General features: G+C 58.5%; 45 protein-coding genes and 1 tRNA gene (2 of these 46 only partly in view). 9 read left to right on the top strand and 37 right to left on the bottom strand.

All coding sequences use genetic code 11. The annotated features are described in order from the left end of the window. The 3 genes from HNQ50_RS03270 to aroF form a co-directional block, all read right to left on the bottom strand. Positions 1-35: the 5' end (the start) of a prephenate dehydrogenase gene (locus tag HNQ50_RS03270; RefSeq protein ID WP_184097499.1), read on the bottom strand. Its footprint begins 838 nt before the window's first position; 35 of the gene's 873 nt are visible here — the first part of the coding sequence; its start codon is at positions 33-35; the stop codon falls past the left edge of the window. Positions 36-118: 83 nt separating this feature from the next. Next, positions 119-835, bottom strand: a complete 717-nt coding sequence (locus HNQ50_RS03265; protein ID WP_184097497.1) for an META and DUF4377 domain-containing protein — start codon at positions 833-835, stop codon at positions 119-121. A 198-nt stretch (positions 836-1033) separates the two neighbouring features. Beyond that, positions 1034-2050, bottom strand: coding sequence for a 3-deoxy-7-phosphoheptulonate synthase (gene aroF / locus HNQ50_RS03260; RefSeq protein WP_184097495.1), 1017 nt, complete (start codon positions 2048-2050; stop codon positions 1034-1036). Positions 2051-2208: 158 nt separating this feature from the next. Here aroF and HNQ50_RS03255 point away from each other — a divergent pair, with 158 nt between their 5' ends. Further along, positions 2209-3063: an HD-GYP domain-containing protein gene (locus tag HNQ50_RS03255; RefSeq protein WP_184097493.1), complete on the top strand. Its 855-nt coding sequence runs from the start codon at positions 2209-2211 to the stop codon at positions 3061-3063. A 23-nt stretch (positions 3064-3086) separates the two neighbouring features. Here the strand turns inward: HNQ50_RS03255 and pgsA are convergent, their stop codons facing one another. The 27 genes from pgsA to HNQ50_RS03120 form a co-directional block, all read right to left on the bottom strand. Continuing rightward, a complete protein-coding gene (gene pgsA / locus HNQ50_RS03250; protein ID WP_184097491.1) occupies positions 3087-3656 on the bottom strand; it encodes a CDP-diacylglycerol--glycerol-3-phosphate 3-phosphatidyltransferase in 570 nt (189 codons plus the stop codon). Positions 3657-3932: 276 nt separating this feature from the next. Further along, positions 3933-5783 (bottom strand): excinuclease ABC subunit UvrC, encoded by a 1851-nt coding sequence (gene uvrC / locus HNQ50_RS03245; RefSeq protein WP_184097489.1) that lies wholly within the window; start codon positions 5781-5783, stop codon positions 3933-3935. Positions 5784-5844: 61 nt separating this feature from the next. Continuing rightward, complete coding sequence (locus tag HNQ50_RS03240; RefSeq protein WP_184097487.1) at positions 5845-6204, bottom strand: EscU/YscU/HrcU family type III secretion system export apparatus switch protein; 360 nt, start codon at positions 6202-6204, stop codon at positions 5845-5847. Beyond that, positions 6194-7327 (bottom strand): flagellar hook-length control protein FliK, encoded by a 1134-nt coding sequence (fliK, locus tag HNQ50_RS03235; protein ID WP_184097485.1) that lies wholly within the window; start codon positions 7325-7327, stop codon positions 6194-6196. Before fliK ends, HNQ50_RS03240 begins: the two co-directional genes overlap by 11 nt. 3 nt (positions 7328-7330) lie before the next feature. Continuing rightward, positions 7331-7756, bottom strand: coding sequence for a DUF2802 domain-containing protein (locus HNQ50_RS22450; RefSeq protein ID WP_184097483.1), 426 nt, complete (start codon positions 7754-7756; stop codon positions 7331-7333). Between the two features lie 180 nt (positions 7757-7936). Next, entirely contained in the window at positions 7937-8221 is a 285-nt protein-coding gene (fliT, locus tag HNQ50_RS03225) for a flagellar protein FliT (RefSeq protein WP_505965931.1), read from the bottom strand. Positions 8222-8243: 22 nt separating this feature from the next. Further along, positions 8244-8732, bottom strand: a complete 489-nt coding sequence (fliS, locus tag HNQ50_RS03220; protein WP_184097479.1) for a flagellar export chaperone FliS — start codon at positions 8730-8732, stop codon at positions 8244-8246. A gap of 62 nt (positions 8733-8794) precedes the next feature. Continuing rightward, positions 8795-10936 (bottom strand): flagellar filament capping protein FliD, encoded by a 2142-nt coding sequence (gene fliD, locus HNQ50_RS03215; RefSeq protein WP_184097477.1) that lies wholly within the window; start codon positions 10934-10936, stop codon positions 8795-8797. A gap of 144 nt (positions 10937-11080) precedes the next feature. Further along, positions 11081-11461: a flagellar protein FlaG gene (locus HNQ50_RS03210; protein WP_184097475.1), complete on the bottom strand. Its 381-nt coding sequence runs from the start codon at positions 11459-11461 to the stop codon at positions 11081-11083. A 91-nt stretch (positions 11462-11552) separates the two neighbouring features. Then, the gene (locus HNQ50_RS03205) at positions 11553-13175 is read right to left on the bottom strand and encodes a flagellin N-terminal helical domain-containing protein (RefSeq protein WP_184097473.1); all 1623 of its coding nucleotides are present in this window, start codon (positions 13173-13175) and stop codon (positions 11553-11555) included. A gap of 296 nt (positions 13176-13471) precedes the next feature. Beyond that, positions 13472-18250 carry a TIGR00180 family glycosyltransferase gene (locus HNQ50_RS03200; RefSeq protein WP_184097471.1) on the bottom strand — a complete coding sequence of 1593 codons (4779 nt, stop codon included), beginning with the start codon at positions 18248-18250 and terminating at the stop codon, positions 13472-13474. A gap of 13 nt (positions 18251-18263) precedes the next feature. After that, positions 18264-19049, bottom strand: coding sequence for a cephalosporin hydroxylase family protein (locus HNQ50_RS03195; RefSeq protein WP_184097469.1), 786 nt, complete (start codon positions 19047-19049; stop codon positions 18264-18266). 111 nt (positions 19050-19160) lie between these two features. Continuing rightward, on the bottom strand, positions 19161-19814 hold the full coding sequence (locus HNQ50_RS03190) for a NeuD/PglB/VioB family sugar acetyltransferase (RefSeq protein WP_184097467.1): 654 nt from the start codon (positions 19812-19814) through the stop codon (positions 19161-19163). Further along, complete coding sequence (locus tag HNQ50_RS03185; RefSeq protein ID WP_221302967.1) at positions 19811-20929, bottom strand: DegT/DnrJ/EryC1/StrS family aminotransferase; 1119 nt, start codon at positions 20927-20929, stop codon at positions 19811-19813. Before HNQ50_RS03185 ends, HNQ50_RS03190 begins: the two co-directional genes overlap by 4 nt. Continuing rightward, entirely contained in the window at positions 20926-22149 is a 1224-nt protein-coding gene (locus HNQ50_RS03180; RefSeq protein ID WP_184097463.1) for a class I SAM-dependent methyltransferase, read from the bottom strand. The genes HNQ50_RS03185 and HNQ50_RS03180 overlap by 4 nt, the downstream gene beginning before the upstream one ends. Beyond that, on the bottom strand, positions 22146-22697 hold the full coding sequence (locus tag HNQ50_RS03175) for a dTDP-4-dehydrorhamnose 3,5-epimerase family protein (protein WP_184097461.1): 552 nt from the start codon (positions 22695-22697) through the stop codon (positions 22146-22148). Before HNQ50_RS03175 ends, HNQ50_RS03180 begins: the two co-directional genes overlap by 4 nt. After that, a complete protein-coding gene (rfbG, locus tag HNQ50_RS03170; protein WP_184097459.1) occupies positions 22697-23770 on the bottom strand; it encodes a CDP-glucose 4,6-dehydratase in 1074 nt (357 codons plus the stop codon). Before rfbG ends, HNQ50_RS03175 begins: the two co-directional genes overlap by 1 nt. A 16-nt stretch (positions 23771-23786) precedes the next feature. Continuing rightward, positions 23787-24587, bottom strand: a complete 801-nt coding sequence (gene rfbF, locus HNQ50_RS03165; RefSeq protein ID WP_308419119.1) for a glucose-1-phosphate cytidylyltransferase — start codon at positions 24585-24587, stop codon at positions 23787-23789. Further along, positions 24584-25327: an S-methyl-5'-thioinosine phosphorylase gene (locus HNQ50_RS03160; RefSeq protein WP_184097457.1), complete on the bottom strand. Its 744-nt coding sequence runs from the start codon at positions 25325-25327 to the stop codon at positions 24584-24586. Before HNQ50_RS03160 ends, rfbF begins: the two co-directional genes overlap by 4 nt. Before the next feature lie 180 nt (positions 25328-25507). Next, positions 25508-26398: a UTP--glucose-1-phosphate uridylyltransferase GalU gene (gene galU / locus HNQ50_RS03155; RefSeq protein ID WP_184097923.1), complete on the bottom strand. Its 891-nt coding sequence runs from the start codon at positions 26396-26398 to the stop codon at positions 25508-25510. 316 nt (positions 26399-26714) lie between these two features. Further along, the gene (gene ligA / locus HNQ50_RS03150; RefSeq protein WP_184097455.1) at positions 26715-29096 is read right to left on the bottom strand and encodes an NAD-dependent DNA ligase LigA; all 2382 of its coding nucleotides are present in this window, start codon (positions 29094-29096) and stop codon (positions 26715-26717) included. 70 nt (positions 29097-29166) lie between these two features. Beyond that, positions 29167-30339 carry a cell division protein ZipA C-terminal FtsZ-binding domain-containing protein gene (locus HNQ50_RS03145; protein WP_184097453.1) on the bottom strand — a complete coding sequence of 391 codons (1173 nt, stop codon included), beginning with the start codon at positions 30337-30339 and terminating at the stop codon, positions 29167-29169. A 64-nt stretch (positions 30340-30403) separates the two neighbouring features. Continuing rightward, positions 30404-33904, bottom strand: a complete 3501-nt coding sequence (smc, locus tag HNQ50_RS03140) for a chromosome segregation protein SMC (RefSeq protein WP_184097451.1) — start codon at positions 33902-33904, stop codon at positions 30404-30406. Positions 33905-34068: 164 nt separating this feature from the next. Further along, complete coding sequence (gene apbC / locus HNQ50_RS03135; RefSeq protein ID WP_184097449.1) at positions 34069-35157, bottom strand: iron-sulfur cluster carrier protein ApbC; 1089 nt, start codon at positions 35155-35157, stop codon at positions 34069-34071. 163 nt (positions 35158-35320) lie between these two features. Further along, positions 35321-35779, bottom strand: coding sequence for an SEL1-like repeat protein (locus HNQ50_RS03130; protein ID WP_184097447.1), 459 nt, complete (start codon positions 35777-35779; stop codon positions 35321-35323). Positions 35780-35946: 167 nt separating this feature from the next. After that, complete coding sequence (locus HNQ50_RS03125; protein WP_184097445.1) at positions 35947-37749, bottom strand: M61 family metallopeptidase; 1803 nt, start codon at positions 37747-37749, stop codon at positions 35947-35949. 175 nt (positions 37750-37924) lie between these two features. After that, a complete protein-coding gene (locus tag HNQ50_RS03120; RefSeq protein WP_184097443.1) occupies positions 37925-38149 on the bottom strand; it encodes a hypothetical protein in 225 nt (74 codons plus the stop codon). An 86-nt stretch (positions 38150-38235) separates the two neighbouring features. On the opposite strand from HNQ50_RS03120, the gene HNQ50_RS03115 reads away from it, so the two are divergent. Together HNQ50_RS03115 and HNQ50_RS03110 are read left to right on the top strand one after the other, a co-directional pair. Continuing rightward, a complete protein-coding gene (locus tag HNQ50_RS03115) occupies positions 38236-39966 on the top strand; it encodes a GGDEF domain-containing protein (protein ID WP_184097440.1) in 1731 nt (576 codons plus the stop codon). 156 nt (positions 39967-40122) lie between these two features. After that, on the top strand, positions 40123-40851 hold the full coding sequence (locus HNQ50_RS03110; RefSeq protein ID WP_221302966.1) for a GntR family transcriptional regulator: 729 nt from the start codon (positions 40123-40125) through the stop codon (positions 40849-40851). A gap of 220 nt (positions 40852-41071) precedes the next feature. Here the strand turns inward: HNQ50_RS03110 and HNQ50_RS03105 are convergent, their stop codons facing one another. The 4 genes from HNQ50_RS03105 to HNQ50_RS03090 all read right to left on the bottom strand — a co-directional run bounded on the left by HNQ50_RS03105 (position 41072) and on the right by HNQ50_RS03090 (position 46847). Next, complete coding sequence (locus tag HNQ50_RS03105) at positions 41072-42502, bottom strand: tagaturonate reductase (protein WP_184097438.1); 1431 nt, start codon at positions 42500-42502, stop codon at positions 41072-41074. Positions 42503-42514: 12 nt separating this feature from the next. Then, complete coding sequence (locus tag HNQ50_RS03100) at positions 42515-44116, bottom strand: UxaA family hydrolase (protein WP_184097437.1); 1602 nt, start codon at positions 44114-44116, stop codon at positions 42515-42517. 73 nt (positions 44117-44189) lie between these two features. Next, a complete protein-coding gene (gene uxaC, locus HNQ50_RS03095; RefSeq protein ID WP_184097435.1) occupies positions 44190-45584 on the bottom strand; it encodes a glucuronate isomerase in 1395 nt (464 codons plus the stop codon). 387 nt (positions 45585-45971) lie between these two features. After that, a complete protein-coding gene (locus HNQ50_RS03090; protein WP_184097433.1) occupies positions 45972-46847 on the bottom strand; it encodes a DMT family transporter in 876 nt (291 codons plus the stop codon). A 253-nt stretch (positions 46848-47100) separates the two neighbouring features. On the opposite strand from HNQ50_RS03090, the gene HNQ50_RS03085 reads away from it, so the two are divergent. Beyond that, positions 47101-48903: an aminopeptidase P family protein gene (locus HNQ50_RS03085; protein ID WP_184097431.1), complete on the top strand. Its 1803-nt coding sequence runs from the start codon at positions 47101-47103 to the stop codon at positions 48901-48903. A 176-nt stretch (positions 48904-49079) separates the two neighbouring features. Further along, positions 49080-49155 (top strand) — tRNA-Thr (locus tag HNQ50_RS03080). Positions 49156-49244: 89 nt separating this feature from the next. On the opposite strand, the gene HNQ50_RS03075 is transcribed toward HNQ50_RS03080, so the two are convergent. Continuing rightward, positions 49245-49934: a hypothetical protein gene (locus HNQ50_RS03075; RefSeq protein WP_184097429.1), complete on the bottom strand. Its 690-nt coding sequence runs from the start codon at positions 49932-49934 to the stop codon at positions 49245-49247. Between HNQ50_RS03075 and HNQ50_RS03070 the strand changes: the two genes are divergently transcribed. The 4 genes from HNQ50_RS03070 (at position 49905) to HNQ50_RS03055 (ending at position 55787) form a co-directional block, all read left to right on the top strand. Next, positions 49905-51608 carry a chitinase gene (locus tag HNQ50_RS03070; protein ID WP_221302965.1) on the top strand — a complete coding sequence of 568 codons (1704 nt, stop codon included), beginning with the start codon at positions 49905-49907 and terminating at the stop codon, positions 51606-51608. The genes HNQ50_RS03075 and HNQ50_RS03070 overlap by 30 nt on opposite strands. Positions 51609-51971: 363 nt before the next feature. Further along, positions 51972-52874, top strand: a complete 903-nt coding sequence (locus tag HNQ50_RS03065) for a hypothetical protein (RefSeq protein WP_184097425.1) — start codon at positions 51972-51974, stop codon at positions 52872-52874. Between the two features lie 81 nt (positions 52875-52955). Continuing rightward, positions 52956-54722, top strand: coding sequence for a glycoside hydrolase family 28 protein (locus HNQ50_RS03060; protein ID WP_184097423.1), 1767 nt, complete (start codon positions 52956-52958; stop codon positions 54720-54722). Positions 54723-55088: 366 nt separating this feature from the next. Beyond that, positions 55089-55787 carry a helix-turn-helix domain-containing protein gene (locus HNQ50_RS03055; RefSeq protein WP_184097421.1) on the top strand — a complete coding sequence of 233 codons (699 nt, stop codon included), beginning with the start codon at positions 55089-55091 and terminating at the stop codon, positions 55785-55787. 109 nt (positions 55788-55896) lie between these two features. Here the strand turns inward: HNQ50_RS03055 and HNQ50_RS03050 are convergent, their stop codons facing one another. Both HNQ50_RS03050 and HNQ50_RS03045 read right to left on the bottom strand, forming a co-directional pair. Further along, on the bottom strand, positions 55897-57513 hold the full coding sequence (locus HNQ50_RS03050; RefSeq protein ID WP_184097419.1) for a methyl-accepting chemotaxis protein: 1617 nt from the start codon (positions 57511-57513) through the stop codon (positions 55897-55899). 41 nt (positions 57514-57554) lie between these two features. After that, positions 57555-57671, bottom strand: the 3' portion of a protein-coding gene (locus HNQ50_RS03045) for a GntR family transcriptional regulator (protein ID WP_184097417.1). It continues 675 nt past the right edge of the window; the window shows 117 of its 792 coding nt (coding positions 676-792); its start codon lies beyond the right edge, outside the window — the gene reads right to left on this strand; the stop codon is at positions 57555-57557.

Here is a 57671-nt window from a genome sequence, read left to right as displayed (position 1 = left end):
GTTCCCAGTAATACCAGCTTGCGCACGCCACTCATGCAGATTTCCCGTTCCCTGTTTGCGGCCTTGCCGGCCTTGTTTCTGGCTCAGTGGAGGCCGCCTTAACAGCGACCTGTCACGCTTAACGCTCTACCAGTGTGGTCAATACGCGTACCAGACTGCGCTTGATGCTGGAGCCGTCTGCCGGCGGGTTGTCCACCGGTGTTTCCTTGATGCGTAGCGTATACAAGGTACCTGGCTGGTATTCAAACCCGTCAATACCGCCGTACAACAGCGTCCACGGTTGATCGGCCGAATCACGCACTTGCAGGCATTGCATCTGCCCGGCGCCGGCCGAACATGTCTTTGTTTCTGGCGCAATCTGGATCACCCGCTCGCCCCCCGGAGCAGCGGGCGCTGCCGCCGCAGGTTGCGGCTTGCCATCGGTACGGGCAAACACCAGCAGGTCTTCATTGGGCGTGGTGAAGGTCAAATGGCCAACCGTATCCAGTTCGTAGTAACGCGCGGTATCCAGCAGCTTGAGCACATCACTTTCTTTGGTGCCGACATTGGCATCCAGGCAGGCCATGCGCGTGCCAGCCAGCGGGCCGATTTTCAGCCCATTGAGGGTCTGGATCTGGCCCATGAAGCGGTTGCAGCCAGAAAAGCCACTGATGTGATTGCCATCAATCTTCAGCGTCACCGGTTTGTTCGCTTGTTCCGTCTGCGTCTGACCCGCGACGCGCCAGGTTTGCAACTGGTATTCGCCGTCCAGCAATGACCGGGCCTGCGCGCCAACGGCGGTGGCGGCAACCATGCCGGCGAATAAAGTGGCCTGAAAGAGAGTGCGAATGCGCATGACGTAGCTCCTGCTTTTCTTATCGATAAACCTGTGCGACCACGGCGGGACCCACAGGTTTTATGACATTGGCGGGAATTTTACCCGGAGAAACCATTTCAAGACGGGATTTGTGCGCGCCCGACGGCTCGGCATAAGGCGATCTACCCGCACAGGCATAGCCAGCAGGTCTGCCCCATCCGGTCAGGCACTCACACCTTACAAACTGCGCCCCACTGCGGTGGCAATTGCACCCAGCGTTTTCATCAACGCATTCAGTTCTTCTGGCGTCAGCGCCTGATCGGCATCGCACCATGCTTCACAGGGATTCGGATGCATTTCAATCAGCAGCCCATCCGCGCCTGCGGCAACGGCGGCTTGTGCCAGCGCGGGCACCATCCAGGCTTTACCGCCCGCATGACTCGGGTCGACGATCACCGGCAAGTGGGTTTCGCGCTTGAGTACCGGAATGGCGGTGACATCCAGTACGTTGCGATAAGCCGTTTCAAAGGTCCGGATGCCGCGTTCACAGAAAATGATGTTGTGATTGCCCCCGGCCGCAATGTATTCGGCAGACATCAACCACTCGGACACCGTGGCCGATAAGCCGCGTTTGAGAATGACCGGCTTGTTGACGCGCCCTACTTCCTTGAGCAAATCAAAATTCTGCATATTGCGCGCACCGATCTGGATCACATCGACGTCGTATTCCATAAAGGTGTCGAGCATGCGCACATCCATCAGTTCGGTGACGATGGGCAGATTGTGCTGGCGGGCGGATTGTTGCAGGTACTCCAGACCCTGCACACCCAGCCCCTGGAAAGCGTATGGGCTGGTGCGCGGTTTGAAGGCACCACCACGCATCATGCGACAACCGGCCGCAGCCACCGCCTGGGCGGACAGCGCCATCTGCTCCGGCGTTTCGACCGAGCACGGGCCGCCAATCACCTGAATCTGTTCACCACCGATGGGGATACCGCGCACACGGATCACCGATCCGGCCGGATGCGTATCGCGTGAGACAATCTTGTAGGGCTTGGTAATGCGGTTCACGCGTGCCACGCCCGGCAGGATTTCCAGATGCGCCGCATCCAGTTTGTCTTCATCGCCAATGGCGCCAATCAGCGTCAACTCCGCCCCGCGCGAGAGATGCTCCCGCAGCCCGGCTTTGTGAATCTCGGCAATCACGCCCTGGATTTGCGCTTCCGTCGCGCCCGTCTTCATTACGATAATCATCTGTGTATTCCGTGCAATTGAGCCCAGCTTGTGAGGGGATCGATTGTAATTCGGCACGCGAGCAATTTTATTGTCATAAATACGCTTGAAGACCGACCAAATCACCAACGCAGTTCATCTACATTGAATCAACAACCAGACAAGGCCGCTACCCCAGCATGGATCTCGTCGCTCATTTACTCAATAGCCTGTTCACCATGGCTTCTTTGGTGGAAGCCCGCGACCCGTATACCGGCGGGCACTTGTGGCGCGTGTCGCAATTGTCTTATCTGATGGCCCAGGATTTAGGGCTGCCGCCAGAGGCGGTGGCCCAGATCACGCTGGGCGGTTTCTTGCACGACCTGGGCAAAATTGGCGTGCCCGATGCCATTTTGCATAAAAAGGGCCCGCTGACCGACGAAGAATATGCCGTGATCCGCACTCACCCGGATACCGGCGCGCGCTTGCTGGGCAATCATCCGCTGGCGTATCTGGCGCTGGATGCCGTGCTCAAGCACCACGAAACCCCGGACGGCAAAGGCTACCCGCTGGGGCTGGGGGGCGAAGAAATTCCGCTGGCCGCCGGCATTGTCGGCATCGCTGATGCCTTTGACGCCATGACCTCTACCCGGCCTTACCGCAAAGGCATGCCCATTGTGGATGCACTGGACATCATCCACAGCAAACTGGACACCCAGTTTGACCGGGTGCTGGGCGAGCGGTTTATAGAAATGGGCCGGACGGGCGTATTTGATGAAATTGTTGGGCATTCCGAACCTGGCATCCGCCTGCAAAGCTGCCCCAGTTGCGGCCCGATCATTGCCGTGCCGCGCAAAACCCGTAGCGGTGATGTGGTGGCCTGTCCGGCCTGCCGCACCAGAATCAAGATTGTCGGCAATCATGAAGACTGGTTGCTGGTACCGCTACCGGAAAAAGAATCCTCGCCACCGCTGCAACTGGACCCCGATCTGGTCCGCGCCATGGCACACACCATACGCACCGCGTTGAGCGATTCGGTACGCATCAGCGCCTGACTACCGGGTGAACACAGCGCGATTCAAGCGCTACGGAACTGTTCTGCGGCGACGCGCAAGTAGTAGAACATCGACACAATGGTCAACAGGCCGGCCAGGTACAGGGCGATCGTACCGACGGTTTGGGTCGAAACGCCCGGAATGATGGCGCTTTGCCACAGCAGCAGCAAAATGGCCACCATCTGTGCGGTAGTCTTGAGCTTGCCGATATACGCCACGGCCACACTCTTGGACTTGCCCAGTTGGGCCATCCACTCGCGCAGCGCAGAAATGGTGATTTCGCGACCGATAATGATGACGGCCAGCCAGGAGGGCGCGCGCATCAATTCCACCAGCAAAATGAGCGCTGCAGCGACCATCAGCTTGTCCGCCACCGGGTCAAGGAACGCGCCGAAAGAAGAGGTCTGGTTCCAGCGCCGTGCCAGGAAACCGTCAAACCAGTCCGTGAGCGCCGCCACGGCAAAGATGATTGCCCCGGTCATGTTTTTCATCGGCATGGTGATGACCGAATCGGGCAAATAGAACAAACCGACAAACACCGGAATGGCTGCAACACGTAACCAGGTCAGGAAAATCGGCAAGTTGAAAGGCATTGCTCGGCGCCAGATCGCTTAAAAGTCAGCATTCTAACAGGTGCGCGGCCTCCAGGGCGAAACCTTACGCTTTTGCGGGTGAGGTGTGAGGTGTGTAAGTCCGCGTTGGCCGGATGCAACCTCTTTTTCACGCATACCACCACTTCGCCATCCCTGCGAAAGCAGGAATGGCGAGTCAGGGGTTTGCCAGCGTCGTAGCCCGGATGAAGCGAAGCGGGAATCCGGGGTGGCCTGTTGGCAAGCACACGCCAGGCATGCCCCCCGCTTCACAACACCCTATCCGCGCAATGCCCCGTAAATCTTCTCTGCCAGGTCCCGGTTGATGCCTTCGACCTGGATCAGGTCATCCACACTGGCGGCCTTTACACCTTGCAACCCGCCGAAGCGCGCCAGCAACTTCTGGCGGCGCTTGGGGCCAATCCCCTCGATCTCTTCCAGACTGGAAGCCACCCGCGCCTTGGCACGTTTGGCTCGGTGGCCTGTAATGGCAAAGCGATGGGATTCATCGCGAATCTGCTGCACCAGATGCAAACCGGCATGATCACGCGGTAATTGCAGGCTTTCATGCGTGGTGGCAAAAATCAGTTGTTCCAGGCCTGCCTTGCGCGTTTCACCCTTGGCCACACCAATCAGGATGGGTTGCGTCAGACCGACCTCTGCCATGACTTCTTCGGCCATGGACAACTGGCCTTTGCCGCCATCGATCAGCACCACATCGGGCACTTTGCCCTCGCCGGCGGCGATCTTGCCATAACGCCGGGACAACACCTGGCGCATGGCTGCGTAATCATCACCCGGCGTAATGCCGTTGATGTTGTAACGCCGATACTGGCTGGGCTGGATATCACCATCGTCAAACACCACGCAGGAGGCAACGGTCGCCTCGCCCATGGTGTGGGAGATATCAAAACACTCAATCCGCTGCGTGTCTTCGGGCAAGTCCAGCGCTTCAATCAGCGCCTGCAGGCGCCCTGCCTGACTGGCCGAATGAGTATTGCGCTGGGTAATTGCCAACTCTGCATTCTTGCGCGCCATTTCCAGCCATACCCGGCGCTCCCCGTTGGGATTGCTGTTGATGACCACCTTACGGCCAGCCTGATCGCTTAACAGCTGGGCCAACAAAGGGGCGTTGGCGGGGGGCGGCGTGCAGATCACCACGCTGGGCACATTCCGGTCCAGATAGTGCTGGGCGAGGAAGGCTTCCAGCGCTTCGGCGTCGTCGTAATCGGCCGCATTGCTGGGGAACAGGTTTTTGTCGCCCACGTGCCGGCCACCCCGCACCATGGCCAGGTTCAGGCACACCGCCCCCTCCTTGACTACGGCGGCGACGATATCGGCATCCAGTTCGCTGGTGTTGCTGGAGACAAACTGTTTTTCCTGGATGCGTGCCAGCGCCTGAATCTGGTCACGCACACTGGCGGCCTCTTCAAAATGCCAGGCCTCGGCGGCAGCGGCCATGCGCGCTTCCAGTTCCTTGAGGAGTTCATTGGCCTGACCGTTCAGGAACAGTACGGCGTTATGCACATCGCGGCGGTAGTCTTCCGGCGAAATGTGCTCCACACAGGGCGCTGAACAACGCTTGATCTGATACAGCAGACAAGGGCGCGAGCGATTGGCATACACGCTGTCTTCACAGGTGCGCAGCTTGAACACCTTCTGCAGCATCTGGATGCTTTCTTTCACCACATAACCGTTGGGAAACGGCCCGAAATACTGGTTCCGCTTATCCAGCGTGCCGCGGTAATACGCCAGCCGCGGGCTTTTGTGACCGGTCACCACCAGATATGGATAGCTTTTGTCGTCCCGGAACAGAATGTTGTAGCGTGGGCCCAGCGCCTTGATCAGGTTGTTTTCCAGCACCAGCGCTTCGGCCTCGGAGCGCACCACGGTGGTTTCAATACGATCAACCTGGGTCAGCATCAGTTTGATGCGCGGGCTGTGATCGTTTTTCTGGAAATAAGACCCAACCCGGCGTTTCAGGCTGATTGCCTTGCCAACGTACAGCACCGTGCCGTCCTGCGAGAGCATGCGATAAACGCCCGGCAGGTTGGGCAGCGCCTTGACGATCGCTAACAGGCGCTCGCTGCGTTCCTGCTGGGTTTCCGGGGCAATAAGGGAATCAGACATACAAGGCTTCGGGAGGGGCAAGCCGTCATTCTAGCAACGACTGAGGCTTTGGTCTGCCGCCTCAGGGCTGGCGTGCCGGCTCGCCCGGGGCCGTGGTCGCGGCGGGGTCGGCCGGGGTCTCTGGTTCAGGCAGGTGCAGCACCGGTGCCGCGACATCGTTACCCTGCTCCACCAGATACACAAATGCCAGCAACTCGGCCACTGCGCGATAGAGCGAGGCCGGAATATGGTCATCCAGATCCAGTTGGGACAACAACGACACCAGCTCGGGCGATTGATGGACAAACACGCCGGCTTCGCGCGCTTTTTCAATGATGGTCTGGGCCACAAGACCCTTGCCGGTGGCCACCACACGTGGCGTGGACCCTTCGGTGTACGCCAGGGCAACGGCGCGGGCGCGGGCATCCGGCTTACTGGCCATCTGCGGGCTCCGCCACACTGGCAAAAGCCACCGAAGCGAGATCAAGACCGGCACCGGCAAACTGGTTGTCCAGCGCGCGCTGTGCCGATTGCAATTGCTTGATCGCCGCCGGGGATGCCTTGAATTGCAGATTGAACTGCCCCTGGTACAACACGGCGCTGATCGCCACGTGACCAAGATGCGGCATATCCAGATTCAGCGTGGTGCGCCATTGCCGATCGGCCGGATCAGCATAGGCCGTGTTGCGGCCGTGATCATCGGCCTGGACGCTCCACTGCATTTGCTGGCCCGGCCAGGCCTGGCCTTGCCACATGATGGCCTGGCGATCGATGGAATCCAGTTGCCTTTGCACCAGCCCGGCCAGGGCCGCTTGCTGATCCGGCGTGCCGGTCAGGTGATTGATATTGGCAGAGGACAAATCGGTCTGGCTGGCCAGCGCAGAGCTGGCGGCCTTGAGGCTGGCGACATCCTGGCCAGCCGCATCCTTGAGGAGAACCTGCCGGGTGCTGGCGTCTGTCGCCGCCGTCTGGGCGGTCGTTTGCGCTTGCGCCGGGTTCTGCGCCAGCCGGGCTTGCGGCTCTTGCTGCAAGGTTTGCAGGCTGCGCTGACCGTCTACCCATTGCGCCTGGTGGGATTCGTAAAACAGACCGGATTGATCCAGCGTTTGCGCCAGCTTGCCAGCCAATGCTTCGGCGTTGGGCGCGCCTTCAAACAGCGGCGCAGTGGCACCGGTTTGCCCGGTCTGCGCTGTGCCGCCGGCTTTGTTGCCGCTATTGAGCAAATCAGACAGATAGCGCGCGCCGTTAGAGAACTCGGTGGAAACGCCAGGATGATAGTCGGGCGAGGTGGCCGTAGAGAGCGCAAAGGTCAGCGTCGGCCGGTTGGCAATCACGGTCAGATCGAGCTTTTCACCCGCCGTCGCGCCAGCGGGCAAATTCAGGTCCAGCAACTGGTTGTTGATCTGTACCGCAAAACGACCATTACCCAGCGCACCGATCACCGTGGCAGAAACCTGCTCCCCCTGGGTAAAAAGCGACCCCAAGTCCGGTCTGGCATCGGGCGTTTGCGTGGAATTGTTAAGTAGTAACGCCTGCAGGGTGACGACTGCATTACCGGGCAGCATGGGTCAGCGGAGCCCTTCGGCGCGATACAGCGCGACGATCAAATCGGCCTCGCCGCGTGAAATACCGCATTGCTGGGCTACCGCCGCAGAATCTGCACCAGTGCGGGCCAGCCGGATCGCGTGAGCGTAAGGCGTCTCGGCCAGCGACGGGGCCAGCGCGGCGCCTTCGGGCACCACATCGCCATGGTGCTCGACCACCCAGGCTTGCTGCATGCTGTTGGCCGCCAAACGTACTTTCAGAAGCTCCAGTTCCTGGCGCAAACCGGCCATTTCGCCGGTCATGGTCTCAATGCGCTGCTGAATCTGGCGGGGGATATGATGCGGGGAATTGGCTTTGCGTAAAAACAACAAAAGCTCGGCCACATAAAAAACCAGCAGCGCGAGCCCTGCGTACAGTAATTGTGGCCAGGTAATCAGTATGCCGTTCACGTGCCGCCTCTGTCACAGTTAAAGCCAGCGTTGTCCGGCTCAAGCCATTCACAGTCTTGCTGCGGGGCCATGATCGGGGCGGATGCGCTGCTCGAAATCCTCATTGACTCATGTCAACGCCGGTTTCTGCGCTGCGCTTTACCCCACTGCCAGCCTCCACACTACAGACTCTGAACGGCTTCAAGACCCGTACATGCGCCGCATTTTGTCGCCGTTTTTCAGACTGCGGATCGAACCCATCAATTCCTGCCGCCGCGCCGTGGCCAACGGGACAATGGCGTCGATCTGCGCCTGCGCAGTACGCATCAGCATTGCCAGCAACTCACGCTGGTCTTGCTGCATGCCCTGCCAGTCTACATCACCCAGCGTGCTGCTGATCTGGTTGAACCGGTCGGCCACCTGCAGGAAGTCTTCCCAGTCAGCCGATTGTGCACTCAGCAGCATTCGCGCACAGCACGCTTCCATTTCACCATAGACTGCCTGCATATCAGGCGCGACCATAACTGAGCGCGCTACGATTGCCGGCGCTGTCATCGCCCTGAGCGGGCGGTGGCGCAGGCGGCGGTGTGATGGTGGTGCCGCGGCTGTTCTGCTCGATCGTGTCCCAGGCGGACTTCAGATCAATCAGCAACTGATTGACGTGGTCAAGAATATCGACTTTGTTCTCGATATTGGCTTTGAGCAACTGCGCAATCATGTGTTCGTACAGCGCGTCCAGATTCTGCCCCAGCTCGCCGCCCTTTTCCACATCGAGCGACTGGCGCAGACCTTCGTCGATGATCGCAATGGCCTTGCTGATGGACTGGCCCTTGTCCGCGATATTGCCTGCCTGCATATGGTGTTTGGCCAGGCCCACCGCCTTGATGGCGCCTTCGTACAACATCACCACCAGCTTGAGCGGGCTGGCCGATGCCACGGCCATATCCACGCTGTTCTGGCCATAGGATGCCAATGCTTTCTTGACGGCATAACTCATGCCACTTCTCCAGATCAAACCGCAACAACCCGCCGGTGCAACACCGGCGCCACCCTACCCGCTTAACTGCTGATCTTGGGCAGATTCGCCAGTTGGGTAGTCAGGTAACTACTGGTGTTCTTCAGCGCACCCACAGTGGTATCCATGGCGGTGAACTGCTGTACATAGTTCGCTTGCACCTGCGTCAGCCGCGTTTGCATTTCGGTTTCTTGCGCCTGCAAACGCGTGATGCTGGCGTTGATGCTGTTGGTGACCGAGTAAAACAGACCATTATCGGTGGCCTTGGTGGACACCATGTTGTTAATGCTCTGACTCAGATTATAAGAAAAACCCTGGCTGTAAGTCACTGAGCCCATATCGCCGGTCGACCCGGCGGCAAGACTGATAATCATGCCGGCGGCCGGCCCGGTCCCCACAAGGACGTTACCCGTTGCCGTAGCAGGCTGACCACCAATGGTGGCAACCGCATCGGTCCCTGTCGCTTTATTGGTCACGGTCAGGAAGGCCGGATCGCCGCTCCCGCCCGTCGCCACGGTGGTCACTTGCATGGACGATGTAGCGCCATAAGACGCCGACGAGAACTGCAGCGCGCCGTTTGCAAAAGTGATGTTGGACGAGACACCGGCAGCTTTGATGGTGGCATCATTGTTGATGGCGGTCTGCATGGCCGCCGCCAGATCGTTGCCGTTGTTGTAGACCGTACCATCGGTCAGTTTGATCGTGCCCGATTGCACACCATCAATCGCAACGGTGAAGTTATCGTTGTCCGCGCCAATCGTCAGCGGGAACGTAATATTGGAGCCGGAAGTCACCGAGCCCTGCGTGGCCGGACTGGTCACGTTGATGGCATAAGTACCCGGCTTGGTCAGCGAAGAACTGGTCGAGACCACCGTCACGCCGCCTGGCTTGCTGACAGAGGTACCGGACGCAAACAGGGTCGCAATGGCTTGCGGGTTGCTTTGTGCGGCCGACGTCAGTTTGGTTTGATCCAGGGTCATATTGCCCTTGTCATCAAACCCCACGCCGACGTCAAACAGGCTCTGGTAGGCGTTGCTGCCGCCCAGCGCCTTGTTGAACACGCTGCGCATCTGCGTCTTGATCGAGTTCAGCGAATACTGACCGTTCAAAATACCGGCGGTATTGGTCGTGGTGTCGTAGCCCGTCAGACTGGAGAGCTGCGACATGAAATTGTTGTAGCCATCCACCATGGCCTGCACGTTCTTCACCAGCGAAGTGGGATCAGTGCCAATGGTCAGGGTGGTGGCATCGGTATTGGTGCCGGTCAGATTCAGCGTCACGCCGCTCAACACGTCACTGATGGTGTTGGTGGGCTTGGAGATGCTGATCCCGTCCAGGGTGAACTGGGCATCTTGTGCCGCCTGCGTCACCGACACGCCATTGGTGCTGGAGGCCGGGTCATAGGCAAATGCATTCAGCCCGGTATCGCCATTGGCACCCGTGGCCGTGATTTTCATGCCGTTGACCGCGCCGGTGGTGTTGGACGACATAACCAGACGGAAACCGTTGCCGTCATTGATCACGCTGGCCGTCACGCCGCCCTTGGCCGCATTGATCGCATCGCGCAGGCCAAACAGACTGTTGTTGGTCGAATCAATATTGACGGTGATCGACTGCTGCTGCGTGTTGGGCGCAAACGTGCCACTCGCCCCGCCCGTGCCGGCCGTATATGAACCAAAAGAAATGGTCAGCGAGCCAGTACCTACCGGGTTATTGGGGCTGGAGACATCGGCAGAGGCCAGCACCTGGTTTTGCGCCAGCTTGCTGACCAGCAAGGAATGCGAACCCTGCTGGGCAGAGTTGGTCGCCGTCGCCGTACCCACTGCCGTATTGGCCAGCGTGGCGGTCGACAATTGCAGCTTGGTGGGGTCAGAGAGCGCCGTCAGCGTGCTCTGGAAATCAGTCAGCGCGCCTTGCAGTGTCCCCAGTGCCGACAACTGCGCATCGTAGCTCGCTTCCTGTTTTTGCAAGGCCAGCAACGGTTGCTGCTCTACCTGCATCAACTGCGAAATAATGCCGCTGACGTCAATACCCGAGCCAATCCCCATGGATGTAATGGCACCCAGGCCGCTACTAGTGCTCAGACCCGTGCTCAAACCCGAACTCGGGGTTGGCGAAGCCGTTGGCGTCGGCGTGGGAGTCGGCGTTGGGGTGGGTGTCGGGGTTGGGGAAATACTCGAGGTCATGGGTAACTCCTGGCGTGCGTGCCCCATCATACCAGTCAGTTATGCCAACTGGTTTACGATCAATGTATCGAGGGCGCCCGCATTACAAATCGGACAGAACGGCCTGCGGCAAGTTCGCCGCCTCTATCCTCTGATATCGGCCGTTCAGGCTTTATCTTTAATCAGCAAGCCCTCAAATTGTCCAATCGCTTTGGCTATGGCAATCGCCTGCTCGCTGGGGATCTGCCGGATGACATCCTTCGTCTGGGAGTCAATCACCTTGACGATGTGTGTCTGGCTATCCGGATCCACCGAAAACTGCAGGCTGTTGCCATTGGCGTAGTTCTTCACTGCCTCGTTGAGCTTGCCTACGGCATCGTTCAGCGCGGCGGCATCTTGCTGCCCGTTCTTGCTGTCGGTGCTGTTGTTGCCAACGCTGCCACTCTGCGTGACAGAACCGGTCTGGGCTGGCTGGGACTGACCACCAGACTGGCTGGTGCTGGTCGGCGACAGCGCCGTGAGAGATTGAGTCAACTGCACTTGCATGAGGTTCTCCTTGAACGGAAAAACGCCCCGGCACGGTTTGAACCGGCCGGGGCATCATGCCTACAGACTATCCTTGGCTTCTAGTGCCTGCTTACTTCAGCAGGCTCAAGATGCTTTGCGGCAGCTGGTTGGCTTGCGACAGCATCGCGGTACCGGCCTGTTGCAGAATCTGCGATTGAGTCAGGTTAGCAGTTTCCGACGCGAAGTCAGTATCTTCAATCCGGCTCTTGGCGGCCGACAGGTTGGTCACCGTGGTCGACAGGTTAGAGATGGTCGAAGTGAAGCGGTTTTGCAGAGCACCCAGTTGAGCACGTTGGCTGTCGATGTACGACTGTGCATCATCGGCAATCCGCAGGGCTTGGGTGGCACCGTCAACGGTGGACACATCCAGGCTTTGCACGGTCTTCAGCGAAGAAGTCATGGTCGAGCCGGAAGTCAGGCCGTAAGAGGCCGTACCACCCGCATTCAGACCGGTGAACACGCCGCTGGCGAAACCTGCGCCGCTGGTAGTGATGGAGTACGAGCTGGCCGAGTTCAGCACAACCTGACCACCGAAGGTGAAGCTACCCGAACCACCCGAAGCCTGGATCGCAGAGCCCGAAGTGTACTGAGCCGAACCGGTCGAGTTGGTGGTGTCGTAGTTGTACTGTGTCACCGAACCGCCGAAGCCGCTGGCCACACCGCTGGCCGACGTCATCTGGATGTTGGCACCCGAGTTGTTGGTCAGCTTGATACCGTAGGTCACCGCACCGCTGGAGTTTGTGAACGTAGCCAGCTGCGCCACCACGCCAGTTTGCGATTGTGCGTTGTTGAACGCGGTCACAGCCTGGTTGTAGTCGGACGCGGTCGGAGCCTGACCCGAAACAGACGAGGTCACGCTGAACGACACCGAAGCGTAGGTGTTGTTGTTCGAAGCAACGGCCAGAGAGTACGAACCCGAACCGAAAGACAGATCAACTTCCGTGGAAGCCGTTGCTGTCACACCGGTGTTGGCGGCGTTGATCTTGGCAGCCACATCGCTAGCCTGGTCAGTACCGGAAACGGAAACCGACTTGCCGTTGATGGACATGGTGCCGCTGGAAGTCACCACAGCACCGGTCACGGCCACGTTGGCAGTACCGCCAATCGCACCTTGAGTGGTACCGGACACTTCGTTGGTGAAAGCCAGTTGGCCCGTACCGTTACCGCCACCCATCTGGAACGTACCGTACTGGCTGGTACGGAAGTTACCCATGGTTGCAGTGATGGTCTGGTTGGCGTTGGCGCCAACCTGGTAGGTTGCAGCCGTGAAGCTGCCGTCGAACAGGTTTTGACCGTTAAACTGGGTAGTTTGAGCGGTACGATCCAGTTCGGATACCAGTTGGTTCACCTGGGCATTCAGTGCCTGACGGTCGGACGTGGAGTTCGTCGCGTTGCCAGACTGCACAGCCAGCTGGCGAATGGACTGCATCATATCGCTCATCTGGCCCAGTGCGCCTTCCGCAGTTTGCGACAACGACACACCGTCGTTGGCATTGCGGGAAGCCTGGTTCATGCCGTTGATTTGGGAAGTCATGCGATCAGAGATCGCCAGACCTGCTGCGTCATCCTTGGCGCTGTTGATACGCAGACCGGACGACAGGCGTTCCAGCGAGGTATTCAGCGAGTCTTGCGACTTGCTCAGGTTTTGCTGAGCCTGCAGCGACGCTACGTTTGTATTGAGAACCAAAGACATTTGGTAGCTCCTCGAAAGGGGGTTTTGCGTTTAACAATCAGACGCAACACCGCGTCCTTGGATTGTTTATCGGAGCGCTCGAAAATAACTTTAGCGAATTTATAAAAAATTTTTTCGCCGAAATCTGACGCAACAGGAAAGCATAAGAGTTTTCTGTTGTTACACGAGGACAGCCTCTCTCCCCTCGCCGCTGAAGCCCGCATCCACACGTGATTCCAGGATGTCGGACATAAAAAAACGACGGGCTGGACCACCCGTCGTTCCTGTCGATGCCTGCTATTTGTATCAGCCTGCCGTTAATCGGGAGACCAAGCCTTACGCCAACGCGCCAGGTTTTCACCCTTAAGCATCCACCTGTCCCGCACGGCCTGGCGCAACTCCAGACCGCGTTGACGGGTTGCCGGCAAGTCATCCAGATGCATGCGAATAGCATCAATCCAGTCTTTATGACGATTGCGCACCCGCGTCACCGGCAGGTCAACGCGGTACGGTTCAATGTCGGTGCAGACCACCGGGAAGCCGCAAGCACCATACTCCAGCAGGCGTAGATTGCTCTTGCTCTCGTTGAATACGTTGTGCTCCAGCGGTGCCAAAGCCAGGTCCAGCCGCAGGCTTGCCACCTTGGCCGGGTAAGCCTCAATGGGCACGCCCTCATGAAATTCCTTCACATAAGGACGCAATTTGGGCGGACACATGCCAAAGAACACCCAGTCCACCTCTTCTGCCAGCTCCCGCACCACACCTTCAATCAACTCCAGATCGCCCGTGTGACTGATCCCGCCGGCCCAGCCAATACGCGGCTTCTCGTGTTCGGTCTGGATCAACGGCAGATCACCCCACCACGCTTCTGGCAGATAGTTGTTCACCACATGGAAGTTATCGTGCAGATCCGAATACTGTTCAGCCAGACGCTCCGTGGACACCACAAAGCGGTCTACATTCGCTACCGCACGCCGCAATGACTTCAACACATCCTTGGGCATATGCTCGCGGTGGGCGCTCTTGAGTGGCAAGTTGGGCAGATAGTCATCCAGTTCGTAGATGCAATACGCGCCAGAAAACCGCTTGGCACGGGACATGAATTCGATCTGCTCCGGCGTAAATTGCCGCTGGAAGACCAACACATCCGGCTTGAAGCGCTCCTGATCAACCAAAGAGAGCAATTCAAACGAGATTGATCCACCCACCATTTGTGCGTCTTTCAGCGCCTGGAACGGCTGAATGATACGGTAGTGTCCACACCCCATCTGATCCGCCGGATGCGTCAGTACCCGCATGGGTGGCTTCCAGGAAATGGGCTGGAACGACACCAGACGACGGTGCTCGATTTCGAACCCGTTGCCATGCAGCGCCAGATTGCGGTTGTAGTATGGATCCCGCGCCAGCTGGGGCAGCCACTTGTGATACATGGCCTCTTGCTCACCAGCAAAGCGCTTTCTTTTAGCCTCCTGGGCCGCAGGATCAACGCGGGTCTGGCTGACGCTGCCCTCATGCAAGACACTGGCAAATGGCGTCCATACCACCAGATACCCGGCCTGGCGCACCTTCAGGCACAGATCGACATCGTTGTAAGAGACCTTGAAGTCTTGTTCATCCATGCCACCCACTTCGCGGTACAGGGATTTGCGCACCACCATGCACGCAGCAGTGACTACCGAGTAATTCTGGGTGACCTGCAAGCGGTTCATATAACCGCGCTCTTCCCTGGGCGAGCCGATGAATGGATGATCTGCCGGGCCACGCAGCCCCAATACCACCCCGGCGTGCTGAATGCGCCCATCCGGATACAATAGACGCGCGCCGACCGCACCAACTTCCGGCCGCTGCGCGTGGCTCATCAGTTCATCCAGCCAGTTGTCCTGGATGATGGCGGTATCGTTGTTCAGCATGACCACGTACTCACCCTGTGCCAATTCCACTGCATGATTGTTGATTGCAGAGAAATTGAACGGGTGCGGATAGCGGATCACACGGATACGCGGATTCCCAAGATTCTCCAGGCCGTCCAGAAAATTGCAGGCATCCGCCTCAGTCGTGTTGTTATCGACAATCAGCAGTTCGTAATTGGGATAGCGGGTCCGCTCCAGCACGCTCTCGACACACCGTGACAGCATTGCAAACTGGTCTTTGGTAGGGACGATAATACTGGCCAGCGGCTTGGTGGCGTGCTGATGCTGCACATGCAAGGTCCCCGGCAGCAGCCCCTCGGACATGTTTGCCGGGATATTCAGACGTTGCAGGTGATTGCGTACGGCGCGTGCAAACGCCCCCGCCCGCCCGTGGTCGTCCAGCGCGCGCCATGGCAATTGGGCCAGATGGCAACCAATATTGGGGACATGACCAATCGCCTGTTCGCCCAGTTGCTCATACAGCCGGAACAGCAGATCAATCTGCTCGGCACCCGGTTCCAGCGGCCCGGCCGCCAACGCCGCCACCATGGCAGTATGTCGCACCAGCAAAAGCCCATCTGCATAAGGAATGGAGCGCAGCAGGTCAGGACTAAAGTCCGGCTTGAAGCGCGGCACATCGGATTTGCCAGGCTCGCTGATCCAGTCATCATCCCAATAAATGGCTTGCCACTGCGGATTGTCCGCCGCTTGCAGCAAACCCAGCAGCAGACCATCCAGCGTCAGCAGATCGCCCACTTCCGCCAGACCGACCCAATCTGCCCGGGTACGAATGACATCTGCGGCAACCGTGGCGTAGGCGTCATTGCTCTGCAGCCAGCCGATACCGCTATTGGGATCAGGATCCGCCAGCGGCGACACAATGGTGGCCCGCTTGCCCTTGAAATATTGCTGACCCAGCGTGGTCAGTGTTTCAGATACGCCGGCCATGTTGCCTGTCCGGTCAATCAGATAAAAGTGCGCCACCTGGGGCGTCATCTGATCAACGCGGGTATCAATCATGCGGGCTTCAGCCAGCGTGAGATTGCGATCTCTTAACCAGGTTTCGTAGGTATGGGTGACCAGACTTAACCCCATCGGCGACGACAGAGAACTCTGGACTTGCGCCTCGCCCGAAGCACCGGGCTCTGGCTCGTTCTTGGGCAGCATCCGGGCTTCAAGCCCGGCTGAGCGCACAACCAGCGGCATCAGGCGCTCAAAGACATGGGCCAGCGTACCATCCAGTTGGCCGGCCTCTTCCTCGAAATCCTCCAGCTTGACGTCAAGCCGGCGCAGCGCAGCAAAAAACGCACCGCGCACCCAGTACATGGAGCCCGCCACAAAGTCGTAGTCAAAGCCTTGCGGATCAACGCCGATGCGCTTGGCCCATAGCTGCATCCCCGGCAAGTTTTCCCGCTGTGCACCGGCAATCTTGTAGGCGTTGACCATGGTTTCCGGGGCGGCCAGCATGCCGACCCCCGGGTTGGCATCAAACATGGCCAGGATCGGCCCGATACCGCCTTCCGGCAACAGTCCCTTCAAGAGATGATGGCGCCAGAGTTCGCCAAAACCGTTGGTACGGTGCAAGGACTTTTTGGTATGGATCTTCAGTACCTGGTCGTACTCTTCCAGTCGCTCATGCTCCAGCAACTTGAACAGTGGCGCAATGTCACGCCCGCGATTCTTGACCGGGTAAATTCTGGCGTCCGGGAAGCGGGCCTTGATCAGTGCGGTTGCCTGCGGCAACTCGTCTTCCGGCGTGGTGACCAGCAAGTCGAAAGGCTGTTTGATGCCAGAGAATGCCTGGGCAAACTCATCCCACAGATCGAGGTAAAACAAATGGAACACCACGGCCACGCGGCGCTCGGCCTTTTGCGGCTGTGCCGTGATCGTTTTCTGCGCCAGCGCCTGCGCCAAAGGCGCCAGTGAGCGCACGGCCGGGTCTAGCGGATTCAGGCGCGTGGCCCAGTCCAGCAATACTTTGGCCTGTTGCAGCGCGCCCTGGTTGGCATGCAGCACGCACAAGCTGCACAGGGTGTTGATATGGAATGGGTTCTGACTGAGGATGGCCTCAAACGACTGGAGCGCCGTTTGGGTATCACCTGCATCCATCTGGGCAATGCCCTGAATGATCAACTGGTTTTGCCACTGCAGCTTGGGTTCCAGCTCTTTTAACTGGAGCTTGCCGCAGGGCATGGCCCGCACCATCAGATCAATATCTTCCAGCAGTGCAAAGAACGCCGAATTATAGAATGGCATTTCCACAAACTGTCTGGGTTCAAACACCCATTCTGGGTGCGGCGTGATCGCACGCCATTCCGAACGGAATATTTCCTGCACGGTCAGCGACTTGTTGCTGGCCAGGCACATGGCGAGGATCGCGGATGCTTTTTTGGCCAGTGTCCGTGCTTCTTCAACAGCGACACCGGGCTGCAGTTGGCAATACACCTGCGCCATGAAATCAAAAAAATCTTCTTTGGGCTGCCCTTCAAACGCCGGCGAGGTCAAAGCCTGATACAGATCGGTCTGATGATCTGATACCGGGTAATTGAGTTCACGAACCACAAACGGAATAGGCAATATCCGGATGCTGCTGCAAATCAGTCGGTAAAATGCATCCCCAAATTCATTGAATTCCCAGCGGATATCGTCCGGAATCCGGTGATACCAGTCACGCGGGATATGGGTTCTGCTCACCGCATAAAAAGGCGGAATATAATTGTCCATAAAGGACATGATGCGATCTGCGACATTGCCGGCGTAGTCTTCCACCACTTTGCGATCGCGCAAGAAATAGTGCACACGTTCGCCATCCGCCAGATACATGACTGAATAGCCATGACACAAGCCGTACTCGGGATTGGTCTCCAGGAAATCAATGCTCTGTTCAAGGCCGGCTTGCAGGGTGAAATCGTCATCGGTCACAAAAGCCATATAGGGCGTTGTGACCAGATCGGTGCCGCGCCGGATTTTCAGCATGATCTGACTGTAATCACAGTCGCCACAATGCTGGTAATTCGTGCGTTCGTTCCCGTATTGCGCCGCAGCCCATGCATTGGATTCCGCTGAGGAATCCATGATCAGCAGGTTATATGGCATGGCGGAATAATAACGCACGGCGCGCGCCAGGAACTGCGGGCGATTGTGCGTCAGCAATACCAGGGTCAACAGCTGGCCAGATGAATTCATTCGATGTCCAGTATCAGGCAATACGTTTCAGATAACCGTCTGGCGCAACGGTAATCAGCAATTTGTTTTCAATGGTGTGGTCAATCTGGAATCCAGGATTGTTTTTCAGCCATTGGTGCACTGCCGTTTTCGGATTGTCACCCACGCCCCACGGCCGGTCAGGGAAAGCATCGGCGGGCATGTCTTCCACCACCGTATCGAACACCACGCAATAACTACCCAGGGTGGTCAGCGGTGCATAGGCCTCCAGCTCTGCCAACACATGGGCATGGGTATGGTTAGAGTCCAGACAAACCAGCACCCGCTCGCACCCCTGCGCCCTGGCGTGCACCTGGGCAATGATTTGCGGATCAATGGACGACCCCTGGATCATCTCGATTTTATGCGCCAGCGGGTGAGCTTCGATTGCGGCCCGATTGTGCTCGCGGATATCAATATCCAGCCCCAGCACCTTGCGTTTGCTGGCTTTCGGATCCAGCGGTACGCCTTGCTCCACCGCATCGCAATAATCCAGCAAGGCCAGCATGGATGCACTCATGATCAACGAGCCACCATGGGCAATGCCGGTTTCAATAATCAGGTCCGGACGCAATTGCCAGATCAGCTCCTGCATGGCGACCATGTCTTGCGGCAGCTGAATAATGGGGCGGCCTAGCGCCTTGAAGTTGTAGGTGTATTTATGGGGTGCCGTCTGGACCACAAAATCCACACCCATTTTTTTAAGTTTTGCGTCTGCGCCCTGGGCTGCAATATCCTGGACTCGTTCTGCCTCAAAGCGGGCGAGCATGTCGTCTGTCATGAAAACCTCAATGGGTTGATCCCGCCTGACGGGAATATTCTGGTCTGGCATGGCGCCGGTTCTGTCAGCGCGCGCTACCCACGCCATTTTAATCTGTCTCTAGTACGGTATTTACTGTGACACCTGCGAGTCACGCATTCTAAGTATCCGCGCGGGATTACCCACCATGACCGCACCCGCCGGCACATCTTTGGTAATCACCGCACCTGCGCCAATCACCGCCCAATCCCCTATTTTCAGCCTGGGCAATATGGTGGCGCCCGCACCAACAAAAACCCCGCGACCTATTTCAACACAGCCGCATACCGAGACACCAGGGGCAATGAATGAAGATTCCCCGATCTGTGTTTCATGTCCGATCAATGCCCCAATGTGCATGCAGACATTGTCAGCCAATTTGACCCCGGCCTGCACAATGACGCCTTCGCGCAAATAAATGCCGGTGCCCAATTCCACCATCAGCAAATCAATGGCTGGATGAATCAGGTTGCTCATGGCAAAGCCAGCGCCGAGCATATACTGCGTGGTCTCATGCCGGGTAACGCAATCACCAGAGATCAGGTTCACAAAGGTGTATTGGGCCGGGTCAAACCGGGGCAACACATCAAAACCGCCAAACACCGGCAGGCCGTAGAAATCCTGGCCTTTTTTGGCCGGATCGTTGTCGATATATCCGGCAAAGTCCGCTGCGCCATGCTCGCGTACCCTTTGCAATATGCGCGGGGACTCCGGGTTATTGGCCCCGAGCAGCAAGACTTTTTTCACCGCGCCTCCGGCAATACGCTCAAAAGGCAAGCGACGACCCGCTCAATCTGCTCTGGGGTCAGATCGTGATAACTGGGCAGATTGATGGCGCGCGAGGGGAGATCAAACGCTAGCTGGTTCTGCGGCACTGCGGCAAAAGGCGGGGTGCTGGATAGCGGGCTGAAAAAGACCCGCGCATCAATCTGTTCACGCCCGAATGCGGCCTGCAGTTGTTCCCGCGTTACCCCGGTGGCCGGTTCAAAGATTGCGGTCGGCATCCAGTACCCGTTCAGCGTTCCTGCGGGTTCCGGGTTCATGCTGATCTGCGGCCATGCGCGCAGGGCGGCCTGATACTGGTGGAATACCTCGCGCTTGCGCGCGACCAGTTCATCAATCCGTTCAAGCTGGGCGCAACCGATCGCCGCCTGAACATTGGACATCTTGTATTTAAAACCGATCTCCGCCGGCCAGAACTGGCGGGTTTCGCCACGCTTGCGGCCATGATTGCTCAGGGTTAGCACGCGTTCGTACAAATCCGGGTCACTGGTGACAAACATGCCGCCTTCGCCGGTGGTCATGGTTTTGGTGCCATGAAACGAAAATACGCCAAACCGCCCTACCGATCCCGCACGGCGCCCGTGGTAGACCGAGCCGATGGCCTCTGCTGCGTCTTCGATCAGCACCAGGCCATGACGCTCGGCAATCACGGCCAGTGCGTCCAGATCACACAGATTGCCGTAGATATGGGTCGCCACAATCGCACGGGTTCTGGGGGTAATGGCGGCCTCCACCTTTACCGGATCAAGACACCACGATTGGGCCAGCACATCGACAAAGACCGGAGTAGCGCCAACATGAACGATGGGCGCGACCGTCGCAATCCAGTTGGTATCGGCCAGGATGACTTCATCGCCTTCGCCGATCTCCAGCGCGGCCAGTGCCATATGCATTGCGCCAGTACAGCTGGACGTCGCAATGGCATGAGTGGCGCCAATCCAGTTGGCGAAATCCCGCTCAAAGCGGTTGATATAGTCGTAGCAACGCTCACCCCAGCCATGGGCCGCGGCATCAGTGGCGTAGGTAATCTCGCGCTCGGTGATGGAAGGCTTGGTATACAGGATGCGGGTCTGGCTCACAGGATTTCCACCTCGGGTATCGCCACCACAAACTGTCCGCCCCATTCACGGATGCCGGCCAGTTGTCGCATGACTTCATGTTTCAGGTTCCATGGCAGGATCAGCACAAAATCCGGCCGGGCATCCATCAATGCTTGCGGGGTAATCACCTGGATATGGCTACCCGGCAGGTACTTGCCTTGCTTGGAGGGGGCTGCGTCCGCCACCTGTTCCACCAGCAGACCATCCACGCCCGCGTAATTGAGTAGCGTATTCCCTTTTGCCGCAGCACCATAGCCGAGCACTTTTTTGCCAAGGCGTTTTTGCTCCAGCAAAAAGGCTTGCAAACCCAGCCGTACAACGTCAGCACGAGATTGGAAATCTCGATAAACCTGCGGCTGATCCAGCCCGGCAGAGCGCTCACCCGCCAGGGTGGCGGCCACGGCCGGCTGTTCGGCATGCACCGCGCCCTGCGGGCAAGCGTAGACCCGCAAGCTGCCGCCGTGTGTGGGCAGTAATTCCACGTCATACACCCGCAGCCCGGCCTGACGCAGGATAGGCTGCACGGCCAGCAGCGACAGATAGGAAAAATGCTCGTGATAAATCGTGTCGAACTGGATTTGTTCGATCAGGTTCTGCACGTGCGGAAACTCAAACGTCACCGTGCCCTGGGGGGTGAGCAAATGCGCAATGCCAGCGACAAAGTCGTTGATGTCCGGCACATGCGCCAACACATTATTGGCGACCACCAGGTCCGCCGCGCCATGCCGCGCGCGTAGCGCCTCTGCGCTATTCACGCCCAGAAAGATTTCTTCGATCTCCAACCCGCGCTCGCGGGCGGCTTTGGCAGTGCTGTGGGTGGGCTCTACGCCCACGCAGCGGATACCCTGCTGCAACACGTATTGCAGCAGATAGCCATCATTGGCAGCCACCTCGACCACCAGGGACTGCGGGCCCAGCCCTAAGCGTCGGGCAATCATCTCCACATATTTTTGCGCATGCGCCAGCCAGGTGGATGAGGTCGAGGAGAAATACGCATACCCGGCATCAAACAGTTCATCGTGGCGAGCAAAGTCTTCGGTTTGCACCAGCCAGCACTGCTCGCAGACTTTCACGCGCAGCGGATAATACGTCTCCGGCGCGGACAGACGAGCCGCATCCAGATAGGCATTGGAGGGTGGAGAAAAGCCCAGATCAACAAAATCAAGCTGCAAAGGGCTATGGCAATGACGACACTTCATGGCTCGATTCCACGAAAATCTTCAGTCAATAAAGGATGTTGCTGGTCACGGGCAGACAGCTGTGCGGGCGGCAGCGGCCAGGCAATGTTCAAACGTGGATCGTTATAACGCAGCCCGGCTTCCAGGGCAGGCGTATAAAAAGCCGTGTGCAGATACAGCAACTGCGTATCGCTGGCCAGCGTTTGGAAACCGTGTGCGCAACCTTCTGGCAACAGCAAAGCACGGTCGTTCTTTGCCGAAAGCTCAACGCTGCGCCATTGCAAAAAGGTAGGCGAGCCAGCGCGCAGGTCGGCCACTACGTCAAACACCGCTCCCACCAGGCATCGGATAATTTTCTTTTCTGCTGCGGGCGGGTGCTGGAAATGCAGGCCGCGGATGCTGCCTTGTTCCTGGGTGAACGAATGATTGACCTGGCAGACCTGCGAGTCCCCCAGCAAGGTTGCCAGTTCATTCGTGCAGAACCAGCGCGCAAAACTGCCCCGTTCATCACCGCGCCGGTCTGTTTCCAGGATGGCGGCACCTGCGATATCAAGCGGTGTGATACGCATCAGCGCGCCCACACCAGGCCGGCCAGCGCGGCATCGTGTTGATATTGTTGCAATTGTTGCAGCGAGATCAGCTCGCCGCGCATCCAGTCCTGATACCAGGAACCGGTTTGCGCCAGTGCCTGTTGCAACCGCCAGACCGGTTGCCAGCCCAGCCGGGTGCGGATGTGCGATGAATCCAGTCTCAACGCACTGGTTTCATGCGCCACCGCACCCACCTGCTGCCATGCCACGGCTGGCCACAGACGTCCCAACTGCGTCAGCACCTCGCCCACTGAGGCGATATCCGATTCCAGCGGGCCGACATTCCAGGCGCAAGCTACGGTTTCGTCGCCTGCCAGCAAACGCTCGCCAATCAACAAATAGGCTGAAAGCGATTCCAGCACATGCTGCCAGGGACGAATGGCCAGCGGATTGCGGATATCCACCCTCTGCCCGACGGCCACCGCGCGTGCCACGTCCGGAATCAGCCGGTTTTGCGCCCAATCGCCACCGCCAATCACGTTGCCGGCCCGTGCCGTGGCGATCAGCAAACGCGGCGCACCGGCGCGCTCGGCAAAACTACTGCGGTAAGAGGCCGCGACCAGCTCTGCCGCAGCTTTGGAGGCGCTATACGGATCATGTCCACCCAGCGTATCTGTCTCTCGGTAGCCCCAGCTCCATTCTTTGTTTTCGTAGCACTTGTCGGTGGTAATGACGACCACCGCCTTGACCGAATCCACAGCGCGACACGCTTCAAGCACATTGGCCGTACCCATGACATTGGTTTGCCAGGTAGTCAGCGGGTCCTGATAAGAGGCCAGCACCAAGGGCTGCGCTGCAAGGTGAAAGACGATCTCCGGCCGGGCTCGCTCGATCGACTGCTGCAAAACGCCGGCATCACGGATATCCGCCAACGTAGAGCCACAATCGAGCCCAAGCGCCGACCAGTGTGCCGGCTCGCCGGCCTCCGGCGGCAAGGCATACCCTTCAACCTGGGCACCAAGTTGTTGCAGCCACAGGGCAAGCCACGACCCTTTGAAACCGGTATGCCCGGTGACAAAAACACGGCAGCCCTGGTAAATGTCATTGAACACGTCGACGCATCCTGACTTAGTCCCAGATTTTCCAGGGTGCTTTGCCCTGATCCCACATCTGGTTCAACTGGATTTTGTCGCGCAGCGTATCCATGCATTTCCAGAAGCCATGATGGCGGTATGCCTTGAGCTTGCCATCGCCAGCCAGCGCTTCCAGCGGCTCCCTCTCGAAGATGGTCGCGTCGCCATCCTTGATGTAATCGAACACGCCCGGACGGCAGATCATGAAGCCAGCGTTGATCCAGCCCAGATCGCCAGGCGGTTTTTCGTGAAACTCGCGGATATAGCCATTGGCGTCTTCGTCCACCAGGCCAAAGCGCGGCTCCGGCTGCACACAGGTCATGGTCACCAGTGCGTCTGGCGAGGCCTGGTGTTGCGCCAGTTGTACGGCAATGTTGACGTCGGACACGCCATCGCCATAAGTCAGCATGAAATCTTCGCCGCCCAGGTAGTCCCGCGCCCGCAAGATGCGGCCACCGGTTTGCGACGACAGACCGGTTTCCAGCAAGGTCACCTTCCAGGATTCAGACTGGTTGCGGTGTACCTCAATCTGGTTATTGGACAGATCAATGGTGACATCACCCTGGTACAGAAAATAATTGGCAAAGAACTCCTTGATGTGATTGCCCTTGTAACCCAGCAAAATCACAAATTCGGAATAACCCTGGGCCGCATAGATCTTCATGATGTGCCAAAGAATCGGGCGCCCGCCGATCTCAACCATGGGCTTGGGTCGCAGATCTGTTTCTTCACCAAGACGTGTGCCCAGACCGCCCGCAAGAATGACCACCTTCACGCTGTTTGTCCCTTCGTTCACACCCCGGTCAGGACCAGGGCTTCAAGTACGGAATTGGCTCTCATCATGGCAGCCTCAAAAACGCCACTTGCTGCGCTGAAAACCACGCCACGCTGGCTATCTTGCTGCCCGGCAGCCCAGTTCGACACCACGGCCAGTGTGGCATAGGGCACCCCCACCTCACGCGCCAGCACGGCTTCAGGCATGCCGGTCATACCAACCATATCGCCACCATCACGCTGAATGCGGCAGATTTCCGCGGCCGTCTCCAGGCGCGGCCCCTGGGTGCAAGCGTACGTGCCACCATCGACGACACTGACCCGGCTTTGTCGCGCTGCATCCAGCAAGGCCGAGCGCAGATCGCCGGAATACGGCTCGGTAAAGTCGACATGGGTGACCGGGTGCTCACCCACCTCAAACATGGTTTGTTTGCGGCCCCAAGTGTAATCAATGATCTGATCGGGGATCACCAGTGTTCCAGGTCCCATATCAGTGCGGATACCGCCTACCGAAGCAATAGCCACAATGTGGGTAACAGGCTGTTGAGTCAGCGCCCAGATATTGGCCCGATAGTTGATCAGATGGGGCGGTATGGTATGGCCATAGCCATGACGGGCAATAAACACCACCGGGCGCCCTGCAACTTCACCAAAGGTCAGCGCACCGGACGGATCCCCATACGGCGTGCGCACGACCAGTCGGCGTGTGACCTGCAAATTCGCCGGCTGACCCGCGCCGGTTCCCCCAATCAGGGCAAGCATGCATTGTCCTCCTGGCTTTGCGAAAGCGCCGGGGCGCGTGATATGCCATACGATTCTTGCATCATATCGGCATCTGCCCGCAATTACTAAGCGAGAAAAAGGGGCCGCACGATGGCAAGCCCCTTTGTCTTTGAATCCACATCAAAAGTTTTTTACGCCAGCGCGTCTGATATACGCACCTTAGACGGTCTGCTTGCCATTCACGGCATTGCGTTCACGCACGTATTCCGCAAATTCCGCGCCCACTTCCGGGTGCTTGAGGCCCAACTCGTAGGTGGCCTTCAGGAAGCCGAACTTGGAGCCGCAGTCATAGCGCGTGCCCTTGAGGGTATGCGCCAGCACGTGCTGTTCCTGCATCAGGGCAAAAATGCCATCGGTAAGCTGGATTTCGCCACCCTTGCCCGGCTGGACGCTTTGCAGATGATGGAAAATGCGCGGCGTCAGCACGTAACGACCCACCACAGCCAGGTTGGATGGGGCTTCTTCTGGCTTGGGTTTCTCAACAATAGAGTTGATCTTGAGGCGGCCCCCTTGCGATTCGGCCACTTCCACAATGCCGTAAGAGCCAGTGTCTTCCTTGGGGACTTCTTCCACGCCCAGCACGGAGCAATGCGTGTCATCAAACAGATTGACCATCAGTTTGAGTTCGGAAGAACGGCCATCAATCAAGTCATCGGCCAGAATGACGGCAAACGGCTCATCGCCCACCGCCGGACGGGCGCAGAGTACGGCATGACCCAGACCCAGCGCTTCCGGCTGGCGGATGTACACGCAAGTCACGCCTTTGGGCAGAATGCCTTGCACGATATCCAGCAGCTTTTGCTTGTTCTTGGCAGCCAGTTCGCTTTCCAGCTCGTAGGCTTTGTCAAAATGGTCTTCGATGGAACGCTTGTTACGGCCCGTGATGAAGATCATTTCCGTAATGCCAGCCGCCAGCGCTTCTTCCACCGCGTACTGAATCAAGGGTTTGTCCACGATGGACATCATTTCTTTGGGGCTGGCTTTGGTCGCCGGCAAGAAACGTGTCCCCATCCCGGCTACCGGGAATACCGCTTTACGAATTTTCTGCATACCGATCCCTTTACTGTGATGTCCCGAATCCAGCAAACCCAGACGCAGTGCCGCACCCATGACCTGATCAGCTTGCCGCTGATGCAGTTCGTCCGGCCATTGCGAGACCGCGGAACGCCCCAGCCCAAGCGAATCGGCAAGACGCGTTTGCGAACCGAACAAGTGAATGGCTTCTGATTTGTACATGACCAAATGTTCAGACAATTAAACAAACAAGTCAAGGAGAGAAAATTCTCAAAGTGTGTTTAATTTAATGAACAGTCATGAATATCTGGTTAAGACGCAAGACAAACACCGACAAAAGACCGCCATGGCCTCAACCCGGTACAGCCGCACGCAGTTGGGCTTCATCCCAGATGGCAATGCCCAGTTCCTCGGCTTTAGCAAGCTTGGAGCCCGCTTCCGCCCCGGCCACAACCACATCGGTTTTCTTCGAGACACTCCCGCTGACCTTGCCACCTTGCGCTTCGATGATTGCCTTGGCCTCATCGCGTGAGAGGCTGGGCAAGGTGCCGGTGAGCACAAAGGTTTTGCCACTGAATGCGCCAGCAATTGCTTCGGTTTCTTCTGGCAACGCCGCCAGCAGCGTGGCACACCACGCCCCCAGCGCTTCCAGCCGCGCTGTATTGCCCTCGGCAGCCAGCCATTGCTGCACACTGCTGGCAATGTCGGGTGGCAAGCCAGCCAGCGTGTTGGCATCCGCATTGGCCAGATCAGCCACGCGGGGGAAGGTCGTCGCCAGTTGTTTTGCGCGGGTGGCGGTCAGCTTGGGGATATCCAGCGCCGCCAGCAAAGAAGCGGTTTCCAGTTTCTCCCGCAATGCCGGGTTGGGAGCATGCTCGCCCACCGGTTGCACGCCAGCACTTAGCAAATCATCCAGCGCTTTCTGGTTTTTGGGTTCGGCAAAAAAGTCGGCAATGGCGTCCGCCACCGTGCCGCCGATGTCTGGCAGCACACGCAGGACCGGGCCCGGCGCATGCCGCACAAAGGCCAGCGTGCCCAGCCAGTCGGCCAGGGTTTTGGCGGTGGACTCCCCCACATGGCGGATGCCCAGCGCAAACAACATGCGCGCCAGCGGCGGATTCTTGCTGGCCTCAATGGCTTCCAGCAGGTTTTCAGCCCATTTGGTGGCGACCTTGCCTTGCTGGACGGTTTCTGGCGTGATGCCATCGCGCTCATCGGCACGGCGCTTCATGTCCAGGAAGTCCTCCAGCTTGAGCCGGTACAGATCAGCCACGCCATGTACGTAATCGAGCTCAACCAGATTATCGATATAGCGCCCGCCCAGCCCGTCGATGTCCATGGCGCGGCGGCCGGCAAAATGCCAGATAGCCTCTTTGCGCTGCGCCGAACAAAACAGCCCGCCTGAGCAACGTGCAATGGCCTCGCCTTCTTCGCGCACCACGTGCGAGCCGCAGACGGGGCAGGTTTTGGGCAGGCTATAAGCCGGTTCGCGCGGGACTTGTTGCGGGTTGAACAGATCACCACCGGGCTGATCGACCATGGGCCGGCGTTCCAGCACCACACCCACCACTTCCGGGATCACGTCGCCAGCGCGGCGCACGATCACCGTGTCACCCACACGCACATCCTTGCGACGCACTTCATCTTCGTTATGCAGCGTCGCGTTAGTGACGGTCACGCCGCCCACAAAAACGGGTTGCAGACGTGCCACTGGCGTAATGGCACCGGTTCGCCCGACCTGGACATCAATGACATCCACAATGGTCAGCGCTTCTTGCGCCGGATATTTGTGCGCAATCGCCCAGCGCGGCGCGCGCGAGACAAAGCCCAGCTCTTCTTGCTGGGCAAAGCTGTCGACCTTGTACACCACGCCGTCAATCTCATACGGCAAGCTTGGGCGTTTCTCGCCAATCCGCTGGTAATACGCCAGCAGCCCCTCGGCCCCTTGGACCCGATCACGCTCTTTGCAGATGGGCAGACCCAGCGTACCAAACCAGTCCATCACACCCGATTGCGAATTGGGCGGGGTCACGCCTTCACAGGTGGCAATGCCGTAGGCAAAGAACGCCAGTCGGCGCGATGCGGTAATGCGCGAATCAAGCTGGCGCAGCGAGCCCGCTGCGGCATTGCGCGGGTTGGCAAACGTTTTGAGGCCCTTGGCGGTCTGGTCATCGTTGAGGCGTTCAAAGTCTTTTTTGAACATCAGCACCTCGCCGCGCACCTCCAGCAAGCTGGGCAGGGCGACGCCTTCGCGCTGCTGCAAACGTAGCGGAATGGCGTTGATGGTGCGCACATTGCGAGTGACGTCCTCGCCCGTGGCACCGTCGCCACGGGTTGCGGCCTGGACCAGCACGCCATTCTCGTAGGTCAGCGACATGGCCAGGCCGTCAAATTTGGGGCCGACGTCGTAGGTCACCTCGTCCTGGCCCAGCCCTTCACGGATGCGGCGGTCAAACGCAGTGATATCGTCGTCTTCAAACGCATTGTTGAGCGACAGCATGGGCACCCGATGCGTGACGCTGGCAAATTCCGGTAGCGGCGCGCCACCAACCCGTTGCGTGGGCGAGTCCAGGGTAACCAGTTCAGGGTGCGCCATCTCCAGCGCTTGCAACTGGCGGAACAAGCGGTCGTACTCGGCATCAGGCACGGTCGGGTTGTCCAGCACGTAGTACTCAAGGGCGTATTGATGCAAAAGGCGGCGCAATTGCGCCGCCTGTTCGGTAACCTGGGTCATGATGCGGTCCGTCAGAGCTGGCACGGGGCCAATCGGCCCCGTGTGTTGCGGTCAATCCTGGTATGGTTCATCAGGCAAACAAACGCAAGGCCACAGGCGAGCCCGGCTCAATGCCTTGTTCATCCATACGCGTGTAAATCTGGGCCAGTTGCTGATGGATATTGGTCAGGCTGGCATTGGTCAGCGGCTTGCCGTTGTCGTCGACCAGAGTGGCACCCAGTTGGGTACACAACTGAATGGCAAACTGACAAACGTATTCGAATACCGAAAGGCCACCCGCAGCGCGGGGCACGTCGAACAACAGGGTGACACCTTCCGATGTAGTGCCAAACGGCGACTGATCGTGGTTGGTCAGCGAGAACAGGCTCTTGCCGCTTTCGCTCCGGTACTGGAACGTGCCATCCGGGGCCTTCACCAGACCGGCGTGCTCAGCCAGAACACGCACTTTTTCCATTGGCAGCGGGTTGCCCGTCGCCATGACGTTCAGGCCAATCAGCACGTCCACCGAGGCGCAGAATTCGTCCAGTTGCGCCGCAGTGGAAAGCTTGGCCGAGCGCTGCGGGAAAGTCACCGAGGCATCGTGTTCATCGGCAAACTGCTGCACGGCCATGCAAAAACCATTGAGTTGTTCCTGGGTCAGCGCCCCCTGGCGATCAACCAGTTGCAGGCCCATACGCAATTCGCTAAAGGCGTTGCCGGTGCTGCCGTACACGGTTTGCCACTGGCCGGCTTCGTTCAGGCCAATCACGCGCACGCGCTTGGTAGCAGGAAACGGCGGCACTTCTCCGGCGGGGATATCCACACCGGCGTGGACTTCGGCAATGAAATCAAAAGCGGGATCAAGCAAGCTGGTCTCGGCGTCTTCGTCGGCGGTCGCGGATGGGGCGGGCTGTGCTGTGGTTTGTGGGCGCGGTGCCACGGGCTCGGGCGCAGTCCAGGCGGGTTCTGGCTGGGGCGCCTCGTCATCCTGCAACACTTCAGCGACGGTGTGACCGGCCAGCACCGGCTCTTCGCGCACGTCGCCCGCAGTGAAGGACGGGGTGTTGAGCGCAGGCTCCAGCCGCTGTGCATCACCCTTGCGCACCACGTTTTGTGGCGTATCCAGCAGCACGTCGGGCTGGTTGCGGGCAAAGGCTTTGGCGGCCTGCTTGCGGTAGCGGTGTTCTTGCCACCAGTTGAATGCGTAGACGGCGGCGACAATGGCACCACCAGCGATCAGCGAACCAAGTTGCAAATCTGTCATGATTCCGGGCTGTATTTATCTGTGTTGGCCCCTGCCCCGTTTCACGGGACGGGCGGCGAATTCATCAAACGGTTGCGGCATCGCGCATGGACAGGGCGGTCTCGATATCGACCGCCACCACGCGTGAAACCCCTTGTTCCTGCATGGTGACACCCACGAGTTGCGCCGCCATCTCCATGGTGAGCCGGTTGTGGCTGATATAGAGGAATTGCGTGCGTTCGGCCATTTTTTTGACCAGTTCGCAGAATCGCAGCGTGTTGGCGTCATCCAGTGGTGCGTCAACTTCATCCAGCAAACAAAAAGGCGCCGGATTCAGCCGGAACAGCGAGAATACCAGACTTAACGCCGTCAGTGCTTTCTCGCCACCCGATAACAAATGGATCGTACTGTTCTTCTTGCCGGGTGGCTGCGCCAGAATGGTCAGTCCGGCATCCAGAATCTCGTCACCGGTCAGCATCAGTTCGGCGTGCCCACCCCCAAACAGCAGCGGGAATAATTCCTGCAAATTGCCGTTCACGGTGTCATAGGTTTCTTGCAACAGCGCGCGGGTTTCCCGGTCGATCCGGCGGATGGCGTTTTCCAGCGTTTCCACGGCAGCGGCAAGATCGCCCGCTTGCGCGTCCAGGTATTGCTGACGCTCCCGTGCACTATTCAACTCCTCAAGCGCAGCCAGGTTGACCGAGCCCAGATTATTCAGCGCCTGGCTGAGCCGGCCAATCTCTGCCGTCAGGCTGGATATCTTCACGCCCGCGCCCAGTTTTTCGCGCAGCGCCGCTTCGTCTGCACCGGCTTCTTGCAATTCTTCGGCAAAACGCTCCAGCGCCAGACGCGCTTCCTGTTCTTTCAGGCGCGCGCCGTTCACGGCTTCACGCGCAGGCTCCATGCCGGCTTCAATACGTTGCTTCTCGGCCTCACGATCACGCATTTGCTGGGCAAAGCCATTGAGCGCATCGCGCGTTGCGGCCAGCGCGCGCTCTTTCTCGCCGCGCAGATTGATGGCGTCCTGAAAGCCGACATCAAAGTCACCCTCGTGGATGCCTTCCAGCTCCAGCGTGAGCGACTCCAGCCGTTCGGCCACCAGTTCGCGGCGATGCTGCAAATCTTCGTCCCGGCGGGCCATATCGGCCAGACGGGTTTGCGCTGCCTGCACGGCAAAGCGCGTTTCCTGCGCCATGCGTTCAACCTGACGCAAGCGGCTGCGCTGCAATTCACAGGCCGATTCCGCCTCGGCCCGCGCCAGCTTTTGCGCGTCCAGTTCTTCTTGCAACGGCTCCAGCGCGGCTTGCGCGTCTTGATGCGCCGTTTCGGTTTCCTGAGCCGCGTAGATTTCTTCTTCCAGTTGCAGCTGGATGGTTTCCAGTTCTTCCTGCCACTGTGCAGACTGCCGTATCCGCTGCGCATCGGCCTCTTCCAGCCGGGCACTTTGCCGCGTCAATTCAGCCGACTCTGTCTGCAAGCGGCTGAGGGTGGCGCGCTGCTGGCGCAGGCGCTGTTCAATGTCAGTCAGGGCTCGCTGGCCGGCTTCATGCGCCGACACCGCAGCTTGCCAGGCCGGCGCCATGGCCTCGACGCTCTGCACTGCATCTTCCAGTGCCTGCCGTTGCGCCACGAGGTTGGCGACAACGCCCTGTGCGGCGTGGTAGCGCAAGGTCTGGCGGTCCCCACAATGCCCATCCCGCGTTACCAGCAGACCACCAACCGGCAGTTGCTCACGCAGGGCGGACCATTGGGTCGCGTCTTCAACGCACCAGACTGTACTCAGCAAATCAACCAGCACGGGGTTGAGTGCGGCATTCGTACTGTGAACCTGATCCAGCAAGCGCGGCAGTGTCATCGACCCCGTACTGGAGCCGGCTGCGGCGGGTTGCAACAGGGCCAATGCGGCAGGCGGTGTTGCCGAGGGCAAGGCGGTGACGACCCGTGCCTGCATGCGTTGACCCAGCACGGCTTCGACGGCTTTTTCCCAGCCGCCGGCGATACGCAGCGATTCATAGAGTTGCGGTGTGTTCTGCAAACCCTGCGCGGCCAACCACGACCCCAACGCTTTGTCATCCGCGGGTTTGGGCAGACTTTCCAACGCCTTGATGCGGGCCTGCAATTCATTACGCTGCCGGGTCTGCTGGTCTCGCTCCGCAGCGGCTTCGTCCAGCGTCTGGCGGGCGGTTTCCAGCGCGGCTTCGTCTTCATCCAGCGCCAGTTGCGCGGTTTCCAGATTCAACGCCGATTCTTCTTGCGCCAGCCGCAGGTTTTGCAGTTGTTCGCCGCCCCCTTCTTGCGTCAAGCGCGCCAGGTCTTGCTGCAGGCGATCGCGCCGCGCCTTAAGCGCCTCACAAGTGCGAACATGGTGTTGCGTCTGCTGCTGCGTCAGTTGCAGGGTATTGCGCGCCTGGGCCAGTTGATCACGCGTGTACTGAAAACGCGTGTCCATTTCTTTGAGCGCCTGTTCCAGCTCTGGCAAGCGCTGGGTTTCGTCTTCCAGCGCCAGGGTGGCTTCTTCGGCGGCGATGCCTGCTTCTTCCTGGCGTTGCAGCCAGTCTTCCCGCTCCGCCTCGCCCTGGCGACCGCTTTGGTCAATGCGCGCCAGCTCGGTTTTGGCTGCTTCCAGATCCGTGCTGATACGGTCCCGGTTCTGGCGCAGGTGCAGCAGTTGCTGTTCCAGCCGGGCGACGGTGGCATTGGCATCGTACAACTCGCCTTGCGCGGCATGGACGGCATCGCTGGCGGTGAAGTGCGTTTCGCGCAGTTCTTCCAGCGCGGCTTCCAGTGCCCGCAAATCAGCCAGCTTTGATTCCAGCGCGTTTTGTGCCGCTTCGATATCACGGCGGGTGTTTTCTACATCTCGCGCGGCATCAAGCTTGCGCTGCAAAGCCAGCAGATTTTGTTTTTCGGTGATCGTGTCTCTGAGATTGTTGTATTGCGAGGCAATCTCGGCCTGGGATTCCAGCTTGGTGATCTGGCCCGTCAGTTCCAGACGGATATCATCCACGCGATCCAGGTTGTCGCGCGTATCCGCCAGGCGGCTTTCGGTTTCACGGCGGCGCTCCTTGTATTTGGACACGCCGGCCGCTTCTTCCAGAAAATGCCGTAATTCTTCCGGGCGTGCCTCGATAATGCGCGAGATCATGCCCTGTTCAATAATGGCGTAGCCGCCCTTGCCTACGCCCGTCCCCAGAAAAAGATCGGTGATGTCGCGGCGGCGTACCGGCAACTGATTGATGTAGTAGGAGGATTCGCCCTGGCGGGTGAGCACGCGCTTGATGGAGATTTCGGCGTACTGGCTCCACTGCCCGGCCGCGAGGCCAGCGCTGTTGTCGAACACCAGTTCCACCGACGCCCGCCCCACCGGTTTGCGCGAGCCGGAGCCATTGAAGATGACGTCCTGCATGGATTCGCCACGCAACTGCTTGGCGGACGATTCGCCCAGCACCCAGCGCACGGCGTCAATTACATTGGATTTCCCGCAACCATTGGGCCCGCAAACAGCCACCAGTTGCCCGGCGACGTGAATGGTCGATGGGTCAACAAAGGATTTGAAGCCAGCCAGCTTGATGTGGGTAAGGCGCACTGAGGGGACTGCCAGCGGTTGCGAAAGCGCCGATTGTAGCGCAATGCGGGGGAGGCTTAGGTGTGCGCAATGCAGCAAGGCGTCGCAATGGCGCGACACCTTGCCGTATCAAGCGCCCGGCGCGGCGGGCAAAGCCACTCCGCCAACCGGGCGCCGGCCATCACTCAGTCGTTCTGAATGACGATCTTCGGGAACCTGGCCGAAAAGTCCTGCGCCTTGATTGCCACGCGCGCAGCCAGTTTGCGCGCGACTTGTTTATAGGTGCTGGAGATAGCGCTGTCCGGATCTGCCACCACACTGGGCTTGCCCGAATCCGCCCCCAGGCGGATCGACAGGTCCAGCGGCAACTGGCCGAGTAACTCCGTGCCGTAATCCTTGCACATGGCGGCGCCGCCACCTTCGCCAAAAATGGGCTCGGCATGGCCGCAGTTGCTGCAAATGTGCATGCTCATGTTCTCGACAATGCCCAGGATCGGCACGCCGACCTTCTCGAACATCTTCAGGCCCTTGCGCGCGTCCAGCAGGGCAATATCCTGCGGCGTGGTGACAATCACAGCCCCGGTCAGCGGCACTTTTTGCGAGAGCGTCAGCTGGATGTCGCCGGTACCCGGCGGCAAATCGATGATCAGATAATCAAGGTCATTCCACAGCGTATCGTTCAGCAATTGCGTCAGCGCCTGGGTCACCATGGGGCCGCGCCAGACCATAGGCTGTTCGTTGTCGATCAGAAAACCAATCGACATGGTCTGCACACCGTAATTGACGATGGGCTCGATGTGCTTGTTGTCTGGCGAGGTTGGTTGCTGATCGGCAACGCCCATCATGGTCGGCTGCGACGGGCCATAGATATCGGCATCCAGCAAACCGACCTTGGCTCCTTCTGCCGCCAGAGCCAGCGCCAGATTAACCGCTGTGGTGGATTTGCCCACCCCGCCCTTGCCGCTGGCAATGGCAATCATGTTGCGCACACCCTGATGCAGTTGCAGGCCACGCTGGGCCGCATGTGCCACGACATGTGTACTGATGCTGACCTCGGTGCCGGTCACGCCGGGCAGCGTTTTGAGCGCGGCATCCAGTTGCTGGCGGATCACCTCATGCTGGCTTTGGGCCGGATAACCCAGTACCAGATCAAAGCTGACCACACCGGCGTCAATTTTGAGGTTTTTCACCCCGCGCGAGGATTGATAATCCTTGCCGGTATTGGGGTCGATGGTCTGGCTGAGAATCTGCTGGATAGACTGGAGATCGGGCATGGTATCTGGGGGCGCGGGGCGCAAAAAAGACGTCGAAGGATTGGGTGGGATTTTACCGTAGATTGCGTCGGTACAGCCGAAACTCAAGTCTGGGCCCATAAACGCCGACACCGGATACTGGGGTGTATCCGGTGTCGGGTCAGTCGCTTGCAGGGATGCCGCTTTAGCGGTAGTAGCCTTTGTCCAGAGAGCGGAAGATGGCCGGTACCCAAGCCTGGTCCAGCGCTTTCGCGGCGCGGCCCTCTCCTTTGCAAGCAGCACGCCACATCCATTTGGCAGCGAGATAGAGGCGTAAATCCAGCGGCATCTCCTGGCATTCGGTCAGCCCTCCTTCGCGCAGCAACTGACCAAATGGATAATAAGCACGCTGATAACCCTGTTCTGCAGCCATGCGCAGGTACGCCCCGGCTTGATCCCGGCTCTGTTCAACATGAAAACCACGCAAATGCGCTACGCCAACGTTGTAGGCGGCTCTGGGCATGCCTCGCTGGGCCAGTTGCTGCAGTGTGGCGACAGCTTCGGCCTGTTCTTGGGGCGCACTACCGTTCATCATCCGGACGGCCTGGTTGAATTGCTGCTGCATGGCGTGGGCAGTAGCGTTGCCCTGAGCGACGTGGTCCATGAGAATCACCCGAAATCCATTTTGAGAATTCGAGAATTATTGATTGGGCATATAAAAATAAGTATCAGAATCCCCTGAAAAACACACTGAAATGGCCGTGATTAACAGCAAAGAAAAACCCGGCCAGAGGCCGGGTTTTTCACGTAACGGGTCTGAACCCTGCGCGGTCAACCTTCCAGCCAGGCCTTGCGCGCGGCAAGAACTGCAGTGCTGGGCTCTGCGGCAGCCCGCAGACCCCAGGTATCTTCACCTGCGACCTGAATGGCCAGCTTGCGCACAGAGAGTTCATCCCGGCGGAAAGCATGAATCTGCACTTCGCTGCCTGCGGCGTAGCTGCCAAGCGCGGTATCCAGATTACCTGCGGTAATTCGTAAACCGTTCAATGCCACCAGCACGTCGCCGGCAGCAAGGCCGGCCTTTTGCGCCGCGCCGCCCTCCAGTACATGGGTCAGTTTCACGCCGCCAGCCTCTGCGGCCACACGCGCACCAATGCTGTTGCCGGCTGCGGTGATCTCTTTCCAGCCCCCCTTGTCCGTCCCCCCCGCAGTCACGCGCAATTGGGTTTCCACGCCCACTTGTGCCAGCAGGCTGGCAATGGGTAGCTCTTCGGTCGAACGCAGTGCCAGATCAAAGAAATCCTTGAGATCAAAACCGGCCACTTCACTGGCTATGCTTTCCCATTCAGCCTCACCGACACCTTTGCCCCCCTTGCTGGCGTAAAAGTCTTTGCCAAAGCGCTGCCACAGCGTACGCATCACGTCGTCCAGACTCTTCTTGCCCTTGCTGCGCTGCCGAATGGTCAGATCCAAGCACAAGGCTGCCAGCGCACCTTTGGTGTAGTAGCTGACAATGGCGTTGGGGCTGTTTTCGTCCTGACGGTAGTATTTGACCCAGGCGTCCAGGCTGGCTTCTTCCAGATTCTGGCGTTTGCGGCCCGCACCGCGCTCGACGCCGGTCAGGGTTTGCGCCAGCAGGTCAAAGTACTCCTGCACGGTAATCAGGCCGGTACGCACCAGGGTCAGATCATCGTAATAAGAGGTGATGCCTTCAAAGGCCCACAGCAGGCGTGTGTAGTTCTCGCTGTACAGGTCATACGGCGCGTAGGCTGCAGGCTTGATACGCTTGACGTTCCAGGTATGGAAGTACTCGTGGCTGCACAGACCCAGGTACTGGCGATAACCCGCCTTCGCGGCAACTTCATGCTCTAGCGGCAGATCGTCGCGGCTGACCATCAGGGCGGTGGATGCCCGGTGTTCCAGGCCCCCGTAACCGTCACCGGTCACCATACTCATGAAAACATAGCGATCAAACGGCGCCGGTTCGCCAAACAGTTTGATCTGGTATTCACAAATCTTTTTCAGGTCGCGCTTCAGGCGTTTCATATCGGTGCGATGGCGACCGGCAATAACGACTTCGTGCGGCACGCCACAGGCCTTGAACCGGATGTCACTGAACACGCCCATTTCGACCGGGTGGTCGATCAGTTCATCGTAATCAGCCGCCTTGTACAAGCCGTACTCACCCACGCGTGCGCCATCGACCGGCAGGCTGGTCGCGACATGCCATTGCACGCCCGCAGGCGCGACCAGTTCAACCGTGCATGGCCACTGCTCCTGGCCTTTGACGGCCAGAAAGGTGCTGGTGCCGTTGAAAAAACCACGCGTTTCATCCAGATAGGCACCACGCACAGACAAATCCCAGGCATAGACGCGATAACTGATTTCCAGCTTGCCTTTCACGGGCTCGGCCTGCCAGCTGTGTTTGTCCAGCTTGGTCAAGGTCACCGGTTTGCCTTTGCAACTGGCGCTGATGCTGACGATATTGCGCGCAAACTCACGGACCAGATAACTACCGGGAATCCACACCGGCAACCACACCGTCTGCCCGGTAGCATCGGGTTTGTCGATGCTCAGTGAGACATCAAAATAATGGGCATGAAGATCGGCAGGTTTGATCCGGTAGTGAGGCATTGCAAGGCTCTTGTGGGGGAAGTTCAATCACGCAGGGCAAGCCACTTTATGGGTGATTACCACTGCAACTAATCATGAAACGCAGAACAATGCGCCCAAGCGGCCTGGGTGGCAAGCCGCATGGGCAGACGCAACAAAAATCCCCCGCAAAGCGGGGGATTTCATTGTCGCATATTCAGCGCTGCGGCAAACCTGCCGGCCCCTCTTCACTTTTAGATTGCGGATCAACGGCCTGATCCGGAAAGGCCCGGTGGCTATGCTGACGGCGGGCAGTATCAAGCTGATTTTGTTGCTTTTTTGCCGCCCTTTGGTCGGGGTAATCGAGTTCTTCGGCTTCACGATCAGGTTTCTGTACCATTTGCGCCTCACTTGATTTGCAGTTTGCGTTGCGAACACCCACGATGGACTCATGGAGGCGCCGCATGTTCCCCACGGACGCTGCAAGGCAAACCGCTGATTAAAAAAACAAGACAACGTGTCGAGCCCATGCGCATCAAAACCCGCTTCATTCTGTATATCACTGCGTGGACGCTGACGCTGGCGGGGCTGCTGGGCTGGCTGGCGCACAAGCAATGGCACGAGTACGCGGAAAATCACCATGCCGTGCGTGATGTCGAACGCACAATTCTGGCGCTCAAGGTCTTCGAAATGGTCTCGCGCGAGCGCGGCCCCAGCAATGCCATGATGGGCGCGCCCCTGCCCGCCCCGGCCAGCCAGGCAGCAGCCCTGACTACCGCGCGGGAACACAGCGACGCGGCCATCAATGCCTTGATGAGCGGCCTGCAGCAACTGGATGACGACGACGACCGTGCCACCCTGGTCAATGCGCTGTTGCAATTGCAAAACGATCTGCAAACGGGCCGGCGCAAGGTCGATACTTTGATCGCCATGCCGGTCGCACAGCGCCCCGGTGAAACCATTGATGATGCAGTCACCGCCATGATCGCGGTGGCGGGCCGGGCCTCGCCGCTGGCCACCCGCGTTTCCGGCGCGGCCGAACAACGCGGCAATACACTGAACGATTTGCTGGTTGCCGCCCGCGCCGCGGCAGAACTGCGGGAACAAGCCGGACAACTGGGCTCGCAATTCACCCGCGCGCTGATCCGCCAGGAGCCCTTGACCCGGCAGACCGTAGAATCCATCGAGCGCATCATCGGCCACATCGACATCATGCGCATGCTGGTCAATAACCGGGTAGCGCGCTGTTGTGCCGACAACCCCGACATTACCGGTGCAGTCACGCAAATGGACCAGCAATACTTTGGCGATGGTCAGGCGCTGGTCAACCAGGTGCTATTGACCTGGCGCGCCAGTGTCGTCCCGCAAATGACCACCGGCGAATTTGCTGCACGCTATGTTCCGACCATGAACCCCATTGTTGGATTACGCGATGCGCTCCTGTTGCAAGCCAGCAAGCAGGCACAGGCGGCAGAATCGCGGTCACGCAATAGCCTGTTATGGCTTGGCGGTCTGACTGCCGCACTGGTTTTGTTGCTGATTGTGCCGCTTTGCCTGTTTGGTTACCGGCTACTCAACGCGCTTACCACTTCGGCCAATATCATCAAAGCCCTGGCCGCAGGCAAGCTGGATACTCCCGTACCCACCCCCGTGCGCAGTGACGAAATTGGCGATGTACTGAGCGCCATTGCCATCTTGCGCGACCACAGCCAGGCACGCCAGGCGCTGCAGATCGAGCGTGAGGCGCTGATTGCCGATCTGCATGAAGCCGCCACCACCGATTTTCTGACCGGCGCCCTGAACCGCCGTGCCTTCCAGTCCATGGCCACCGTCACCGTCACCCAGACCGCTCGACGCGGCGGTTATTGCAGCGTGGCGCTGCTTGATCTGGACCACTTCAAACGGGTTAATGACACGTGGGGCCATGACGTCGGTGATGTCGTGATCCGGGCGGTCAGTGAACGCTGCCGGATCAATCTGCGCAGTTCAGACTTGTTTGCCCGTTATGGCGGGGAAGAATTCATTTTCCTGCTGGCCGATGCAAATGAGGCAAATACCATAGAAGTACTGGAACGCATCCGTCAGGATATCGCCCGGACCACATTAGCCACCGTTGACGGCCAATCCCTTCACCTCACCGTCAGTGTGGGTTTTGCCCAGCTCAGCCCGCAGCAGGACACACTGGAAAAACTGGCGCTGGCCGCAGATCGCCATTTGTATGACGCCAAAGAGCGCGGTAGAAACCGGGTAATCGGTTGAACAAAGCGCGCATCGTGTTATCGGTGACAAGCAATACCATTAAATGCGAATATAGCGCACCGTGTTTTGATGATTGACGCAAAACAATAAAACAAAAATAATTACCGCACAAAACTCTAAACACAACTTTATCGCTATCCGCGCAGAGCTGGATCAATGAATACCAAGGAAAAACTGCAAGACCTGGAAAGTAGTCAGGACGCCGCACTGAGTGCATCGCGCAGGGTTTATCTGGATTTACGCCTGCGTATTGTTGAAATGTCCATGCTCCCCGGCACCCGGATTGTCGAACGCGATATTGCCGCCGAACACGGCACCAGTCGCACACCGGTGCATGAAGCCGTGCAGCGCCTGGCCGAAGAAGGCCTCGTGGAAATCATGCCGCGCGTGGGCACCTTTGTGGCACGGATTCCGCTGGATGCACTGGAAGAAGCCATGCTGGTGCGTACGGCCCTGGAAATTGCCATTGTGGAAGAAGCGGCCAAGCGCATCTCGCCCGAAGGCGTCACGGTATTACGCGGCATTCTGGCCGAGCAACGCCAGTACACAGATGCCGGCGACACCCGTGGTTTTCACCAGACCGATGAAGCGTTTCATGCGGCACTGGCTGAATTGTCCGGTCATCCCGGGGTGTGGCCCATTATTTTGCAGGCCAAGACACAGATCGACCGCTATCGCCGCCTGACGCTGCCCCTGCCAGGACGTATGGAACACGTGGTCGATGAACACGTTGAGGTGGTCAACGCCATTGAAAAAGGCGAGCCCAGCGCAGCAGTTGCCGCCATGCGTTCCCACCTGGATCATGTATTGCCGGTACTGGAAGTGGCCAGAACGCTACAACCAGAATACTTTATCCAGCACTTGCCCGAACGCGCACACGATTGATTGCGCCAACGAGGCCACAAGCCCCAAAAAAAGCCCGCTGATTAGCGGGCTTTTTTAATCTCTGCTACACGAACGCAATCGTAAAACCGGTCGTCCAGGCTTTCTTCAGAAAACATGAACGGTTGTAAGTATTAATTGCTAAAGCGTTTAACCCGCCATTGCAATTCAATTTGGCAATGGCGGGTTTATCAGCGTTTTCTTTTTGGCAATTGCAGCAAAATCAGCCTTGTGAAATGAGCGCAGCAATACCCTGCGTTTCAATCGTGCCCAAAATCCCGGCCAAAGCATCCGACAATCCCGCAACACCATTGAGGTCCTGACCCCACAGCGCCACATTGCCCAGCCACTCTGTGGCCAGTTGCGGCAAGGTCCACTGACCGGCATCCACCTTGCCCCAGCCAGCCTCAAACCACGCCAGCCATGCCGGATCGTCCGACAGCTTGATCAGCTTGCCGCGGTACAACACCATGGTGGCCGCCAGCGCAATCAACAAGCGTTGCGGCAGCTTGCCGGTGCTGCGCTGGTACTGCAGCAATTGGGGCAGTACGCGCGCGGCGTATTTGCTCCAGCTATTGAGGGCAATCGACTCCAGCCGGTGATGAATGTACGGATTACGGAAACGGCGCAATACGTCGGCTGCAAATGAATCGAGTTCCGCGCGTTCCAGCGGCAACGCCGGAATGATTTCTTCGTTCAGCACATCCAGCAGGAACGGCCCGACCACCGGGTCTGCCACTGCTTCGCCCACTTCATGCAAACCGGCCAGCAAAGCCACCGGCACCAGCACGGTGTGGCCCCCATTGAGCACACCTACTTTGCGCTGCTTGTACGGGGTGATGTCATCCACCAGGCGGATATTCAGGCCAGCGCCATCAAGCTTGAGCTCTTTGGCCAACCACTGCGGGCCCTGAATCACAAACAGGTAGAAGTATTCGGCGGTGACGAGGAACTGGTCGTGATAACCCAATTCTTCATCAATTTGCGCCATTTCTGCCTGCGGGTAACCCGTCACGATGCGGTCAACCAGCGTGGAGCAGAAGGTGCAAGCGCCACCCAGCCAGGCTTCAAACCGTTCGCCCAGTTGCCACAAACGGGCAAAGTGCAGCACCGCCGCCCGCAGCGCATCGCCGTTGTAATCAATCAACTCGCATGGCAACAACACCAGACCTTTGTCAGCCGCGCCGCCAAAATGCTTGAAGCGCTCGTGCAAAAAGCGGGTGAGTTTGGCCGGAAAAGTCGCCGGGGGCGAATCTTCCAGACGGTCTGTGTCGTTGGTGGCAATGCCGGCTTCGGTGGTGTTGGACACCACAAAGCGCAAGTCCGGATTGGCGGCCAGCGCCAGGTATTGGGCGTAGTGCTCGCCGAGATCAATTTCCCGTTCGACACATTCAATCTTGCGATAGGTTTTGACCGGCTTGCCAGATTCATCCAGCCCGCGGATCAATGTGGTAAAGACACCACCTTGTACATCCAGCAAGGGCAAGGACGGGTTACCGCGCGGACGCACTACCACGACACCGGCATCAAGCCCGGTGCGTTCATTCAACAGGTCAATCTGCCAGTCAACAAATGCGCGCAGAAAGTTGCCTTCGCCAAACTGCAAGAAACGGATCGGGCGATTGAACGGTTTTTCCCGCTGTAATGTCTGCATGATTTTGGGCTCTTAAAGGGAAATATCCCGTTTCCAGAAAATGAAGTCGTACTGCTGCAGGCGATCTGCCTTGGCGCGGTACTCACCGCCGGCGGTCGCCACAACCATCTTGAACAGGTCTTCTGCCACTTCCGGCAGGGGCTTGCCTTCCACCACCGGGCCGCAGTCGAAGTCGATCATGTCTTTGAGCTTGGTCGCGGTTTTGGTGTTGGTGGCAATCTTGAGCACTGGCACGATCGGGTTGCCCGTCGGCGTACCCAGACCCGTAGAGAACAGCACCACGTTTGCACCGGATGCCACGATGCCGGTGACCGATTCCACATCCCCGCCCGGCGTGCACAAAAGGGACAAACCAGGCTTGCCTGCGTTTTCGCCGTAATCGAGCACCGAGACGATGGGTGATGTACCGCCTTTCTTGGCCGCGCCGGCAGATTTGATCGCGTCCGTAATCAAGCCGTCGCGGATATTGCCCGGGCTGGGGTTGGCGGCAAAACTGGTGCCCACCGCCTGCGCTTTGGCTTCGAAGTCGCGCATCATCCCCAGGAAGCGGCGCTTGTCGTCTTCGTTTTCGCAACGTTCGATCAAGCTGGCTTCTACGCCGCACAGTTCCGGGAATTCCGCCAGGATCGATGCCCCGCCCATGGCCACCACCATGTCAGAGACCAGACCCATGGTCGGGTTGGCAGAGATGCCCGAAAAACCATCCGAACCCCCGCATTTCACGCCAATCTTCAGTGCGGAGAGCGGTACCGGCGTGCGTTTGATCTCGTTGGCGGCCCGGATGCCCTTGAGCGTGTCCTGCAACACGGACTTCATCATGGCTTCTTCGCTATCCCACTGCTGCTGTTCAAAGATCAGACAGGGTTTATCGAAGTTGGCGTTTACCTTGGCCAGTTCTTCCTTGAACATTTTGATCTGGGCGTTCTGACAACCCAGGCTGAACACGGTAATCCCGGCCACATTGGGATGATCGGCATACGCAGACAGGATCTTGCACAAGGAGCGCGCATCAGCGCGCGTGCCACCACAGCCGCCAGCATGCGTGATGATGCGCACGCCATCGACATTGGGGAACGGGCGCGTCACGGCTTGGGCCGGCGCATCCATATCTTCACCCAGCAAAGACAAGGTAAACGCAGCCAGATCATTGGTGGCATAACCCAGCGGTTGTTCCAGTGCGTTACGCAGATGCTCAACGTTGCGGTTCTCACAGAACACCAGCGGGAAAATCAGCCAGTAATTGGCCGTACCAATGCGACCATCGGCACGCACCACGCCAGGAAAGGTTGCCCCTTGCCAGCCGGACATGTCGGGCGGAGTCCAGGTATAAGGCTGTGTCTGGGTGATTTCGACATCCGCCGCGTAGTGTTCCAGGTTCTCTGTCGTCACGGCTTCGCCACGGCGGATATCCTGCATGGCACGCCCCACCGGCACGCCATACAGGCGCAACAACTCGCCCTTGGCAAAGGCGCGACGTGCCAGCTTGTGCTTGGCGGCAACCGGTGTGGTCACCAGAATGGATTCGTTTTCCCAGGTGACAATCTCGCCCGAGGCCAGATCGGTCAGCGCAACGAGCATGTCGTCATCAGGGTGGATACAGAGCGTTTTTTGCATGGCTGCCAGTGTCTTCGTGAACCGGCTACCCACTTAAGGGCAGCCGGTGTGGATTACGTGTTATGCGTACGGATCAGAGCGCGAAATAACGCTTGGCGTTTTCGTAGCTGATATCGCGCACAATCTGTTCCAGTGCCGATTCATCGGCCGGATATTCACCGCCATCAACCCACTGACCCAGTTGGCGGCACAGTAGACGACGGTAGTAATCATGGCGCGGGTAAGAGGCAAAGCTGCGCGAGTCAGTCACCATGCCCACGGACGTACCCAGCACACCATGGTTGGCCAGCGTCACAAACTGCTCCAGGTTGCCGGTTTTGTGATCGTTGAACCACCAGGCCGGGCCAAATTGCAACTTGCCCGTGACGCCGCCGCCCTGGAAGTTGCCGATCATGGTCGAGAGCACATCGTTCATGTTCGGGTTCAGGCAGAACAGCATGGTTTTGGGCAACTCGTCGGTACTGTCCAGCACGTCCAGCATGGAAGCCAGACCAGCGCTGCAGCTCATGTCAGAGATGGAGTCGTAGCCGGTATCCGCACCCAGGGTGCCCAGCATGCGGGTGTTGTTGTTGCGCTGAGCGCCAATGTGCAAACACATGGACCAGCCGTGACTGGCGTAAACACGACCCATGGCGGTCAGGATGCCGCGCACATACGCGCCCAGTTCAGCGTCGGTCAGCAGATTGCCGGCCACGCGCTTCTGGAACAGTGCTTCCAGTTGCTGCTCGGTCGCCGGGACCACCGGCAGGGCGACGTCGACCGCGTGATCGCTGATACGCGCGCCTTGCTGATGGAAGAACGTGACACGGGCAGCCAGTGCCGCGATCAGGCTGGCAAAAGAATCCACCCTGGCGCCGGCCACATTACCCAGGTGCGCCAGATAATCGACAAAACCGGGATTGTTGATGCGCATGGCCTTGTCCGGGCGATAAGCCGGCAGCACGCGGGTCTTGAGCGCGGATTTGGCAATTTCCTGGTGCTGCAACAGATCGTCAGCCGGGTCATCGGTGGTACATGCGATTTCTACTTTGGCTTGTTCCAGCAAAGACCAGGTATCCATCGGGGCCAGTTTGGCGTTGGCTTCTTCCCAGATACGGCCGGCGTTCTTTTCGTTGATCAGCAGATCAATGCCGAAAATACGGCGCAGTTCCAGGTGGCTCCAGTGATAGATCGGGTTGCCGATAGCATGCGGCAGCACCTTGCAGAAAGCGCGGAATTTTTCTTCGTCGCTGCGATTACCGGTGATGAAGTCTTCGGTGACGCCGGCGCTGCGCATCAACCGCCACTTGTAGTGATCGCCCCCCAGCCACAGTTCTGCCACGTTGCGGAATTTTTTGCGGCTGGCGATTTCGCCCTGCTGCAAGTGAGAGTGGTAATCAATGATGGGCAGATCCGCCGCCACGTCGTGATACAGGTGACGGGCAGTTGCGGTATCGAGCAGGAAATCCTTGTCCATGAAAGCAGCCATCGCAGTACAACCTCCTAGCCTTTTTACGGTGTGTGTGAAGCGCATCCCCCTGTTTTGTTGAAGATTCAGGGGGCTGTCGATCTGATATATCAGAATTATGGGCTCTGATATATTAGCTACGCAAGCACTTTGTAGTGACTTGCCGACCTGCTACGTTTGCCATACGTCAAGAAATGTCCATAAATCGCAAAATCAAGGCGTGGCAACGCCAAAAAGGTGGAAGCCGCTCATTGCGCAGCCACTTTGTAAGAGGTTGCCAAGCCGCTACACCTGGTCTTGATCAAGGCCATCCGACAAAACTTCAAATCAAGGAACAAGTACGCAAAAAGGGCGGAACATGTCCGCCCTTTTGCCTTGCGCCACCACCGTGTTATTGACCGAAAATCGTCACGCTGCCCGCAATCGTTGCAGCAGTTGCAGTTTGCCGGTGGCCAGCGCCGTACCCAGCAAAATGACCAGACATCCAGCTGTGGTTTGCACACCCACCTGTTCATGCAGGAACAACGCGCCCCATGCCACACCAAAGACCGGAATCAAAAAAGTGACCGACATGGCATAGCTGGCACCCGTATGGGCAATCAAACGGAAATACAACACATAAGCCAGACCGGTGCAGACCACACCGAGGCCGATCACCGCCCACCAGGCACTGTCAGAGACAGCATGCTGCGGCCACCAGTACAGCGCACCGGGCAAGAGCACCAGTACAGAGAAAAACTGGCTAGCCCACGCCGTAAGCGGGGCCGGTAATCCAACGAGGTGGCGGCGCGAGTAGTGGCCGGCAAAGCCGTAAGAGAGCGTCGCCAGCAAGACGGCCAGGATCGCTAACGTCTGCGTACCCTGCCCTGCGCCAAGCTGGTCCCACACCAGCACCAATACCCCCGCAAGCCCCAGCACCATGCCCAGTATCTGATCACGGGTCAGGCTCACCTTGAGCCAGACAAAGGCAATCAGCGCGCCCCACAACGGTGTGGTGGCGTTAAGAATGGAATCGAGCCCGGCATTCACATACAGCGTGGAATATGCGAACAAACAAAAAGGCAGCGCCGAATTGGTCAGCCCGACCACCAGCAAGGGCTTCCAGTGGCTGCGTACATGCAGGCGCGAGGTAGCACTGAAGATAACCGGCAACAACACCAGCGCGGCAATTCCCACACGCAGCGCAATCAAGGGCACCGGGCCAAACTCGGACGAGCCCATCCGCATGAACAGAAAAGAGGCGCCCCAAATGGCGGCCAGCACCACCAGTTCTACTGCATTCATGGTTGATCAACTCCGCAGACCCGGCCCACGGCAAAAGACAGCGGTGACAGGTCTGCCAACAGGGTGGAAAATAGCCGGATTATGCGTCGGCCGCGGGCAAAAGCCGCAATGCCATTGCATGCATATATAGATAAGGCGGCCAGCGTTGCGCTACAGCTACAGCCAGTCTGACTGCCCCCAGGATTGAAGCACCCCATGTCACAGGTGGGACGACACTACCCCGTCATCCCACGAACCACCGGAGAATTACCCGATGAGCGATATCCGCCAGACCATTCAGCAGCGCGTATCCGACCTGCGCGCCGCGATGAGCCGCAATCAGTTCGACGCCTGGATTATCCCCTCCGCCGATCCGCATCTGTCTGAATATCTGCCGGACTACTGGCAGGGCCGTAAATGGGCATCCGGCTTTACTGGCTCGGTTGGCACACTGGTGGTCACCGATGATTTTGCCGGTGTCTGGGTTGATGGCCGTTACTGGGAACAAGCCGAAGCGCAACTGGCCGGCACCGGTGTCAAGCTGATGAAATTGTTGAGCGGCCAGGCCCAGCCACACGTGGACTGGCTGGCCGCCCACCTTAAACACGGTGCCCGCGCCGGAGCCGATGGCGACGTACTGAGCGTTGCCTCTGCCCGCGCTACCGCCAGCGCTTTGCAAGCCAGCGGCGTCAAACTGGAAACCGCCAAAGACCTGTTGAGCGAAATCTGGTCTGACCGCCCGGCCCTGCCCCAAGCAGCCATTTACGAACACGTTGCCCCCTACGCCGCCGTAAGCCGTGCCGCCAAACTGGCGCAAGTGCGGGAGGCCATGCAGGCCGCCGGCGCGCAGTGGCACTTTATCTCCACGCTGGACGATCTGGCCTGGATATTCAATCTGCGCGGGGCCGATGTCGATTACAACCCGGTATTCCTCGCGCATGCACTGATTGGCGCAGACAAAGTCACACTGTTTATTGATGAGCGCAAAGTCTCGCCAGAGCTGCAAGCCACGCTGGCCCAGGACGGCGTAGAGATTGCCGCCTATGACCAGGCCACGGCCGCCCTGGCCGCGCTGCCGGCCGGCTGTGCCACGCTGATCGACCCGGCCCGCACCACACTGGGCCTGATCAACGCGATCCCAGCCAGCGTGCGCCTGATTGAAAAGCTCAACCCGTCCCAACTGTTCAAGTCCCGCAAGACTGACGCTGAAATTGCGCATGTGCGCGAAGCCATGGCGCAAGATGGCGCGGCCTTGTGCGAATTCTTCAGCTGGCTGGATGGTGCGCTTAACAAAGAACACATCACCGAACTGGATATCGACACCCGCATCACCGCCGCCCGTGCCCGTCGCCCTGGCTTTGTTTCTGCCAGCTTTGGCACCATCGCCGGCTTTAACCAGAACGGCGCCCTGCCGCACTATCACGCTACGCCAGAGGCGCACTCAACCATTCAGGGTGATGGCCTGCTACTGATTGACTCCGGCGGCCAGTACACCGGCGGCACCACCGATATCACACGCGTCGTCCCCGTCGGCAAGATCACCGCCGATCACCGCCGCGACTTCACCACGGTCCTCAAGGGCGTCATTGCCCTTTCCCGCGCACGCTTCCCGGTTGCCATCCGGGCCGCCATGATCGATGCCATCGCCCGCGCCCCGATGTGGGCCGAAGGCGTGGATTACAACCACGGCACCGGTCACGGCGTGGGCTACTTCCTGAACGTACACGAAGGCCCGCAAAGCATTGGTTACTTCCGCGAAGCCGGCCCGGACACCGCCATGCAGCAAGGCATGATTACCTCGATCGAACCAGGCGTCTATCGTCCGGGCCGCTGGGGTATCCGCATTGAAAACCTGGTCGTCAACCAGGCCGCGCCAACCACCGAATTTGGCGACTTCCTGGAATTCGAAACGCTGACTCTGTGCCCGATTGACACCCGTTGCATCGAACGTAGCCAGCTCACCCAAACCGAGGCCGACTGGCTCAACCAGTATCACCAGACTGTCCGCGCCCGCCTGCAACCACTCGTATCCGGAGATGCGCTGACATGGCTGATTGAACGGACCGAGGCCATCTGAGGGGGAATTGCCGGGTGATGCCACCACACATTGCCCGGCGAGCCAACACAATGGCAATCTGCCCGGGGTACAGCGCAACACCTGATTTGGCCGGTGTTTCAAAGCCTTAGCAAAAAACTCCGGCACTGCGTTTACGAACCCGAAAACCCGTGTTAGTATTCGCACCCTCAAGTGTTGCCGGTGTAGCTCAGTTGGTAGAGCACCTGACTTGTAATCAGGGGGTCGCGAGTTCGATTCCTGCCGCCGGCACCAATGAATACGCAGTAAAGTGAAAGGCCCATGTCGATAACGACATGGGCCTTTTTCTTTTCCAGCTTGCGCAATACCGGCGTGAAGTGGCGTCATTGCGTCCGCTGCTGTCTCAACTGCTGATCCTGCATTTGAAGTTGTTGTTGCTGGATTTGCTGCTGTTGCAGTTGTTGTTGCTGCAACTGTTGCTGCTGTTGTTGCAACAACCGCTGTTGCTGAAGTTGATCTTGTTGTTGCTGCTGCAATATCTGCCGTTGTTGATCTTGCTGCAGAGACTGTAACTGCTGCTGCCCCTGTTGCTGATATTGCAATTGCTGGTTCTGTTGTTGCTGGATCTGTTGCAGTTGCTGTTGTTGCAATTGTTGCTGCCCGTTCTGGAACACGGGCGCAGCGCTGGCGCTGGCCAGGCAAACGGCCAGTAGCGTCGGCAGTATCAAGTAGCGGATGGACATGGCCGTTTCCTGTCTGGGTCGATGGAGATAGGACACCGCATCCACCCGCTTGTTGCGCCACCCGTGCTCAACGGCAAGGCTGCCTGCATCAATTTCAGCCGTTCCTTTCGTACTGGTGCCGGTTTTGTCTGACAAGATGAGTCTGTACGCCGCACATCTGCCCGAAACCACCGACTGTTTCTTGTAAATCGTCAAACCAATCAAGGCGTTGACGAATAGAACAATCCCATTATCATGGTTACGCGACCCGTCAGAAGACGGGCGAGAAACAAGTAGATAAACCGGATGATGGAGACTTGCATGACCCAATCTTTGTTCGCTCGCGGACAAGGCAAGCTTGCGCTTGCCGCTTTACCGGCCCTACTGGCCGCGTCCATGGCATTTGCCGCTTACCCGGCCTGGCAAGATGGCGGTACTTACACCGCTGGCACGATTGTTTATTACAACGGCCATGACTACCAAGCGCTGGTCAACCAGACCGATTACGCAGGCGCTGGCTGGAACCCGGCCTCAACGCCAAGTCTGTGGAAGGACCTGGGGGTAGATAGCGGCGGCGCGACACCAACGCCGACGCCGACACCTACCCCGGTGCCCACACCGACGCCGACACCAACCGCAGCACCCACACCCAATCCGACGCCAACACCCGCGCCATCAGGTAACTGTTATGCCGCGTGGAGTGCCAGCACTGCGTACAACAGCGGTGCGACGGTGAGTTACAACGGCGTGAATTACAAGTCCAATTTCTGGACGCAAGGCAACAACCCGAGCACCAGCAACGGTGCAGCCGGTTCAGGACAGCCGTGGACGGTTGTGGGCAACTGCAGCGGTGGCGCGACCCCTACGCCAACACCAACCCCCACACCAACGCCCACACCAACCCCGACACCCACACCCACACCCACTCCAACGCCAACACCAACGCCAACACCAACGCCAACACCAACCCCCACTCCAACACCGACGCCGACGCCATCCGGCAGTCTGCCCAAGCACATACTGGTGGGTTATCTGCACTCCAGCTTTGCCAATGGTTCTGGCTATATCACCATGGCCAACGTCTCTAACGATTGGGACGTGATCGCATTGGCCTTTGCGGATTCGGATACCAACGGCAATATCACCTTTACCCGCTGTCAGCCCAGCGAGTGCCCGAATGTAGAAAGCGACGCCGATTTCAAGGCGGCCATCAAGGCCAAACAGGCGCTGGGCAAGAAGGTCATTATCTCGGTTGGCGGTGCCAACGGCCTGGTGCAGTTGAACAGCGCTGCGGCAGTGACCAACTTCGTGACCTCGGTGGAAAAGATCATCGATACATGGGGTCTGGATGGCGTCGATATCGACTTTGAAAACCAGTCGCTGTCGCTAGACGCTGGCGATACCGATTTCACCGCCCCCAAAACGGCCAAGATCGTCAACCTGATCAGTGCGCTGACGCAAATCACCAGCCATTACGGTAGCAACTTTGTGCTGACCATGGCGCCGGAAACCTTCTTTGTCCAATTGGGCTACAGCTTCTACGGCCCAGGCCCAAGCGGTTCAGCCGACGCGCGTTCTGGTGCATTCCTGCCGGTGATTTACGCCATGCGCAACCAGCTCACGTTGCTGATGGTGCAAGACTACAACTCTGGCCCGATCACCGGTCTGGACGGTCAGTACCACACCATGGGTGGTGCTGATTTCCTGACTGCCATGACGGATATGGAGATTGCCGGCTTTGCAGTGGCCAATAACGGCGGCAAGGTGTGGCCAGGCTTGCGACCGGACCAGATTGCCGTGGGTATCCCCGCTACGGCCAATGCCGGCAACGGGTTCGTAGCCACGGCCGATGTCGAATCGTCGCTGGATTGCTTGATGAAGGGCACCAACTGCGGCAGCTACAAGCCACATCAGGTTAGCCCCACCCTGCGTGGTTTGATGACGTGGTCGATCAACTGGGATGTTTACAGCGGCTCATCGTTCTCGCAACCGTACCGGGCTTATCTGAACAGTTACGGACAATAAAAGCCTGCTACCCCGCGCAGTGCTAACGCGCTAAAGCCGCATCCCGCATGATTCATGGGGTGCGGCTTTTTTATGTCTTGTTATTGCTCGCGGCGAACGTCGCGCAACGCCAGTATCGATGCCCCAGACAACCAGTTCGGGCAAAAGATGACTTGATCAAACTTGGGGGTTTGTAGTCATTTTTGGCAAGTTACACACAGGCGTTGATATTTGTCATGCACACGCTGATTTACCGTAGCACTTGCATCCGCTTCTCCATACGATGCCTCGTAACCGACTGATATATCAGAAAGGTTATGCGCCCGCAGCAGCGCCGTTATGCGTTGTTCGGGTAGGCACCAGAATAAAAAATGAGGAGCCCCCATGACTACGACCCGAGCTATTCCCTTCCGTAAAGTACTGATTGCAACCACCCTGGCCAGTCTGCTGGCGGCTTGCGGTGACGGCAGCGAGCCCAATCCAAGCGGCGCATCAAACGACGTTGCTTCCCCCAAGGCTGGCACCGTTACCCCGACGCCTACACCCACGGCGACCCCCACGCCGACCGCGACGCCTACCTCAACGCCGACCCCAACACCCACAGCAACGCCAACGCCGACACCAACCGGTACTCCAACACCGACGCCCACGCCGACACCTTCCGGCCCGGTGACCGGTGCTTGTGGCGACACGATTGATACTGCCACGCTCAACAGTGTGTTTGGTGGCAGCAGCGGCGTTCTGGTGACGCCGCTCAATTTCCTGGGTGCGACCAGCGTTGCCGGCCCGAACAGCAGTAATTACCTGGTCGGACTTGCCAGCACAGGTGATGCGGCAACGGTAGAGAGCTTCACTGGCGGGGTTCCAAGCGGAGCCCCGGTTGCAGCCACGAGTTCACAACAATTCATTTGTGTCTCGCAGAATGGCTCAAGTTCGACAGTCAAGTACACATCTGACCTCGCGTCCGGTGCCAGCGCAGTAGGCAACCTGCAATTGGCTAAAGCCGTTACTGGCAATGCCTCCGTGTATTTCAACCTGCCCAGCTTGTCACAATTCAGCTTTGAGTATTTCCGGGCCGGTTCCAACGGGTATTCGCTCGACTACAGCTACGACATGACCAACTGGACCAACATCACCTCACAAACTCGCTCTTCTGCTTGCACGAACAGTGTTTGCGACGAACTCAACCTGATCACTACCGCCATTACCCGACCGGTTGTGTTGCGCCTGCAGAACACCAACGCCAGCGGCACCATGGTGATCCAGGGGTTGATGATCAAGCCCTGATGTTGATGCAATTGCCGGCGCCCCATGCGCCGACTGTAACTCGGGCCTGCCGCTTACCGGGCAGGCCCAAGAGGAATTGTCATGCCTGAAATCCGCAACAAATACATGTTAAAAACCTGCGCGATGCTTATCACGCTAGCGCTGGCCGCGTGCGGCGGCGGCGGCGGGGGCAGCGATGCGGCCATCAGCGCGCCAGCCAGCACAAGCCCAACCGCAGCGCCCACGCCCACATCCGTGCCGACGCCAACGCCAACGCCCAGCGTGGCGGACAACACCACGCTCTGGCCCACCAGCGCCCAGAACGATGCTGCGGTTCAAGGCAAAAAGCCCGCTTACCCCACGACTCTCTGTGCATCGATCCCCGCCACGCTCACGACAAATGCCAAAAACTTGCTGGACGATAGCGTCGACGCGGGTGGCACCAATTCCCAGCCAGATGCCAGCCGCATCCAGGCGGCCATCACCGCGTGTCCGTCAGGTCAGGCCGTCAAACTGGTTGCGGGCAGTGCGGGACAGAATGCCTTCCTCTCCGGCCCACTCACCTTGCCAGCTGGCGTATCGCTGTGGGTAGATAACGGCGTGACGCTGTTTGCCTCGCGCAAACCCTCGGACTATCAGATATCCGGCAAGAACACCTGCGGCCAGACTGCCAGTAGTGACAACGGTTGCCAAGCCTTGATCAACGCGGTGGCGGGCAATAACGGTCTGTACGGCCAGGGCACGATTGATGGTCGCGGTGGCGCGGTGCTGACCTCGGGCATCTATGCCAATACGCTGACCTGGTGGGATGTCGGCGCGCTGACCAAAACCATGTCCAGCGCCAATCAGAATAGCCCGCGCCTGCTGCAGGTCACGGGCGGCAGCAACTTCAGCCTGTATCAGGTCAGTTTGCAGAACGCGCCCAAGTTTCACGTGGTCGCCAGCGGCGTAAACGGGTTTACTGCCTGGGGTAACAAGCTCCAGTCCCCCACACTGGCTTACAGTGTGGCCGGGTATCAATGTGCCAGCGGTACAACACCGACGGTTTCGGGCTCCGCCAATATCACCCGCGCCAGTACCTGCTTCACACCTGACACCGTCAAGAACACCGACGGCATCGACCCGGGGCAGACGCAAAATGTGCTGATCGCGTTTAACCATATCAGCACCGGTGACGATGGCATTGCCATCAAGGCGCATACCACCGGGCCAGCCAGCGGCATCCAGATTCTGCACAACCGCTTCTATTACACTCATGGCATGTCGATTGGCAGCGAGACGGACTCCGGCGTCAATAACGTGACGATCAGCGATATGGTGGTTGATGGTTACGATGCAGGCGCCACCAGCGGCTTCCGTATCAAGACCGACGATAGCCGCGGTGGTGAAGTCAAAAATGTCACCGTGGACGGGTTATGTGTGCGCCGCGTGCAACAGCCGCTGTTGATCGATACCTACTACGGTAATGCATCGGGCTCCAGCAACCAGCTGTACCCTAACGTGCACGACATTACGATCCGCAATGTCCGTTACCTCAATACCACCGGCTCAGTGTACAACGGAGCCAGCGCAGCGATTGGCGTACGCGGTTATCAGTCCCAGGGACAAACATTGCCGGCGTATAACATCACGCTAGATAACGTGGTGTTTGACAGCACACCGTCGTGGGTTAGTACCGGCATGGCCTATGCTATCCCCTCTTACGGGACCATCAGTATGGGGGCCGGCCCCGTCTCGTTTGCCAGCTTGTTGACCAGCGCGTCGGGCAACAATGCGTTCACGGTTACTGACAACCGCAGCGCCAGCGCAGCTGCCTATGACTGCAGCGCGGCGTTTGTCAGCTTCCCGTCTGGCAAATCGCCAATCTGATTCACGCGGTACCCAACGCACACGCAAAGAGCCACGTCTGTGGCTCTTTTTTTGTCTATCCGCACCGCGCTTTCAGTCTCAGTGGAACGTCGCTGTAGTATTCCGGCCACTCGCTACAAATCACTTGCCAATCAATGTTTTATACCGTCATAATTCTGATATATCAGAATGAAAACAGTATCCGGGATTCGTCACCGGACAGGCCTTCTCCTGGCACTGTTTTCTGAAGCCGGCGCATGCTTTCCGGAAACTCCGTTTGCGCCATGTGCAATACCAGAACGACACAGGCAGGATAGTCATATGGTTACTGCGATCAGCATACCCGTGAAGCGGACATTGCCTCAGCGGCAATGCAATAATTGCAATGTGCGTGATATTTGCCTTCTGGCCAATGTCACACAACAACGTCATGAATTAACCGACAACGCCCCACCAACAGTCAATGTGCGGACCATCTCCATCCGCCGTGGCGACCGGCTTTATTCCCAAGGGCAAACCGGATCGGTTTATGCGGTGCGGCTTGGATTCTTCAAAACCCGCATTCTTAATTCGCACTTGCGCGAACAAGTCACCGGCTTTTACATGCCCGGTGCGCTGGTGGGGGCCGATGTCCTCGCACTGGGGCAACATGGCGACGACGCCGTTGCGCTGGAAGACGGTGAAGCCTGCGAGATGGCCTGCACCTCTCTGGTCGGCCAGGCCCAGAAAAACAACGATACCCGTCACCAGTTGCAGCGTATCCTGGGCCAGGAAATCAGCCGTTTGCACCACACCACGCAACGTTTGCGTGACACCGTCGCGGTGCAACGCGTTGTCGGTTTGTTGCTGGATCTCTCTGATGCGTTTGCCTTGCGGGGTTATTCTGCCCGCAGTTTTTTGCTGAGAATGACACGCAATGAAATGGCCAGTTATCTGGGTTTGTCGATTGAAACGGTGAGCCGGATTTTATCCCGTTTGCAAAATCACGGTTTATTGCAAATTCAGGGCAAACTGGTCAACCTGACGGATACCAAAGCACTGCAAGATATTCTCGAACAAAATGGCAACGTGGCTGGCATTGATTAGCCGCATTGATTGCGATTAAATAAAATGGCGAATGCATAAATGCAATTCGCCATTTTTGTTGCTATGTACAAATAAAAACCAGATTGTATTTAAAACACGGGTTCAACAATTACAATTGAAAGCGTGAAACCGATTGCCGCAGGCCGCTTGCCAGTTGTTGCAATTCCTGCACATTTTGCGTGGCAATTTGTACCGATGCGGCAGAGCCTTCCACCATTTGCGCAATTCGCTCCACGTTGACTGCTACGCTATTGCTGGCAACGCTTTGTTCCGAAGCCGCATTGGCAACATCGCGCACGCGCTCCAGGTTGGCGTTGGCATCCTGACTGATTACCTGGAGCGAACGTGCCGCCTCGCCCGCCATCTCGACACTGCCCGATACGCGCGGCGTGACCGCGTGCATGCTGGTGACCACTTGATCCGTATCGCTGCGGATCGCATCCACCATCTGACCAATGCGGCCGGTGGCCTGCGAGGTCCGTTCCGCCAACTTGCGCACTTCATCTGCCACCACAGCAAAACCCCGGCCGTGTTCGCCAGCGCGGGCGGCTTCAATAGCGGCGTTCAGTGCCAGCAAGTTGGTCTGATCGGCAATTTCCTTGATTTCGCCCGATACGCCGCCGATCTCGCGGGACCGCTCCACCAGGCCGGCAATCAGGTCGGATGCGGCATTCACTTCACTTAGCAACCCGTTGATCTCGGACGAGACCTTGCCCACCAGTGTTTCGCCTTCTCCGGCCAGCAAGGTGGTGCGGCTGGAGTTCTTTTCCGTTTCGCGGGCGCTGTGAGAAATCTGGTCGATGCTGACCGACATCTGTTCAATGGCCGCCGCAGTAGATGCGGTGGCATCCGACGATTGCCGCGAGGCATGGCGGATTTGTTCAATCTGGCTGGTCAAGTTGGATGCCGCTTGCGCCAGTGCCTGAGCCCCCTGCTGGATGCCTTCGATCATGCTGCGCAGACTTTGCTGCATGGTGGCCGTGGCACCCAGTAAAGAGTCCGGGCGACTGCGGCTGAACTGGCTCAAAGAACGGGTCAAGTCGCCGCCGGCAATGGCGCGGGCCACTTCAGCGGCATAATCTGGCTCGCCACCCAGTTGGCGGTAGATATGGCGTGACATGACAAATGCAAGACCGGTGACCACAATCAGGCACAGCGCGCCAATCAGTACGAAATGCCAGGCCAGTTGCCAATAGGCCCGCTCGATATCATCGACAAATACACCAAACCCCACCAGCCAGTTCCAGCCGTCGATACGGGTGACGCCATTGATTTTGGGTACCAGCACATCGGTACCCGGGCGTTTGGTCATGTCGTCAAAGAAGGCGTAGTCCGTATCACGCAGGCGGAACAGGTATTCCTCAAAATTGGTGCGCCCGCTGGCCACTTTGGCGCCCCAGTCCACCTTGCCGATCACGGCCGGATTGGGGTGCACCAGGCCAAGCGCATCGGCGGTTCTTGCCCACAGATAATTCTTGCCATCCCGCAGGCCGGACAAAGCCGCAATGGCCTGGGCCTGTGCAGCCTGGTGATCAAGCTTGCCACTTTGTTCCAGCGACTGGTAATACGCCACCTGATGGCGGGCCAGACTCAGTACCGCCTGAATTTCATCGCGGCGGTCCGCTAGCATGTTGGCGTGCAAGGTGTGCAACGCTACCGCCGAAACAATGATCAAACCCAGTACTGCGCTGGCCACGATCAGGCCCAGCCGGGTAGATAATTTCATGATGACAAGCTCCATGAGTAAGAAATTTCGGGCATCCCGGGTTACCAGTAGGGACCGGGCTGCCGCTGATCCGGCAGGTGCGCAATAAAGTATTCCGGGCGGTGCATCCGGGCGATCTCCAGGACCGGCAAGACCTGATCCAGGTGTTCACGCATGGC

The sequence above is a fragment of the Silvimonas terrae genome, assembly GCF_014202765.1.
GTDB lineage: Bacteria > Pseudomonadota > Gammaproteobacteria > Burkholderiales > Chitinibacteraceae > Silvimonas > Silvimonas terrae.
This window is presented reverse-complemented; position numbering and strand designations above follow the sequence as displayed.

Excerpts from the sequence above, each read along its gene's own strand:
- HNQ50_RS03060 (WP_184097423.1), top strand. The coding sequence starts at position 52,956 with ATGCCTGAAATCCGCAACAAATACATGTTAAAAACCTGCGCGATGCTT.
- HNQ50_RS03180 (WP_184097463.1), bottom strand. The coding sequence starts at position 22,149 with ATGAAGTGTCGTCATTGCCATAGCCCTTTGCAGCTTGATTTTGTTGAT.
- HNQ50_RS03105 (WP_184097438.1), bottom strand. The coding sequence starts at position 42,502 with ATGCAGACATTACAGCGGGAAAAACCGTTCAATCGCCCGATCCGTTTC.
- HNQ50_RS03130 (WP_184097447.1), bottom strand. The coding sequence starts at position 35,779 with ATGGACCACGTCGCTCAGGGCAACGCTACTGCCCACGCCATGCAGCAG.
- HNQ50_RS03085 (WP_184097431.1), top strand. The coding sequence starts at position 47,101 with ATGAGCGATATCCGCCAGACCATTCAGCAGCGCGTATCCGACCTGCGC.
- HNQ50_RS03175 (WP_184097461.1), bottom strand. The coding sequence starts at position 22,697 with ATGCGTATCACACCGCTTGATATCGCAGGTGCCGCCATCCTGGAAACA.
- HNQ50_RS03090 (WP_184097433.1), bottom strand. The coding sequence starts at position 46,847 with ATGAATGCAGTAGAACTGGTGGTGCTGGCCGCCATTTGGGGCGCCTCT.
- HNQ50_RS03110 (WP_221302966.1), top strand. The coding sequence starts at position 40,123 with ATGAATACCAAGGAAAAACTGCAAGACCTGGAAAGTAGTCAGGACGCC.
- HNQ50_RS03210 (WP_184097475.1), bottom strand. The coding sequence starts at position 11,461 with ATGCAAGTGCAGTTGACTCAATCTCTCACGGCGCTGTCGCCGACCAGC.
- fliD (WP_184097477.1), bottom strand. The coding sequence starts at position 10,936 with ATGACCTCGAGTATTTCCCCAACCCCGACACCCACCCCAACGCCGACT.
- uvrC (WP_184097489.1), bottom strand. The coding sequence starts at position 5,783 with ATGTCTGATTCCCTTATTGCCCCGGAAACCCAGCAGGAACGCAGCGAG.
- HNQ50_RS03195 (WP_184097469.1), bottom strand. The coding sequence starts at position 19,049 with ATGACAGACGACATGCTCGCCCGCTTTGAGGCAGAACGAGTCCAGGAT.
- HNQ50_RS03265 (WP_184097497.1), bottom strand. The coding sequence starts at position 835 with ATGCGCATTCGCACTCTCTTTCAGGCCACTTTATTCGCCGGCATGGTT.
- HNQ50_RS03065 (WP_184097425.1), top strand. The coding sequence starts at position 51,972 with ATGACTACGACCCGAGCTATTCCCTTCCGTAAAGTACTGATTGCAACC.
- HNQ50_RS03145 (WP_184097453.1), bottom strand. The coding sequence starts at position 30,339 with ATGACAGATTTGCAACTTGGTTCGCTGATCGCTGGTGGTGCCATTGTC.
- fliK (WP_184097485.1), bottom strand. The coding sequence starts at position 7,327 with ATGCTGCCCGGTAATGCAGTCGTCACCCTGCAGGCGTTACTACTTAAC.
- HNQ50_RS03070 (WP_221302965.1), top strand. The coding sequence starts at position 49,905 with ATGACCCAATCTTTGTTCGCTCGCGGACAAGGCAAGCTTGCGCTTGCC.
- uxaC (WP_184097435.1), bottom strand. The coding sequence starts at position 45,584 with ATGGCTGCTTTCATGGACAAGGATTTCCTGCTCGATACCGCAACTGCC.
- HNQ50_RS03115 (WP_184097440.1), top strand. The coding sequence starts at position 38,236 with ATGCGCATCAAAACCCGCTTCATTCTGTATATCACTGCGTGGACGCTG.
- HNQ50_RS03255 (WP_184097493.1), top strand. The coding sequence starts at position 2,209 with ATGGATCTCGTCGCTCATTTACTCAATAGCCTGTTCACCATGGCTTCT.
- pgsA (WP_184097491.1), bottom strand. The coding sequence starts at position 3,656 with ATGCCTTTCAACTTGCCGATTTTCCTGACCTGGTTACGTGTTGCAGCC.
- HNQ50_RS03200 (WP_184097471.1), bottom strand. The coding sequence starts at position 18,250 with ATGAATTCATCTGGCCAGCTGTTGACCCTGGTATTGCTGACGCACAAT.
- HNQ50_RS03125 (WP_184097445.1), bottom strand. The coding sequence starts at position 37,749 with ATGCCTCACTACCGGATCAAACCTGCCGATCTTCATGCCCATTATTTT.
- aroF (WP_184097495.1), bottom strand. The coding sequence starts at position 2,050 with ATGATTATCGTAATGAAGACGGGCGCGACGGAAGCGCAAATCCAGGGC.
- galU (WP_184097923.1), bottom strand. The coding sequence starts at position 26,398 with ATGCAGAAAATTCGTAAAGCGGTATTCCCGGTAGCCGGGATGGGGACA.
- ligA (WP_184097455.1), bottom strand. The coding sequence starts at position 29,096 with ATGACCCAGGTTACCGAACAGGCGGCGCAATTGCGCCGCCTTTTGCAT.
- HNQ50_RS03100 (WP_184097437.1), bottom strand. The coding sequence starts at position 44,116 with ATGCAAAAAACGCTCTGTATCCACCCTGATGACGACATGCTCGTTGCG.
- fliT (WP_505965931.1), bottom strand. The coding sequence starts at position 8,221 with ATGGAAGCGTGCTGTGCGCGAATGCTGCTGAGTGCACAATCGGCTGAC.
- HNQ50_RS03050 (WP_184097419.1), bottom strand. The coding sequence starts at position 57,513 with ATGAAATTATCTACCCGGCTGGGCCTGATCGTGGCCAGCGCAGTACTG.
- HNQ50_RS03205 (WP_184097473.1), bottom strand. The coding sequence starts at position 13,175 with ATGTCTTTGGTTCTCAATACAAACGTAGCGTCGCTGCAGGCTCAGCAA.
- fliS (WP_184097479.1), bottom strand. The coding sequence starts at position 8,732 with ATGAGTTATGCCGTCAAGAAAGCATTGGCATCCTATGGCCAGAACAGC.
- HNQ50_RS03160 (WP_184097457.1), bottom strand. The coding sequence starts at position 25,327 with ATGCTTGCCCTGATTGGGGGAACCGGCGCGGGTCAGCCGGCGAATTTG.
- apbC (WP_184097449.1), bottom strand. The coding sequence starts at position 35,157 with ATGCCCGATCTCCAGTCTATCCAGCAGATTCTCAGCCAGACCATCGAC.
- HNQ50_RS03240 (WP_184097487.1), bottom strand. The coding sequence starts at position 6,204 with ATGGCCAGTAAGCCGGATGCCCGCGCCCGCGCCGTTGCCCTGGCGTAC.